The sequence below is a fragment of the Pseudomonas serboccidentalis genome (assembly GCF_028830055.1).
GTDB lineage: Bacteria > Pseudomonadota > Gammaproteobacteria > Pseudomonadales > Pseudomonadaceae > Aquipseudomonas > Aquipseudomonas serboccidentalis.
Genome location: NZ_CP101655.1, coordinates 5,337,254 through 5,394,924 on the forward strand (window position 1 = coordinate 5,337,254; position 57,671 = coordinate 5,394,924).

A 57,671-nucleotide genomic window follows, 5' to 3' on the forward strand; every position below is an offset into this window, starting at 1 on the left:
GTGCGTTGCTGGTCCAGATCAATGGACTCCTGAGTCGAGCGCACAAATTGCGTGCCCCGGCACATCCCCTCGCAATCTTCCAATGACAAGCGGTGTTCACTGCGAAAACGTTGATACAGGCGTGTGACGTCGGTGGCCATGGGGCTATTGAGGTACACCGGCAGGTCAGGGATCGCGTGTCGCTGTTTGAGCTGGTAGAGGTAATACATCAGCAGTTGCGCGCGTCCGACCGCGAACGAAGGCACCAGAATGATGCCATGGCGCAGTGCCGTGCGATTGATCACCTCAGCCATTTGCTTCTCTGGCGCGTCATCTGGGTGCCGACGATCACCGTAGGTCGATTCCACCAGCAAATAGTCGGCCTGCTCGATGATTTCCGGGGCGTACATCAATGGATCGCTTGGTCGCCCAAGGTCACCCGAGCACACCAGCGTGGTGCCATCGGCGACGACCTCGACGGTGGCAGCGCCCAGAATGTGGCCCGCGCCGCGCAGCAGAATGCTCAGCCCCGGAATAACCTCGATCCGGTGATGCAACTCGATCGGCTGCAGCAGTTTCAATGCCTGCTCGGCATCCTGCTCGGTGTACAAGGGCAAGGCCGGCGAATGCTTGGAGAAACCATGTTTATTGGCAAAACTCGCCTCCTCTTCCTGCAGGCGACCACTGTCGAGCAGCAGGATTTTCACCAGCTCGCAGGTCGCCGCCGTGGCATACACCGGGCCGCGATACCCATTGCGCACCAGCACCGGCAGATAGCCGCTGTGATCCAGGTGGGCATGGGTCAGCACGATGGCATCCAGGTCGCGTACGGGAATCTGGAACGGATCCCGGTTATGCAAGCGCAGTTGCTTGTAGCCCTGAAACAAACCGCAGTCGATCAGGACATGCCTACCGTGATGTTCCAGCAGGTACTTGCTGCCGGTGACCGTGCCGGCAGCACCGAGAAATGTCATTTGCATGGTCGTTTCCTTGAACCGTCATGGGAGCGCTATCGATCGCTCTTTTGGGTTACGGATGTCGATGTAAACGCCCACTACTTGTGTGTCGCTTTTTCAGCCATCCGTCTGGCGCGCTCATTGGCCTCATCAGCCGCACGCTGTGCCTGTTCCGCTTTCAATATCGCTTCGTCGGCGCGCAAGCGTGCCGTCGCCGCATTGTCTTCGGCGGATTCCAGTCGAGCATCGATTTCCTGGGCATGACGGTGGCTGCACCCGGTGGTCGTGGCCAACACAATACTCAGCACAACGATGGACCAGCGCGTGTTCATGGCTTTCCCCTTGATTGATCGCGACTCTGCTGAATCGATAGTTCGAGTATCTGTCGTCACTTGCTGCCGGCTCTGATTTTTGTCAACTAATGGCCGCATCGTTCAATCGCCAGGCAAAGGGGCATTGTTGATATAGCTCAATGATTTTCCGGTGTTCAGGCGTAGAAAAGAACTGACCGGGTGCTCACCGTTCGTGAGCCTCACGCCGAAGAGAGAACGCCGCCATGAGCGATTTGAATCTGCGCAAAACCATTCTGGAAGAACTCGAATTCCAGCCTGAAATCAATGCCGCCAACATCGGGGTCAGCGTAGATAACGGTGTTGTCACGCTCTGCGGGCACGTCAACAGCTACGCTCAGAAAGTCACTGCAGAACGTGTGGTGAAAAGCATCAAAGGTGTGCGTGCACTGGCCGAAGAAATCGAGGTAAAGCTGAACGCCAATTCGGGAACGGAGGACGACACCATCGCCAGGCGCGCGTTGAAAATCATTCACTGGAGTTCCGACGTTCCCGAAGGCGACGTCAAAGTCATCGTGCAACACGGCCGGGTCACGCTTGAAGGTGAAGTGGACTGGCAATACCAGAAGGAAACCGTAGAGCGTTGTGTCCGCAAGTTGTCCGGTGTAATCGGCGTGGACAATCGTCTGATCCTGCGCCCACGGCTGGACGTTTTTGATATCCAGCAGCGCATTGAAGCCGCACTCAAGCGCAACGCCGAAGTGGAGGCTCAGGATATTCGCGTCAACGTCGAAGGCGACGTTGTGAAGCTCGAAGGCCGCGTCCATTTGTGGCGCGAGCGCCAGATCGCAGAACGAGCCGCCTGGTCGGTGCCCGGCGTTAGCAGAGTCGAAGATCATCTGCTGCTGGCATAAGCTCACGGTGCCGATCACCCTGGCTGCGGTCGCCATCTGATGCCGGAGAGTCGCCATGCTGGTCGTCACCCTGATCAACACCCTGGTGGTGATCGCCGCCGTGTTGATTCACTACGAATGCCTTTCACGCCTGAACGACTGGCTGCCGAAACTGAAAAACTGGAGTCGGTTCCGCATCGTCGTCGGGGTGTTCGGCGGGCTGCTGGCTCATGCCATAGAGGTCTGGTGTTTCGCCCTGGTCTACTTCCTGATGTCGCGGTCCGGCGATTGGGGGCGCCTCACGGGCAGCTTTGACGGCTCGTATATGGACTGCGTGTACTTCTCCTTCACGACCTACACGACCATCGGTTTTGGTGACATTGCCCCGGTCGGCAATCTCAAGTACCTCACCGGTCTGGAGGCTTTGACGGGCCTGGTGCTGATCACCTGGACCGCCTCCTTCCTGTTCCTCGAAATGCAGAAATACTGGAAGAGCAAATAGCCGCTCAGTCGACAACCGGCGGCGTCCACTGCCAGTTCAGTACCTCGGGCAGGTCCTCGCCATGTTCGATGAGGTAGAGCTTGTGTTTCTCCATCATCGACCAGTAGCGGGCTCTGGCGGTCGGCACCTGCGCGTGCAGCCGGGGAACACGCTCGATCACATCCAGCGCCAGTTGATAACGGTCCAGGTTGTTGATGACCGCCATGTCGAACGGAGTGGTGGTGGCGCCCTCCTCCTTGAAGCCACGCACGTGGAAATTATCGTGACTGGCGCGCTTGTACAGCAGGCGATGGATCAACGCCGGGTAGCCGTGGAAAGCGAAAATCACCGGTTTGTCGAGGGTAAACAGGTCATCGAAATGACGGTCCGGCAAACCATGGGGGTGTTGCCACCCTGGCTGCAGCACCATCAAATCCACGACGTTGATCACCCTCACGCGCAAGTCCGGGACGTAGCCACGCAAGAGGGTCACGGCAGCGAGGGTTTCCAGGGTCGGTACATCGCCAGCGCAAGCCATGACCACGTCAGGTTGTTCGTCGTTGTGACAGGCCCATTCCCAGCGGCCGATGCCTGTCTGGCAATGACGCAACGCTGCATTGATGTCCAGCCACTGCCATTCCGGCTGTTTGCCAGCGACGATGACATTGATGTAGTCACGGCTTTTGAGGCAATGATTGACCACTGACAACAGGCAATTGGCATCGGGTGGAAGGTAGATGCGTGCGATGTCCGACTTTTTGTTCGCCACCAAATCGATGAACCCCGGATCCTGGTGAGAAAATCCGTTGTGGTCCTGACGCCAGACGTGTGACGTGAGCAGGAAATTCAACGACGCAACGGGTTTTCGCCAAGGCACTTCGGCGGCGGTTTTCAGCCATTTGGCATGCTGATTGACCATCGAGTCGACGATATGGATAAAGGCCTCGTAACACGACAGCAAACCGTGGCGACCGGTCAGCAAATAGCCTTCAAGCCACCCCTCGCACACTTGCTCGCTGAGGATTTCCATCACGCGACCGTCAGGGGCCAGGTTGATGTCCTCGGTGTGCAAAGGCTCCATCCATGCCTTGGCGGTCACCTCGTAGACAGCGTCCAGTCGATTTGAGGCGGTTTCGTCCGGGCCAAACAACCGAAAGTTGTTCGATTGCCGGTTGTCTTTCATCACGTCACGCAAAAACGTCCCGAGTATTCGGGTCGCTTCCGCGCGCATGGCGCCCGGCGCCGACAGCGCCACGGCATAATCGGTAAAGCGTGGCAGGTTCAGCGGCTGCACCAGGCCACCGTTAGCGTGCGGGTTGGCGCTCATGCGTCGATGACCGGTGGGTGCCAGCGCCGCTATTTCTGGGATCAAGGCGCCGTTGTCGTCAAACAGTTCGTCAGGACGGTAGCTGCTCATCCAGTCTTCCAACTGACGCACATGCAGCGGTTGCTGGAAATCCGCCAATGGCACTTGATGCGCGCGCCAGGTCCCTTCCACACGATGGCCGTCGACGAATTTCGGGCCGGTCCAGCCTTTGGGCGTGCGCAGCACCAACATTGGCCAAAGGGGCCGCTGCGCAGTGGCGGCGGGCTGACGCGACAGGCGCTGGATGTCGCGGATTTTAACAATGATGGTGTCCAGCGTTCTGGCGAGATCCTGATGTACCTGTGCCGGGTCATCACCTTCGACAAAGTACGGATCGTATCCATAGCCATACATCAGGGCCGACAGCTCTTCCTCGCTGATGCAGGACAGAATCGTCGGGTTGGCGATCTTGTAGCCGTTGAGGTGCAGGATCGGCAGCACCGCGCCATCACGCGCCGGGTCGAGGAACTTGTTGGAATGCCAACTGGCCGCCAGCGTACCGGTTTCGGCCTCGCCATCACCAATCACGCACGCCACGATCAGGTCCGGATTATCGAACGCCGCCCCATAGGCATGGGCCAGGCTGTAACCCAGCTCGCCGCCCTCGTGGATCGACCCCGGCACCTGCGCCGATACATGGCTGGAAATCCCGTAGGGCCATGAGAACTGCCGAAACAAGCGTTGCAGGCCGTTGGCATTGCGCTCCACCGAGGGATAGCACTCGGTGTAAGTCCCTTCCAGGTAGGTCTGCGCCACCAGTGCAGGCCCGCCATGCCCGGGCCCTGCGACGAATAACGCGTTGAGGTCATATTGAATGATCAGGCGATTGAGGTGGGCATAGATCAGGTTCAGCCCCGGCGTAGTCCCCCAATGCCCCAGCAATCGCGGTTTTATATGGGCCAGCGTCAACGGCTCGCGCAACAGCGGATTGTCCTTCAGATAAATCTGCCCCACGGCCAGGTAGTTGGAGGCACGCCAATAGGCGTCCACCCCTTCCAATTGCTCGGCATTTAAAAAATCACTCATGAAGTCCTCCGCGAAAGGCCGATTGACCCATTGTCATCGGTCGATTCTGGAAGCCTGCTACGCGCAAGACTTGATCTACATCAAGTCTTGCGGCCACCCCTGAAGCTCAATAGAGGCGACGCTACCCGCGCCTCCGAAAACCGGGCACCCCGTCTGTCCGTAATCCCGCTCAAAGGCCGAATGAAAAGCACGTGCGAAGCCAAGACACCTATGCTTGTCGCACATTCAGGAGTTTGCTCATGCGCGCCATGGTTCTGCACGCCCCCGGCCAATCGCTGAGACTCGAAGAACGCCCAGTCCCGTCCCCCGCCGCCGATCAGGTTTTGCTTAAAGTGCTGGCCTGCGGCGTGTGTCGCACCGACTTGCATTTGCTCGACGGCGAATTGCCGCAAGCCGTGTTCCCCAGGGTGCCGGGCCACGAAATCGTCGGTCTGGTCACGGCGGTGGGCCGAGAGGTCACGCCCGACTGGATCGGTCGGCGGGTGGGTGTGCCATGGCTGGGCTGGACATGCGGTGAGTGTGCGTTCTGTCGCTCGGGCCAGGAGAACCTGTGCGATCAGGCACGCTTTACCGGATGTCACCTGGACGGTGGCTATGCTGAATACACCGTTGCCGATCCGCGTTTCTGCTTTGCTCTCCCTCACACGCTTTCAGACCTGCAGGCGGCGCCCATGCTGTGTGCCGGACTGATCGGCTTTCGAGCGCTGCAAATGACCCGGGGGGCTCAGCATCTTGGGCTTTATGGGTTCGGCGCTGCTGCGCATCTGGCGATACAAGTGGCGCTCGGGCGTGGCCAGCAGGTGTACGCCTTCACCCGTCCCGATGACGACGAAGGTCAAGCCTACGCCCGCTCTCTGGGCGCGGAATGGGCCGGACCGTCCGACCGGGCACCGCCACACCTGCTTGACGCCAGCCTGATCTTTGCCCCGGTGGGCGCACTGGTGCCGGCAGCGCTGGCGGTGACCGTCAAGGGGGGATGCGTCATTTGCGCCGGGATCCACATGAGCGACATTCCGGCGTTCCCCTATCGACTGTTGTGGGGTGAACGCAGTGTTCGCTCGGTGGCCAACCTGACACGCGAAGACGGCAGCGCGTTTTTCCAGGAGTTGCAACACACGCCGGTGCACTGCGATATCACCCGGTTTGCCCTGGAGGACGCCAACCAGGCCCTGGCGATTTTACGCGCAGGGCAATTCAACGGTGCGATTGTGCTCACGCCGTGACCGCGTTTGACGATGGGTATACAAGCGCAAAGGTTGATTTTGATCAATAAATCCGCGGTGCACTGACCTAGCCTGAAGTCAGGGATTGCGCGTCAACTGCAATCGGAGGGGTGCAATGATCGAAAATGACCAGCAAGTACTGGTGAGGGCATTGGACGCCGCGACAAATCCGGTTTTGATAACAGAGCGCACGGGATGCATTGTCTGGATCAACAAAGCATTCTGCTTGCTGAGCGGCTACTCCAAGCCGGAGCTGGTGGGTAAAACGCCACATCTGCTGTCATCGGGACGCCAAGACACCACGTTCTATCGCCATCTATGGATGACAATCCTGGCCGGAGTGACCTGGCAGGGGGAAATGGTCGAACGTCGCAAGGATGGCGGCACTTGCATCGTCAACCAGGTCATCACTCCTGTGCTCGACCCTCACGGCGCCGTGACCCATTTCATCTCCATCCTGCACAACTTCAAGGTCATGGATGAAGAACGCGCCGCGATGCAGAAGCTGGCGTTCCATGACGCCTTGACCGGATTGCCCAACCGGGTGTTGTTTCTGAACCTGCTCAATCAGGCGATCATTTCCGCCGCCCGTCATCATCAGTCCCTGGCGTTGATGTTCATCGATCTGGACCGTTTCAAATGCGTCAACGACACGCTGGGCCACGCCTGCGGCGACCGGCTGCTGGTGGCCGTGGCCGAGCGCCTGGGACAGTCGGTGCGCAGGTCAGACGTGGTCTCGCGCCTGAGCGGCGACGAGTTCGCGATCCTGGTTTGCGGCATGGACCGGATCGAACTGATCCAGGCGTTGGCGAACAAACTGATCGCCGCCATCGCGCAACCCTTCATGATCGACAATCAACGGATCGAGACGCATATCAGCGTCGGTATCAGTCTGTACCCGGCGGATGGCGCGAACGTTGAGCAGTTGCTCGAACGCGCCGACAGTGCGATGTATGAGGCCAAACGCAGCGGTGGCAACGCCTGTCGTTTCAGCCTGTTGGAACAGGGTTGCGAACCGGCCTGCGACTATCCATCGATGTGATGCCGGCCGGCAGCACGGTGGGTCAGCGCTCGAAATGAAAAGGCGCCTGTCGGCGAACGCAAGGCTTCGAACTCAAGCCTCGGCCCGGGCGATGCGATAAGCCGACAGGCAGTAAAACGACAGCGCCAAAGCCGCCAGCACGCCACCCACGACCCCGATGTAAGCGAAGCCCAGCTGACTGCCGACCCAACTTCCTACCAGTGCCCCGCCACCGATACCGATGTTGTAGATCCCTGAAAACAGCGCCATCGCCACATCGGTGGCATCCGGCGCCAGCGTCAGGACTTTCGACTGCAACGCCAGCCCGAAGCCCATGATCGCCATGCCCCAGAACAGGCTCAGCGTGCCGAGGTACGAGACCTTGCCGCTCAAAGGCAACAGCAATGCCAGGCACAAAATGAGCAACGACACGCACACGATCAAAAAGCGCTGAGGGTTATAGCTGTGCACGTAGCTGAACAGCAGCGAGCCGAAAATACCGGCGCCACCGAATAACAACAGGATGAACGTCACCACATCGCCACTCATGCCCGCCACGGTCAGAATAAAAGGCTCGATGTAGCTGTAAGCGGTGAACTGTGCCGTCACGACCATGGCGGTCAGGATATAGATCGCCACCAGCGCAGGCCGCTTCAACAATATCGGCAGACTTTTGAGCGAGCCCGAATTCTGACTGGGCAACAACGGCAGAACCCTCGTCAGGCAAAGCATCAGCGTGGCCGCGAACGCCGCGATCACGATGAATGTGGTGCGCCAGCCCATGGCTTCGCCCAACAACCGACCCAGGGGAATCCCCAACACCATCGCCAGCGAAGTACCGGTTGCCAGCAAGCCCAGGGCCTGAACCTGTTTGCCCGGTGGTGCCAGACGCACGGCCAGAGACGCGGTGATCGACCAGAACAGCGCGTGCGATAACGCCACGCCGATCCGGCTCACCAGCAGCAGACCGAAGCTGGTCGCCAGACTCGACAGGATATGACTGGCGATAAACATCCCGAACAGCACGATCAATAGCTTTCGTCGTTCGACGTTGCGCGTCAGCAACATGATCGGCAACGACGTCAGAGACACCACCCACGCGTAGATGGTCAACATCAGGCCGACCTGCGCGGTCGACATGTCGAAGCTGTTGCCGATCGAACTCAACAGACCGACGGGCACAAACTCGGTGGTGTTGAACACAAACGCAGCCAGTGCCAAGGCAATCACCGCGTACCAATTGCCGCTGGCTGTAGTCGTAGAATTGTTCATTTAAACGTCGTTTACTCTTCGGTGATCGCGCGCACGATCCGTTTCCGTCTGTGGGTGTCTTGCGAGTCTCTGCCAGTCCAGCAGCCATGATGGCAAAGTGATAATGACAAATCCGGTAATAAAGTATAACTTACCGCCGCCCCGACCGATGGAGGGTCGGGCATTCGCACTCAGTTAAGGAAAACGATGGCAATGGTCTATTGTCGTGCTTGCGCCAAGGAGCTACACGAAACGGCGCTCACCTGCCCCCAATGCGGGGCTGCCCAACAGGCCTCTGTGCCGCAAACGCAAGCCGAAATACCCTGGCTGGCCATCGTTTCATTGATCCTCGGGATCATCAGCGCACTGACCCTGTTTGATGACTCCGAATGGGACCGGGATGCGATTGTCGGTGTGGGCATCTTCAGCCTTGCGGGCCTCACCTGCGGCATCGTCTGTATCAACCAAAAACACCCAGGAAGAAACCTCGCGATCGCCGGCATCATTTTGTCAGGCCTTGCCGCGTTCGTTTTGTCCTGTCTATCGATTGAATAATTTTAGGGAAAAAATATGAGCATGGTTTTCTGCCGCGGTTGCGCCAAGGAAATTAGTAGCCTTGCCGTGGCATGCCCACAGTGCGGTGCGCCTCAGGCCACTCAACAGTCCTTTGCAAGCGGCCCCGCCATCACGACGGGCAACCCTTACATGGAAGCACTGAAGAATTACGCCGTATTCCAAGGGCGTGCCACTCGCCGCGAATACTGGATGTTCGCGCTGATCAACCTGGGTATCTGCATTGTCATGGGTGTCCTCGACGCCATGCTCAATACCAAGGGCATCCTTGCCAACCTCTACAACCTGGCGATGTTCCTGCCGAGCATTGCCGTCGGTGCGCGCCGCATGCACGACACCGACCGCAGCGGTTGGTGGTTGCTGCTGCCAATCGTCAACCTGGTGTTCCTGGTGCAAGACAGCCAGCCAGGTCCGAACCGTTTCGGGCCGAACCGCAAAGGTAACAACTGAGTCAGCCTGCAACTGTTGATCGAGACGGCCTTCATGGCCGTCTCTTTGTTTGTGCAACCTGCTTCTGATAAACCCTTGGTACTTTTACTCGCCACACAACACACATTTGTCATCAAACCGATTGATAGCACCCTAACGAAAGGTGCATGCTAGAGGGCTCGAATCGGTCTTATATCATTCCGAATGATAGTTACCTTTGCTTCATTCGATTCGTGCCATCACACCCCGCCGAGCATCATCCGCCCATCTTCAATACTTTGGCGGATGATTCCATGGAACAGTCACTCAAACATTTGCGCTTCCCGTTGGCCCTGTTGGCCGTACTGGTGATGAGCGCCTGCGGCAAGACTCCGGAGACTGCCGCCACTATGCCTGCTGCCAAAGTCAGCGTGGCCAAGGTGCTGGAGCAACCGGTCAACGAGTGGGACGAATTCACCGGGCGCCTTGAGGCGCCGGAAACCGTTGAAATCCGTCCTCGGGTCTCCGGCCAGATCGACGAGGTCGCTTTCACCGAAGGCGCGCTGGTCAAGAAAGGCGACCTGCTGTTCCAGATCGACCCGCGCCCGTTCCAGGCCGAGGTTCGCCGCCTCGAAGCCCTGGTCGCCCAGGCCCGCGCCAACGCCACTCGCAGTGAAAACGAAGCCGGACGTGGTGAACGCCTGCGTGCCAGCAACGCCATCTCTGCTGAACTGGCCGACTCGCGCACCAGCGCTGCACAAGAGGCCCGCGCCGCTGTCGGTGCCCTGCAAGCGCAGCTGGACCTGGCCAAACTGAACCTGAGCTTCACCCGCGTGACCGCGCCGATCAGCGGCCGCGTCAGCCGTGCCGAGATCACCGCCGGCAACCTGGTCACCGCCGATACCACCCCGCTGACCAGCGTAGTGTCCACCGACAAGGTCTACGCCTACTTCGATGCTGACGAGCGTGTGTTCCTCAAATACACCCAACTCGCCCGTAACGGTCAGCGCGGCGCCACCACTCCGGTGTACATGGGCCTGTCCAACGAAGACGGCAATCCGCACCTGGGCCAGATGAACTTCGTCGATAACCAGGTCAACCCGAAAACCGGCACCATCCGTGGTCGCGCCGTGTTCGACAACAGCGACGGCACCTACACCCCGGGCCTGTACGCACGACTGAAACTGGTCGGCAGCGGCACCTACAACGCCATGCTGATCAATGACGAAGCGGTCGGCACCGACCTGGGCAAGAAGTTCGTGCTGGTGATGGATGCGGACAACAAAACCGTCTACCGCGCCGTCGAACTCGGTCCGAAGATCGAGGGCCTGCGCATCGTGCGCACCGGCCTGAACAAGGACGACACGATCATCGTCAAGGGCCTGCAGCGGGTACGTCCTGGTTCGCCGGTGACCCCTGAAGTGATCCCGATGGCCAGCGAGCAGACCATTGCCGCCCTGGCTCAACAACGTCAAGCGCTGGAAGCCAGCAACCTGCCCAAAGTCGCACCTGCCAAAGGCGCGCCGGGATCGGTTGTGAAGCTGGCTGCTACGACCCCACGCGGTTAAGGGACGACAACTCCGATGAATTTTTCCCAATTCTTCATTTCACGGCCGATCTTCGCAGCGGTGCTCTCGCTGTTGATCCTGATCGCCGGTGCGATCTCGCTGTTCCAGCTACCGATCAGCGAATACCCGGAAGTCGTGCCGCCAACCGTGGTGGTACGTGCCAACTTCCCGGGCGCCAACCCCAAAGTCATCGGTGAAACCGTGGCCGCTCCACTGGAGCAAGCCATCACCGGCGTCGAGAACATGCTGTACATGTCCTCGCAGTCCACTGCTGACGGCAAGATCACCCTGACCATCACCTTCGCCCTGGGCACCGACCTGGACAACGCGCAGGTACAGGTGCAAAACCGGGTGACCCGTACCGAACCGAAACTTCCAGAAGAAGTGACGCGCATCGGTATCACCGTCGACAAGGCGTCGCCCGACCTGACCATGGTTGTGCACTTGACCTCGCCGGACAAACGCTACGACATGCTCTACCTCTCCAACTACGCGATCCTCAACATCAAGGATGAGCTCGCGCGGTTGGGCGGTGTCGGTGACGTGCAGCTGTTCGGTATGGGCGACTACTCGCTGCGGGTCTGGCTCGATCCGAACAAGACCGCTTCGCGTAACCTGACCGCCACCGATGTGGTGACGGCGATTCGTGAACAGAACCGTCAGGTGGCGGCCGGTCAACTCGGTGCACCCCCTGCCCCGAATGCGCAGAGCTTCCAGCTGTCGGTCAACACGCAGGGCCGTCTGGTCTCCGAGGAAGAGTTCGAGAACATCATCATTCGCTCCGGCGACAATGGCGAGATCACCCGCCTCAAAGACATCGCTCGCGTCGAGCTGGGGTCCAGCCAGTACGCCCTGCGCTCGTTGCTGAACAATCAGCCGGCGGTGGCGATCCCGATCTTCCAGCGTCCAGGCTCCAACGCCATCCAGATCTCGAACGAAGTTCGCGACAAGATGGAAGAGCTGAAGAAAGGCTTCCCGCAAGGCATGGACTACAGCATCGTCTATGACCCGACGATCTTCGTGCGCGGCTCGATCGAGGCGGTGGTTCACACCCTCTTCGAAGCGCTGATCCTCGTGGTGCTGGTGGTGATTCTGTTCCTGCAGACCTGGCGCGCCTCGATCATTCCGTTGGTGGCGGTGCCGGTATCGTTGATCGGTACGTTTGCGGTGATGCACCTGTTCGGCTTCTCGCTCAACGCCCTGTCGCTGTTCGGCCTGGTACTGGCGATCGGGATCGTGGTGGACGACGCCATCGTGGTGGTGGAGAACGTCGAGCGCAACATTGAACTGGGGCTCAACCCCTTCGATGCGACCAAAAAGGCCATGGGCGAAGTGACCGGCCCGATCATCGCGACGGCGCTGGTGTTGTGTGCGGTGTTTATTCCGGCGGCGTTCATCTCCGGCCTCACCGGGCAGTTCTACAAGCAGTTCGCGCTGACCATTGCGATCTCGACCGTGATCTCGGCGTTCAACTCGCTGACCCTGTCGCCAGCACTGGCGGCGGTGTTGCTGAAAAGTCATGACGCACCGAAAGACCGCTTCTCCAAAGTGCTGGACAAGATCTTCGGTGGCTGGCTGTTCCGTCCGTTCAACCGCTTCTTTGACAAGGCCAGCCATGGCTACGTCGGTACTGTACGCCGGGTCATCCGTGGCAGCGGCATCGCCCTGTTCCTGTATGCAGGCCTGATGGTGCTGACGTTCTTCGGTTTCGCCAACACCCCGACCGGTTTCGTACCGGGCCAGGACAAACAATACCTGGTGGCCTTCGCGCAACTGCCGGACGCCGCAAGCCTGGATCGTACCGAAGACGTGATCAAGCGCATGTCCGACCTGGCCCTGAAACAGCCAGGCGTGGAAAGCGCCGTAGCGTTCCCCGGTCTGTCGATCAACGGCTTCACCAACAGCCCGAACGCCGGCATCGTGTTCGTGACCCTGAAACCGTTCGACGAGCGTAAAGACCCGAGCATGTCCGCCGGTGCCATCGCCGGCGCCCTGAACGGCCAGTACGCGAACATTCAGGAAGCGTACATGGCGATCTTCCCGCCACCGCCGGTACAAGGCCTGGGCACCATTGGTGGTTTCCGCCTGCAAATCGAAGACCGGGGCAACCTGGGCTACGACGAGCTGTACAAGGAAACCATGAACATCATCGCCAAGAGCCATAACGTGCCTGAACTGGCCGGGCTGTTCACCAGTTACACGGTGAACGTGCCACAGGTCGATGCCGCCATCGACCGCGAAAAAGCCAAGACCCACGGCGTGGCTGTCAGCGACATCTTCGACACCCTGCAGATCTACCTGGGTTCGCTGTATGCCAACGACTTCAACCGCTTCGGGCGCACCTATCAGGTCAACGTTCAGGCTGAACAGCAGTTCCGTCTCGAATCCGACCAGATCGGCCAGCTGAAAGTGCGCAACAACAAGGGCGAAATGATCCCGCTGGCGACCTTCATCAAGGTCAGCGACACCTCGGGCCCGGATCGCGTAATGCACTACAACGGCTTCATCACCGCTGAAATCAACGGTGCGGCAGCCCCCGGCTACAGCTCCGGCCAGGCCGAAAAAGCCATCGAGAAACTGCTCAAGGATGAACTGCCGAACGGCATGACCTACGAGTGGACCGACCTGACCTACCAGCAGATCCTGTCCGGCAACACCGCGCTGTTCGTGTTCCCGCTCTGCGTACTGCTGGCGTTCCTGGTGCTCGCCGCTCAATACGAAAGCTGGAGCCTGCCACTGGCGGTGATCCTGATCGTACCGATGACCCTGCTGTCGGCCATCACCGGGGTGATCGTCTCCGGCGGCGACAACAACATCTTCACCCAGATCGGCTTGATCGTACTGGTGGGACTTGCCTGTAAGAACGCGATTCTGATCGTCGAATTCGCCAAGGATAAACAGCTGGAAGGTCTCGACCCGCTGGCCGCGGTACTGGAAGCCTGCCGTCTGCGTCTGCGGCCGATCCTGATGACCTCCTTCGCGTTCATCATGGGTGTGGTGCCATTGGTGTTCTCCAGCGGTGCCGGTGCCGAGATGCGTCACGCCATGGGTGTGGCGGTGTTCTCCGGGATGCTCGGGGTGACCTTCTTCGGTCTGTTGCTGACGCCAGTGTTCTACGTGCTGATTCGTAATTTCGTCGAGCGTGGCGAAGCCCGCAAAGCGGCCAAGGCGAACAATCTTCAACAGCCACTGGAGGCGCAACAATGAGTCTGAAAGTCTTCCTGCCGAGTCTGCTGGTGCTGGCGTTGAGCGCCTGCGCCGTCGGCCCCGACTACAAGACCCCTGCCACGGAGGCGGCCAACATCACGACCGCCACCGACGGCGCCGCCGGGCAAAAGAACTTCGACCGTGCGAAATTCGAAGGCATCTGGTGGCAGCAATTCGACGATCCGACCCTCAACCAGTTGGTGACTCAATCGCTGCAAGGCAACCGCGAATTGCGTGTGGCGTTCGCTCGCTGGAAAGCCGCCCGGGCGATCCGCGACGACGTCAGCAACGATGCAATGCCGACCATCACCAGCCGCGCCAGCAGTGATCTCGCCAAGGGACAAATCCCCGGCCAGACCACCCGCCGGGTCAACAGCGAACGCTATGACCTGGGGCTGGACATGGCCTGGGAGCTGGACTTGTTCGGACGCATCCAGCGCAATCTGGAAGCCAGCGACGCCGACCAGCAAGCGGCCGAAGCCGACCTGTACCAACTGCAAGTCACCATGATTGCCGAACTGGTCGACGCCTACGGTCAATTGCGTGGTGCGCAGCTGCGGGAAAAGATCGCGGTGGCCAACCTGGAAAACCAGCAGGAGTCGCGCAAGATCACCATCAGCCTGCGTGACGCCGGCGTGGGCGATCAGCTCGACGTCGAACGTGCCGATGCGCGTCTGGCCTCGGTTGAAGCCAGCGTGCCGCAACTGCAGGCCGAACAGGTTCGGCAGAAGAATCGCATCGCCACCCTGCTGGGTGAGCGCCCGGACAAACTGACCGTCGACCTGAGTCCGAAAGACTTGCCGGCCATTGCCAAGGCCTTGCCGATCGGTGACCCGGGCGAGCTGCTGCAACGGCGTCCGGACATCCTCAGTGCTGAACGCAAACTGGCTTCGGCCACCGCGCGAATCGGCGTGGCCAAGGCCGATCTGTTCCCTCGGGTCAGCCTCAGCGGCTTCCTCGGCTGGACGGCCGGGCGGGGTTCGCAGATCGGTTCCTCGGCGGCCAACGCCTGGGCGCTCGGCCCGAGCATCACCTGGGCGGCGTTCGACCTCGGCAGCGTGCGTGCGCGTTTGCGCGGCGCCGATGCCGATGCCGAAGGCGCACTGGCGACCTACGAGCAACAAGTGCTGCTGGCCCTGGAAGAATCGGAAAACGCCTTCAGCGATTACGGCAAGCGTCAGCAACGGCTGATCTCGCTGATCCGCCAGAGTGAATCGAGCCGCAAGGCTGCCGATCTGGCAGAAATCCGCTACCGCGAAGGCACCACCGACTTCCTGGTGCTGCTCGACGCCCAGCGCGAACGCCTGAACGCCGAAGACAGCCAGGCCCAGGCCGAAGTCGATCTGTATCGCGGCATCGTCGCAATCTACAAGGCCTTGGGTGGTGGCTGGCAGCCGGAAACCGTCGCCAGCAAGTAACGTTTTCCAACGAGCTCCTTTGGTTGGCCGCAACCAACCAATTTTTTGCCCCGCGTATCATTCGGTCGCGGGGCTTTTTTGTGCCAGCCCCCTGTAGGAGCTGCCGCAGGCTGCGATCTTTTGATCTTGTTTTTAGAAGCAACATCAAAAGATCGCAGCCTGCTGCAGCTCCTGCAGATCAATTCGCAAGCCCGGGTTTGACTGATGGCCTTGTCTGACCGAAGCTTGCCCCTCTGCTAAAGAACACCCGTTCACGGAAATCGCATGCCTCAGTCCCGCCGCTACCTGCTCATCAGCCTTGGCCTCGTGCTGCTCATCGTCGTTGCCTGGCTATCCCTGCGCACCACCGCGCCGGTCGTACCCGAAGCGATCAAACGCGGCTACAGCGAAGCCCTCACCGCGGCCCGCTCCGGTCAGCCGGGGGCGGCACGGCAGTTGTATCAACAACTGGGCCGTCCGGACCTGTCGGTCAAGCGCAGTGTCTGGCTGCTGGCCGAGTTGCCTAATTACCCAAGCCCACAAGCCCTGAAACTGGCCGATGCCCATCTGCAGAACGAAGCCCCCGAGGTGCGGCTGGCGGCGATTCAAAGCATCGTGGGCCTGGTGCCCGGCGGCCAGCGCAGCCTGTTGCTCGGGCCGATGCTCGACGATGAAGACCAAAGCGTGCGCTTCGCCGCGATCAACGCCCTGCTGGGCCTGACACCGGATGAACTCGGTCTGTATTTCGCCCCGCTGCAGCAAGCGATCGATGGCTGGGAACAGGTGCTCAAAGGCCAACCGGAAAGCGCCGCGACCTACGCCCAGCTCGCCCGCCTGTATCTGCACAACGCCGAACTGAAACAGGCCCAGCAAGCGCTCGACAACACCCTGCGTCTGGAACCGGGAAACCTGCCGGCGCTGGTGATGCAGATCGATGTCCTCGACCGTCAGGGCCAGAGCGACGCCGCCCGCCAATTGCTCGCCAGGCAATTGCAAAGCCAGCCCAGTTCCGCCTATCTGCAGCACGCGCTGGGCCTGTGGCTGCTGCACCACGGCCAGCGTGAGTTCGCCCTGCTCGGTTTGTCCAAAGCTGTCGAACTGGAGCCTGACAACAAGGACTACCGTTACGACCTGGCGACCACTCTGCACGCCGCCGAAGAACTGGAAGCAGCGCAAAAGCAATTGCAGGAAGTGGTGCAACGCCATCCCGCCGACCGCAAGGCCCGGGTGCTGCTGATCAATTACTGGAAGGAAAGCGGCCAGTTGCAGAACGTGCAGATCCTGCTGGCGCAACTGGAACAGATGAACCCTGACGACCCGGCCTTGCAGCAAGGGCTTTGAGCCGCTGCCAGTGTGATCAATGACACGTTGATATCGAAACCTCGGAACCGTCATGACACGCAGCGGTCAAGTAATCAGGTAGTGCACAACGGCTTGTACAGCCTGCTGCCTCGATTCCCCTAGTCATGAGAGGGCATTCTTTGTCTACGTCCAACGAGTTGATCAGTGCAAAAGCCGCCACCGGCATCGCCGGCCTGGATGACATCCTGGCCGGCGGTCTGTCCCGAGGTCATGTGTTTTTGCTCGAGGGTGAACCCGGCACAGGCAAAACCACCGTCGCGTTGCATTTTTTGTTGGCTGGCGCCCGCGCCGGCGAACGCTGTCTGTACATCACGCTGTCGGAAACCGAGCGTGAACTGCGTCAGGGCGCGGCCTCCCACGGCTGGGAACTGAACGAAAACATCGAAATCTTCGAGCTGACACCGCCGGAAAGTCTGCTCAACGCCGAGCATCAACAAAGCCTGCTGTACTCCTCCGACCTTGAGCTGGGCGAAGCCACCAAGCAGATTTTCGAAGTGGTCGAACGCTTCAAGCCGACCCGCGTGGTGCTCGACAGCCTGTCGGAGATTCGCCTGCTGGCGCAAAGCTCTCTGCGTTACCGTCGACAGATTCTGGCCATCAAACACTATTTCGTACGTTACGACGCCACGGTCCTGCTGCTCGACGACCTGACCACCGAGTCCCTCGACAAGACCGTGCACAGCGTCGCCCACGGGGTAATCCGCCTCGAAGAGCTGACGCCCAACTATGGCGCCGAGCGCCGACGCATCCGGGTGATCAAGTACCGCGGCCAGAAATACCGTGGTGGCTTCCATGACTTCACCATCATGGGCGACGGTGTGCATGTGTTCCCGCGTCTGGTGGCCGCCGAACATCGCAGTGACTACCCGCGCCTGCAACTGAGCAGCGGCATCCCGGAAATGGATGCACTGCTGGGCGGCGGTGTCGAAACCGGCTCCAGCACGCTGATACTCGGCCCGGCGGGGACCGGCAAATCGCTGATCTCGATGATCTTCGCCGCCGCTGCCGTGGCACGCGGCGAAAAAGCCGCCCTGTTTATCTTCGATGAAGAATTGGGCCTGCTGTTCGAACGCATGAAAAACATCGGCATCGACCTCAAGGCCCTGCAAGCCACCGGCAACCTGCTGATCGAGCAAGTGGACGCCGCCGAACTGTCCCCGGGCGAGTTCTCTCACCGGGTGCGTCGCTGCGTCGACGAAGGCAGCATCAAGACCGTGGTGATCGACAGCATCAACGGTTATCAGGCGGCGATGCCTGAAGAGAATGCGCTGGTGCTGCACATGCACGAGTTGCTGCTGTATCTGAACCGCAAAGGCGCGGCAACTTTCATGACCGTCGCCCAGCACGGTCTGGTGGGCGACATGCAGGCGCCGGTCGACATCACTTACCTGGCCGACACGGTGATTCTGTTGCGTTACTTCGAAGCTCTGGGCAAGGTTCGCCGGGCGATCTCGATCATCAAGAAGCGCACCGGCAGCCACGAATCGACGATCCGCGAATACCGCATTTCGACTCAGGGCATGACCATCGGTGAACCGCTGGAAGCCTTCCAGGGTGTGCTGCGTGGCGTACCGACCTACCTCGGCGCGAGCAACCCTCTGCTGCGGGAAGAAGGCTTGTGACGGTCGCCGTACCGCTGTCGGAACGGGCGCTGATCCTGGCGCCCATGGGTCGTGACAGCCAGGTTGCACTGATGATCCTCAATGAGGCGGGTTTTGGTGGCGTGATCGCCACTGATCTGGGGGCGTTGTGCGCCGAACTGGAGCCCGGCGCCGGCCTGCTGCTGATTGCCACCGAAGCCCTGCGCGGCCCGGAGCTGGAAACGCTGTTGCTGTACCTGGAACAACAGCCGACCTGGTCGGATCTGCCGATCGTCCTGCTGACCCACCACGGTGGCCCGGAACAAGGCCCCTCCTCGCGCCTGAGCAAATTGCTGGGCAATGTCACCTTTCTTGAGCGACCGTTTCATCCGGCGACCCTGGTCAGCCTGGTCTCCACGGCCCTGCGCGGGCGCCGACGACAGTACGACGCTCGCGACCGCCTGATCGATCTGAGTGAAAGCGAGCAGCGCCTGCAATCGACTCTGGAAACCCTTGAGCAACAGGTCGAGGAGCGTACTGCGCAACTTCGGCACAACGAAGAAGCGCTGCGCCAGTCGCAGAAAATGGAAGCCGTCGGCCAGCTCACCGGCGGCATCGCCCACGACTTCAACAACATGCTGACCGGCATTATCGGCAGCCTGGAATTGCTGCGCCGCCGGCTGGCTCGCGGCCGCACCGATGACCTCGACAGTCTGATCGATCTGGGCGTGACCTCGGCCAACCGCGCTGCCGGCCTGACCCACCGTTTGCTGGCCTTCTCGCGGCGTCAGTCACTGGACTCCAAAGCGGTGCAGATGAACACCCTGGTGCTGTCGATGGGCGAGTTGCTGCAACGCAGCCTCAACGAAAGCATCCAGCTGGACATGCGCCTTGACGACAAATTGTGGGTGGCCGAAGCCGACCCCAATCAACTGGAAAGCGCCCTGCTCAACCTGGCGCTCAACGCGCGCGATGCCATGCCCGATGGCGGCAAATTGGTGGTCGCGACCAGCAATCAGGTGCTTGCCCGCGAATTCACCGAGTCCTACACCAATCTCGAACCCGGCGATTACGTGATGCTCAGCGTCATCGATAACGGCAGCGGCATGCCGCAGAGCGTGATCAACCGCGCGTTCGATCCGTTTTTCACCACCAAACCGATCGGCCAGGGCACCGGGCTCGGTTTGTCGATGATTTATGGCTTCAGCAAACAGTCCCGTGGTCACGTCTCGATCGACAGCGAAATCGATCAGGGCACCACGGTCAAACTGTACCTGCCGCGTTTTCGTGGCGAGGAACTCGACCATCCGGTTTCCAGTATCGAGCAAGCCCCGGATGCGCTGGATGGCGAAACGGTGCTGATCGTCGAAGACGACCCCGCCGTGCGCGTGTTGGTCAGCGCTGTGCTCAGTGAATTGGGCTATGCGTTCGTCGAGGCCAGCGATGCCGACGGCGCGGTACCGATCCTCAACTCGGCGCAGCGCATCGACCTGCTGATCAGTGACGTCGGCCTGCCGGGCATGAACGGTCGGCAACTGGCGGAAATCGGTCGGCAGTACCGCCCGGGGTTGAAGGTGTTGTTCATCACCGGATATGCCGAGCACGCCGCCGTGCGCGGCGGCTTCCTCGACTCCGGCATGCAGATGATCACCAAGCCGTTCACCTTTGATCTGCTGACCGCCAAGGTGCGGGAAATGATCAAAAACTGACCCCCCAAAACACCTGTAGGAGCTGCCGCAAGCTGCGATCTTTTGATCTTGTTTTGAAGATCAAAAGATCGCAGCTTGCGGCAGCTCCTACAGGGGCATTTCAGTGTTTTTAGATCAGGCCAGCAATTCCTGAATCTTTTCCTGCAACACATCCAGATCGAACGGTTTTTCCAGGATCGGCGCCTTGCGCGTGATCGGGCTGCCGGTCTCGCGGATTTCCTGCGGATAGCCGCTGATGAAAATCACCTTAAGGTCCGGGCGCAGCTTGACTGCCGGCTCAGCAATCTGCACGCCGGAGATGCCACCCGGCAGACGAAAATCAGTGATCAACATGTCCAGATGCGGCTTGCTCGCGAGAATCTCGAACGCCTGCTCGCCGTTTTCGGCCTGCAACACACGGTACCCCTGCCCCGACAGGTAATCTGTCAGCACCATCAAGATAACCGGTTCGTCCTCGACGACGAGTACTACATCTTGTGCATCTACGCTCATGGGAAGCCTTTGTTCGGTCAATAGCTGCTGATACGACCGTGCGGTCAATCAGAGGTTGCGTCGGATGTGCCGTTTTCCTGGATTGGCAGACAAACGCGAAACAGGGCGCCTTCGTTGATTTGACTCTCGACGACGATGGAGCCGCCATGGGCGGCGACGATCTGCTCGGAAATGAACAGACCCAGTCCGAGACCAGCCACTACCGTCTTGGCGGAGACCCGTTCGAACTGCTGGAAAATACGTTTCTGGTTCTCTTCACTGATACCGATGCCGCGATCCTGAACCTCGACCCGCGCCTCGTCGCCCTCACGGTAGACACGCACTTGAATCGGGCTGCGCCCCCCATAACGCAAGGCGTTGGTCAGCAGATTGGACACCACCTGCTCGATACGGAACTCGTCCCAATGACCTTCCACCGGCTCTGGCGCGCTGAAGGTGACTTCGGTCTCGGCCGCTTCCATTTGCGGCGCAAAACTCTGCAGCAGGTTGCCCACCAGTTGCGTCAGGTCGAAGCGATTCGGACGGATCGACAGCTTGCCGGTGCGAATCCGCGAAACGTCTAGCATGTCTTCGATCAGGCGGATCAGACTTTTGATCTGGCGCTCGTCGCGGTCGACCATCGCGTGCATCTTGTCGAGGGTAAACGCGGCGGCGTTGTCCCGCGCCAGGTGCATCTTGCGCAACTGGGTTTCGAGTATCAGGCCATTGAGCGGTGTGCGCACTTCGTGGGCGACGATTGACATGAAGTCATCGCGCATGCGCACCGCCTGCTCCAGTTCCAGCTGCGTGCTCTGCAGTTGTTGCAGCAACGCCTCCTGTTCGCGGCGGGCCTGCTCCAGAGCTTCGACCTGTTGCTTCATGGCCTTGCTCTGGCGGTACAGGTCGACGAACACGTTGACCTTGCTCTTCACCGCGTGGATGTCCAGCGGCTTGTGCAGGAAGTCCACCGCGCCGCTCTCGTAGCCCTTGAACGCGTAGTTCAGTTCACGGCCGGCGGCGCTGACGAAAATGATCGGGATGTTCTTGGTTTTCTCGGTGCCGCGCATCAGCTCGGCGAGCTCGAAGCCGTTCATGCCCGGCATCTGCACGTCGAGGATGGCCATGGCGAACTCGTGTTGCAGCAGCAGCGACAGGGCTTCGTCCGCCGACAGCGCCTTATAGACCGTGCGGTCCTCGCGCTTGATCAGCGCTTCGAGGGCCAGCAAGTTCTCCGGCAGATCGTCGACGATCAGCAATTTGGCCTGGATATTACTCAGCATGCGATTCGTTCCAGCTCGACAAGCAGACGGCCGATGCCGTGAATGGGTAGGACATGGTCGGGCTGCTGAATCTTCAACGCAGCCTGAGGCATGGTGGCGACCTGTGCATCTTGTGGGTCCTGAACGATGGTCAGCCCGCCGCGCTGCTTGACTTGCGCCAGGCCGCGAGCGCCATCGTGGTTGGCGCCGGTCAGCAGCACAGCGGCCAGCGACTCGCCATAGACGTCGGCGGCCGATTCGAACAGGTAATCGATGGCCGGTCGGGAGTGGTGCACGCGGTCTTCAAGACTCAGCGACAGACTGCGATCCTGCTCTACCGACAAGTGATATCCGGGAGTCGCGAAATAAACCGTGCCGGGCACGATATCCTGCTTGTCCGTCGCCTCTTCCACCGGCAGCATCAGGCGCCGGGAGAACACCTCGGCCAACTGACTGCGGCGCTCCTCCGGCAGGTGCAACACGACAATGATCGGCAGCACGTAGCCCGGGCGCAGCGGCGCCAGCAATGTCAGCAGAGCCTCGACCCCGCCGGCCGAAGCACCGACCACGATGGCCTCGACACGAGGCAAATCCACAGCATCGTTCATAATTTGCGGTAGATCCGTTCTTGTTTGACCAACGGTTCGAACTGGTTCGCGTAGCCGGAAAAATCCAGCGTCTCTTTGCTGCCCAGCACCAGAAAGCCACGATGACACAACGATTCGTGAAACAGGCCGAACGCGCGGTCCTGAAGTTTCTTGTTGAAGTAGATCAGCACGTTGCGGCAGGAAATCAACTGGGTTTCGGAGAACACGCTGTCCGTCGCCAGACTGTGGTCGGCAAAGGTCACGTTCTCACACAGGCTCTTGTCGAAAATCGCGTAGCCGTAGGCGGCCGTGTAGTAATCGGCGAACGAGCGCTGGCCACCGGCCTGCTGATAATTGGCGGTGTAGGCCCGCACGTTTTCCATCGAGAAAATCCCCTGCTTGGCCTTGTCCAGCGAGCGCGGGTTGATGTCGGTGGCGTAGATGATCGTGCGGTCGAGCAGGCCTTCTTCGCGCAGCAGGATCGCCATCGAATAAACCTCCTCACCCGTGCTGCACCCGGCGATCCAGATCTTCAACGACGGATAGGTGCGCAGCAGCGGCACCACTTCCTTGCGGATCGCCAGAAAGTGCGACGGATCGCGAAACATCTCGCTGACCGGGATCGTCAGCAACTGCAGCAACTGCATGAACGCGGTCGGATCGTGCAGCACTTTTTCCTGCAACGCCGAAATGGTCGCGCATTCGAACTGGCTCAAGGCGTGTTGCACCCGGCGCTTGATCGATGCGCCCGAGTAATCCCGAAAATCGTAGCTGTACTTGAGGTAGATAGCCTCGATCAGCAACCGCAATTCGATTTCGCTGTTGCGCTCGGCAGAGTGACGGCTTTCCACTAAATGCGTTCCATCTTCGGTAACCACACGCGAATCAACGAGAACAGGCGATCCAGATCAATGGGCTTGGCCAGGTAATCGTTGGCGCCCGCCTGCAGGCAGCGCTCCTGATCGTCCTTCATGGCCTTGGCCGTCACCGCAATGATCGGCAGCTTGCGCCAGCGCGGATCCTTGCGGATTTCAATGGTGGCTTCAAAGCCATCCATCTCCGGCATCATTACGTCCATCAGCACCAGATCGATGTCCTCGACTTCATTCAACCTATCAATCGCCTCACGACCATTGCGACCGATCACCACCACGGCACCCTTGTGCTCCAGCGCGCTGGTCAGGGCGAAGATGTTGCGCACATCGTCGTCCACCAGCAGCACCTTGCGGCCTTCAAAGACCTTGTCGCGGCTGCGAGCGGTCTTGAGCATCTTCTGCCGTTCATGGGACAACTGCGATTCGACTTTGTGCAGAAAGAGTGTCACCTCATCCAGCAGCCGTTCCGGCGAGCGTGCGCCCTTGATGATGATCGAGCGCGAATACTTGCGCAGCTCGGCTTCTTCATCGCGGGTCAGGTTGCGCCCGGTGTAGACGATGACCGGCGGGAACGAACAGATATCCTCGGTAGACATGCGCTTGAGCAGATCGTTGCCCAGCATGTCCGGCAACTTCAGGTCGATCACCATGCAGTCGTAAATCGTCGTGCGCAGCTTCTCCAGCGCCTCCTGCGCGAGGCCGACGGCGGTGATTTCGATGTCCTCGTCACCGATCAGGCGGGCAATGCTTTCACGTTGCAGATCGTCATCTTCGACCAGCAGCACGCGCTTGACCTTCTGGGTCAGCTTGGCTTCCAGACGGGCGAATACATCCTTCAGTTCTTCGCGAGTGGTCGGTTTGACCGCATAGCCGATGGCGCCCATGTGCATGGCCGCTTCGACACGATCCTCGACGGAAATCACGTGGACCGGGATGTGCCGGGTTTCGGCGTGTTCTTTCAGGCGCTGCAGCACGGTCAGCCCGGAATGATCCGGCAGGCGCATGTCGAGCAGAATCGCGTCCGGGACGAACTCGCGGGCCAGGTCGTAACCTTCGTCCGCGCCGTGGGCGACCAGGCACTGATAGCCCAACTCATGGGCCAGGTCATAGAGGATGTGGGCGAAATTCGGCTCGTCTTCCACCACCAGAATGCAGCGGGTGGCGAACGGCGCCTTGCCACGGTCGTCGGCGAAACGCGGAATGTGCACCGGAGCCATTGGCGACACGGCGATCGAGGGCGGCGCAACCGGTGCCGGGGCGCTGACCGGCGGCGGAGTAAAGGTCAACGGTACAGACGGCGCCTCACCCGAATCATGGTATTGCTGCGGCAACACCAGAGTGAAGACGCTGCCCTGCCCCGGCGTGCTGCTGACGCTGATCGAACCGCCGAGCAAGGCGGCCAGATCGCGGGAAATCGACAAGCCCAGGCCGGTGCCGCCGTATTTGCGGTTGGTGGTGCCGTCGGCCTGGCGGAACGCTTCGAAGATGCTTTCCAGTTGATCGGCCGCGATACCGATGCCGGAGTCACGCACGTCAAAGGCAATGCGCTCGTCCGGCTGCCCACTGATGGTCAGGCTGACAGCGCCGTGTTCGGTGAACTTGATGGCGTTGGACAGCAGGTTCTTGATCACCTGCTCCAGACGCTGGCGGTCGGTGAACAGCATGGCCGGGGCGCCCGGTTGCAAGTCGACGCTGAACGTCAGTCGCTTGTCCGCCGCCAGTGGCTCGAACACGCTGCGCAGGCCGTCCGCCAGGCGCGCGACGCTGGTGTTTTCCGGAATCACTTCCAGCTTGCCGGCCTCGACTTTGGAAATGTCGAGAATGTCATTGATCAGGTTCAGCAAGTCATTGCCGGCGGAATAGATCGACTCGGCAAATTTGACCTGTTCGGCCGTCAGGTTGTCCTGAGGATTTTCCGCCAGCAACTTGGCGAGGATCAGCGAACTGTTCAACGGCGTGCGCAGTTCATGGGACATGTTGGCGAGGAATTCGGACTTGTACTTGCTCGAACGCTGCAGCTCTTCGGCGCGTTCTTCGAGTTGTATCTGGGCCTGATTGAGTTCGGTGTTCTTCAGGTCCATGGCGTCGCGCTGCTCGGCCAGTTGCTCGTTGGTCTGTTCCAGTTCGACCTGCTGGGTTTCCAGGTGCGCCTGGGATTCCTTGAGAATGCGCGACTGTTCTTCCAGCTCTTCGTTGGCGGTCTTGAGTTCTTCCTGCTGCACCTGCAACTCTTCGTTGAGCTGCTGGGTTTCGGCCAGCACTTCCTGCAGGCGCTGGCGATAGCGCGCCGCTTCGATCGAGGTGCCGATATTGCCGGCAATCAGTTCGAGCAACTCGACATCGCGCCGGGTCAGCGGGCGCAGGAAGCCCAGCTCGATCACACCGTTGACCCGGTCGTCATCACTGGTCGGGACCACCAGCACGCTGTGTGGCAGGCCTTCGCCCAGGCCGGAACTGACCTTGAAATAGTCCGACGGCACCGAATCCAGACGAATCAGGCGCCCTTCCTGAGCCACTTGGCCGACAATGCCTTCACCGCTGTAGATCGACTGCCCCTGCTCTTCCTGTTCGCGGGAGAACCCGTAGGACGCCACCCGTTTCAGGCCACCGTGCTCTTCGCGCACATACAGCGCCGCTACCGCCGAGCCCAGATACTGCGCACAGAACTGCAGGATGTTGCGCCCCAGCAGATTGAGCGTCAGTTGCCCCAGCACCTGCTCCGCCAGCTCGGTCTGACCGCTGCGCATCCACGCCTGACGCTCCAGGCGTTCGGCACTGGCTTGTTGCGCAGCGAGGGTTGCGCTGTAGCTATCCGACAGGCTGACCAGATCACGCCGACCGACATACGCCAGCAAACCGCTGATGCCGGCAATAAACAGCAAATACAGGGAAATGCTCCAGATCGTGGTGCGGCGCACGTCTTCGTTGCGTGATGCACGCAACTGCTGCTCCATGTCGATCACGTCTTCGAATTGCTTGCGAATCTCATCGGTCAGGCGCTTGCCGCGCCCGGCCTTGACGGCGGCCTTGTAGTCACCACTGGAGCGCTGCAGATCGATCATCGATTGCGCATAGTTGCTCCACTCGGTCTGCAACGCCTGCAAACGCCGCAGACGGTCGGTCTGCACCGGGTTGTCAGCGGTCAGCTCAAGCAAGGTGGTGAGCGCGACGTTGATCCGCGGCTTGGCGGTCTCGTACGGGTCGAGGAAATGCTCGTCGCCGCTGAGCAGGAAACCGCGCATGCCGGTTTCCAGGTCCACGGTGAGTTTCACCGCTTCGTTGGCGTTGTTGATCACGCGGTCGGTGTGCTCCACCCACTGGATCACCGACAGCAAATAGCTGATCAGCGAGACAAAGAACACCGCGCTGATCGCACCGACGCCCAACGGCAAGCCGATGTTGCGGGTCAGGAGCTTGCGGAAGCGGCGTTCATCAACCGAGGACGGAGAGGACATGGGGCAGCCTTGTCGAACTGTTGAAACCCGGGAGTTTGCCCCAAAACCGCGACATGGATCCATTTTTCTCACAGCCTTGGCGGCAATTTCTTACATTTGCTGCGCTTGTCGATCGACCAACAGTTATCCTTGCGGCCCCGATTGCAGCTAATCTTTTTGCAGCGATCGGGGAACTTGTGGCCATGCGCCACTTACTCATGCAAGAGCCCGGCACTTTCGACCGGCCGAGACCCCGCATTCCTTTCTTGAGAGCCTTCAATATGTCCACCCTAGCGCCCACCATCCTGGTAGTTGAAGACGACGACATCGTGCGCATGCTCATCGTCGATGTGCTGGAGGAGCTGGAGTTCACTGTGCGGGAGGCTGACGGCAGCGAGCAGGCGCTAGACTTTCTCGCAGACTCGAACCAGTCGATCGATTTGATAATGACTGATGTCGGCCTGCCAGGCATGGACGGCCGTGAGCTGGCCGAGAAAGCGCGTAAACTGCGCCCGGCACTGCCCATCCTGTTTGCCAGCGGTTATGCCGAAAGCATCGACGTGCCGGCTGACATGCACGTGATCGGCAAGCCGTTTTCGATTGATCAGTTGCGCGACAAGGTCAAGGCCATACTCGGCCAGTAACACGCCTTGATCCGGCAGCGCCTGCAGATGTGGTCTAATTGCGCCCCATTTTCAGCCGCCTGTCTTCAAGGAATACCCGTCAATGACTGCACCCCTGACAACCAAAGTTCTGGTCATCGGCTACGTCTGGCCCGAACCCCGTTCTTCGGCGGCCAGCGGGCACGTCATGCAAATCCTCGAGACCTTTCTCGAACAAGGCTGGGACATTACCTTCAGCAGCCCGGCCGGCCCGGGCGAGCACAAGGCTGACCTGGGCGCGCTGGGCATTCGCGAAGTAGCGATCGAACTGAACAGCAGCAGCTTCGATGATTTCGTCAGCGAACTGGCCCCGGATATTGTCTTGTTCGACCAGTTCATGATGGAAGAACAGTTCGGCTGGCGCGTCGAGAAACAGTGCCCGAACGCCCTGCGGGTCCTGGAAACCTCCGATCTGCAAAGCCTGCGACATGCCCGGCACCTGCGGCTCAAGGAACGTCTGAAGGACGCCCCGGACGACCAGGATTTCACGCCGCTGTTCGCGCCGGCGTTGCACGAAGAATTCGAATTGATGGCTGACAGTGACATGGCCAAACGGGAAATCGCCGCGCTGTATCGTTGCGATCTGAACCTGATGATTTCCGACGTCGAAATCCAATTGCTGGTGGAGCAGTTCGGCCTGCCGCGCAACCTGTTGCATGAATGCCCGCTGATGATCGACCTGCCGCAAGGCGAGCATCGGACCTTCGAAGAACGCGCGCACTTCCTGAGCATCGGCAATTTCCGTCACGCGCCCAACTGGGACGCCGTGCTCTGGATGAAAACCACGATCTGGCCGTTGATCCGCGCACGCCTGCCCCATGCGCAGTTGCACATTTATGGCGCCTACACGCCGCCCAAGGCCACCGCCCTGCACAATCCGGCGCAGGGGTTTCATGTGATGAACTGGGCCGAAGACGCCCTGCAAGTCATGTCGGACGCGCGCGTGTGTCTGGCACCGTTGCGTTTCGGCGCCGGCATCAAAGGCAAAATCGTCGATGCGATGCTGTGCGGTACGCCGTCGGTCACCACGCCGATCGGCGCCGAAGCGATGCACGGCGACCTGCCCTGGCCCGGCGCCGTGGCCTGCAGCGCGCAGGCACTGGCTGATCAGGCGGTGCAGTTGTATCAGGACGAAACGCTGTGGAATCAGGCTCGATTGGCCGGTCAGACATTATTGGCCGAGCGTTACCGCAAGTCCGTTCATGGACCGGCATTGATTGACAGGTTGCAACAGTGCATGAAGAACTTGAAGCCACTCAGAAAAGCCAACTTCACTGGCAGCATGTTGCGCCACCATCACCATAAGAGCACGCAATACATGTCGCAATGGATCGAGGCAAAGAACCGAAATAACACAGATACTCCAGCGTCATAAAAACCAACATATATTCGGCATCAATCCGCGCCTTGCCTATTCAACTTACCATCCATTAAAAATAAATAACTTACCGCCCTATCAGCGGCGAGTTACTTATTATTCAATCAAGGAAGGCGGATATGCAAAATTCGACACTGGACAGCAACTTATTCAACAACTCGCTAAATAACTGGATGAGCACTACACCCGGGATTGATAATCTCTCACTGCACAGGCTGACATTGCCCGGCACTCATAATGCCGGCTGCGACTGGAACGCCTCTTACGCGCTGATACCCGGTGCGCACTGGGTGGCCTGTCAGCACACGTCATTTTATGAGCAACTGAATAACGGTGCGCGGGCGCTGGATATCAGACTGGTGTTCAACAGCGACGGCGAAGGCCTTGGCAAGCTGCAAATTCAGCACAATGGTTTTCTGTCGTCGCGCACCTTGGGCAACCTGGTAACGGATGTAGAACGCTTTCTTAATGACAACCCCGATGAGTTCATTGTGCTGGACTTTCATGAGTTGAAAGGTGGCGATCAACCTTTTGACTTCGCCTGGTTCAACAAGATGATCTTACATTTCCTGCGCGATAGACTCATTCCGGCAAGAAACCGTTATTCAAGCCTCGGACAATTAAAGGAAATCAGCCCTTCGCAGCGCGTAGTGGTTCATGCCGACTGGCATCACGACCTGGACTTTGAATGGTTCAACGACCAGATCGAGCATGCCTGGATCGGTACACAAACGCCCAGCGCCAGTGACCTGCAAAAGTACATCGCAGAAGTGATGGCGTCCCCACCTTCGCCCTATCGTCCCTGGTCGCTGTCGGCCACCAGTTTCGCGCTGCTGGGCGGTCCGGTGGACATTCATTCCGCTTTGGATAACTGGTTCGATCCGGCTAAAGGCGACTGGCTGCTCAAGTGCAATATCGTCAATGTCGACTTCATTGAGGAATCGCGCCTGGTCTCGTTTTGCCGCATCGCAAACATGATCAAGTCCGGCCACCTCTGACTTGCGCTACCGGGTGCCATACATTGGCTATTCTTTAGCAGATGTTGCCACCGCTGGACAGACTTCCCGCTATTCGTATGCTGTGATTCATGTTCACCCACAATTGGCGAACAATCGGATGCCGCCGCAAACGGCATCTGTCACATCAACAGCCTCGCCCCAAGGATGGGGGGAGCATGGACAGGAAGTCGCGATGAGCAGCACTGCAGTATTCGACACGCACAAATGGATGAGCCATGTACTGGATATCGAACAGCTCAAGTTGACCGATATCGTCTGGCCCGGCAGCCATAACAGCGGCATGGACAAGAAGGCGCCCAACCACAAACTGGTGCCGGGCAACTGGACCACCTGCCAGAACGGTTCATTTGCCTGGCAACTGGAAAAGGGTGCCCGGGCATTCGATTTGCGCCTGGGGTATACCGACAGCCCGGGGCGACCGAATTTTTATTTTCATCACAACGGTTACCAGTCCCATCGATTTCTCGACGAACTGGTCGAGGCACTGACGGCATTCCTTGATCAAAACCCCGACGAATTCGTTCTACTGGATTTCCACCAATTGGGCGACGGCGACAAACCGTTTGCTCACCAGCGACTGAACGACTTCATGCTGCGACGTCTCGGGTCGCAACTGATTCCGTTCTCCGACGCTGTGTGCACGGTGGGTGAGCTCAAGCGTGCCAGCGCCAGGCGCCGGATCGTGCTGGCCGCGCCTCACTCGCCGGGTCTGGATGACCAGTATTTCTGGCCGCAGATCCCGCACAAATGGACCCGCCAGGTGTTCACCGACACGGCCATGCTGGAACGGCACATCGAAACCACACTGAAAGACGCCCCCTACGAAACCTTCATCTGGTCGCTGCCAGTCACCTGCTATTCGTTGCTGGGTGGCCCGTCGGACATCAAGCACAAGATCAATGACTGGTTCCATACCACCCGGGACTGGGTAACCCGTTGCAGCATCATCAGCACCGACTTCTTCGATGAGTCGGATATCGTTCGTTATTGCTGGGTCGCCAACAGCATGAAGGCCGTCTATGGGCGGGCGCTGCATGAATCCGGCTGAACCGGGGCTGGCACAGCGGGCGCAGAAAGGGGCATGATCGACCGGCGATAACAAGAAAAGTGCCCTGACATGACCCGAACAGCCCGTGTGACCGACCCTTCCTACGAGTTGATGGATGACCATAACGGGTTGTCCATCATCTACCGCCAGCACGGCTTCCCCTGCCCGCTGGTGCGTTGGCATTTTCACAAGGAATACGAACTGCACCTGATCGTCGCCAGCTCCGGCAAGGTGTTCATCGGCGACTACATCGGCAACTTCTATCCGCAAACGCTGTTTCTCACCGGCCCCAATCTGCCGCACAACTGGATCAGCCAGGTGGCCGAAGACGAGGTGGTGGAAAAGCGCGACATGCTGGTGAACTTCACCGACGAGTTGTTCGACAGCGGGCATCAGGTGTTCGCCGAACTCAAGACCCTTGCGCCACTGCTGGAGCGCGCGCAGTACGGCATCGAGTTTCGAGACAAAGACATGATCCGTCAGGCCATGACGCTGATGCAGCGCATTGCCGACACGCGCGGCATCACCCGTCTCGGGCACTTTTTCATCCTGATGGAACTGCTGGCGGCGACTGACGATTATCAATTGCTGTCCGGCGCCACCAACACGCAACTGGCCGACGAGCACAACATCGACCGCACCAACCGCGCCGTCGACTTCATCTTCACCCACTACGCCCGGGAACTGACGCTGGAAGAAGTCGCCGAGCATCTGGGGATGAAGCCGACCTATTTCAGCCGCGTGTTCAAACAGGCCACCGGGCGCAACTTCATCGAGTTCGTCAATCGCCTGCGCATCAGCAAATCCTGCGAACTGCTGGCCGATGGCGACAAACCGGTAACCGAAGTGTGTTTCGAGTCGGGGTTCAACAACATCTCCAATTTCAATCGGCGCTTCCAGCAGCTCAAGGGCATGACGCCGTCGCACTATCGACGCCTGGCCGTACAACGCCTGACCGAACAGAATCACGCTTAATAACAGCAACATCAAAAGATCGCAGCCTTCGGCAGCTCCTACAGGGATCAGTGTAGGAGCTGCCGAAGGCTGCGATCTTTTGATTTCTTAGCCAGTGCAAAAAAGTATCGGTTCAAGTGCGACGGATGATTTGTCAGGCTGGCAATTGAGGGCTGTAATCAGCGCACATTCTTCCTGCATTCGGAAGACACAAAAACAATAACTGTCCTTCTGCTTCCCAACAGATGCAGAAAAGGAGTGCACGATGCAACCCACTGCAAAAGCTCTGCTTGCCCTCACCTGCATGACCCTCAGCAGCGTCAGCCTTGGCGCCCAGACCCTGACCATCGCCACCGTCAACAACAGCGACATGATTCGCATGCAAAAGCTCTCGAAAACTTTCGAGACCGAGCATCCGGACATCAAGCTCAATTGGGTGGTGCTGGAAGAAAACGTCCTGCGCCAGCGCCTGACCACCGACATCGCCACCCAGGGTGGCCAGTTCGACGTGTTGACCATCGGCATGTACGAAGCGGCACTCTGGGGTGCCAAGGGCTGGCTGGAGCCGATGAAGGATCTGCCGGCCAGTTACGCCCTCGACGATGTATTCCCGTCGGTGCGCGAAGGCCTCTCGGTCAAGGGCTCGCTGTACGCCCTGCCGTTCTACGCCGAAAGCTCGATCACCTACTACCGCACCGACCTGTTCAAGGACGCCGGGCTGACCATGCCTGAGCGCCCGACCTGGGAACAGATCGCCGGGTTCGCCGAGAAACTCACCAACAAGGACAAAGAGCAGTACGGCATCTGCCTGCGTGGCAAGGCCGGTTGGGGCGAGAACATGGCGCTGATCACCACCGTCGCCAACGCCTATGGCGCGCGCTGGTTCGATGAGAAATGGCAGCCGCAATTCAACGGCCCCGAGTGGAAGAACGCACTGAATTTCTACGTCGACACCATGAAGAAATCCGGCCCGCCGGGCGCCTCCAGCAACGGTTTCAACGAGAACCTGGCGCTGTTCAACAGCGGCAAGTGCGCGATCTGGGTCGACGCCAGCGTCGCCGGCTCGTTCGTCACCGACAAGTCCCAGAGCAAGGTCGCCGATCACGTCGGTTTCACCTACGCGCCACATCAGGTCACCGATAAAGGTTCGGCGTGGCTGTACTCGTGGGCCTTGGCGATTCCGACCAGCTCCAAGGCCAAGGACGCGGCAAAAGCCTTCAGCGCCTGGGCCACGTCCAAGGAATACGGGGAGCTGGTGGCCAAAACCGATGGCATCGCCAACGTGCCCCCAGGCACTCGCGCCTCGACCTACAGCGACGCCTACATGGCGGCCGCGCCGTTCGCCAAGGTCACGCTGGAATCGCTCAAGGCAGCTGACCCGAGCAAACCGACGCTGAAACCGGTGCCCTACATCGGCATTCAGTTGGTGACCATTCCTGAGTTCCAGGGCGTGGGCACCCAGGTCGGCAAACTGTTCTCGGCGGCACTGATCGGCCAGACCACGGTGGACCAAGCCCTGGCCGCCGCGCAACAAACCACCGAACGCGAGATGAAGCGCGCCGGTTATCCCAAGTAACCGCCACAGCTCGCTCCTGCCTTTTGTAGGAGTGAGCCTGCTCGCGATGGCAGCTTCCCATTCAACACAATGGGTGACTGAAACACCGCTATCGCGAGCAGGCTCACTCCTACATTAGATCTCCATAGGTCTGTATGACTCGGTTGTGATCACCATGAATACTTCAACTGCCAAAGCCCACATCGACCTGACCCAGCCCCAGCGCAAAAGCCGTGTGGCCAATCCCGGCTGGTTTCTGGTCAGCCCTTCGGTAGCCCTGTTGCTGCTGTGGATGATCGTGCCGTTGGGCATGACCATTTACTTCTCGATGATTCGCTACAACCTGCTCGATCCGGGTGTGAACGAATTCGTCGGGCTGGAGAACTTCACCTACTTCCTCACCGACTCAGGCTTCCTGCCCGGCGCCACCAACACCCTGTTGCTGGTCGGCAGCGTACTGCTGATCAGCGTGGTGTTCGGCGTGCTGATCAGTGCGTTGCTCGAGGCCAGCGAGTTTCTTGGCCGCGGCATCGTGCGGGTGATGCTGATCTCGCCGTTCTTCATCATGCCCACGGTGGGGGCGCTGATCTGGAAGAACCTGATTTTCCACCCGGTCTCGGGAATCCTCGCCTATGTCTGGCGGCTGTTCGGCGCCGAACCGGTGGACTGGCTGGCGCACTACCCGCTGCTGTCGATCATCATCATTGTCTCGTGGCAATGGCTGCCCTTCGCGATCCTGATCCTGATGACCGCCATGCAGTCCCTCGATCAGGAGCAAAAGGAAGCGGCGCGCCTGGATGGCGCCGGCCCCGTCGCGATTTTCTGGCACCTGACCCTGCCGCACCTGGCGCGACCGATTGCCGTGGTGGTGATGATCGAAACGATCTTCCTGCTGTCGGTGTTCGCCGAGATTTTCACCACCACCAACGGCGGCCCCGGCTACGCCTCGACCAACCTCGCCTACCTGATCTACAACCAGGCGCTGGTGCAGTTCGACGTCGGCATGGCGTCGGCGGGCGGCTTGATTGCCGTGGTCATTGCCAACATCGCCGCGATCATTCTGGTGCGGATGATCGGCAAAAACCTGACTGACAAAGCCTGAGGCCTGCCATGACTCTTCAACAATCCCGCCGGCTGCAAAGCCTGCTGCTCGGCACCCTGGCCTGGGCCATCGCGATCGTGATTTTCTTCCCGATCTTCTGGATGGTGATGACCAGCTTCAAGACCGAAATCGACGCGTTCGCCACGCCGCCGCTGTTCATCTTCACGCCGACGCTGGAAAACTATCTGCACATCAACGAGCGCAGCGATTACTTCAGTTTCGCCTGGAACTCGGTAGTGATCTCGTTCAGCGCTACGGCCCTGTGCCTGCTGATCGCGGTGCCGGCGGCGTACTCGATGGCGTTCTACGAAACCCAGCGCACCAAGGGTACGCTGCTGTGGATGCTCTCGACCAAGATGCTGCCGCCGGTGGGCGTGCTGATGCCGATCTACCTGCTGGCCAAGAGTTTCGGCCTGCTCGACACGCGCATCGCGCTGATCGTGATCTACACCCTGATCAACCTGCCGATCGTGGTCTGGATGATTTACACCTACTTCAAGGACATTCCCAAAGACATCCTCGAAGCCGCCCGCCTCGACGGCGCCACCCTGTGGCAGGAAATGGTCCGCGTACTGCTGCCGATCGCCAAGGGCGGCCTCGCCTCGACCGTGCTGCTGTCGTTGATTCTGTGCTGGAACGAGGCCTTCTGGTCGCTGAACCTGACTTCGTCGAAAGCCGCGCCACTGACGGCGTTGATCGCCTCGTACTCAAGCCCCGAAGGCTTGTTCTGGGCCAAGTTGTCGGCGGTCTCGACCCTGGCCTGTGCGCCGATCCTGATCTTCGGCTGGATCAGCCAGAAACAACTGGTACGCGGCCTGTCGTTCGGCGCCGTGAAATGAACATCCCGAACCCAACCCCGTCCCCTGTAGGAGTGAGCCTGCTCGCGATAGCGGAATGTCTTTCAACAATGATGTCGACTGACACGGCCCCATCGCGAGCAGGCTCACTCCTACAGAAAAGCCGATCCGGTTCAACTGAATAATAAATTGCGGAGGCCCATCATCATGGCCAACCTGAAAATCAAGAATCTGCAAAAAGGCTTCGAAGGTTTTTCCATCATCAAGGGCATCGACCTTGAGGTGAACGACAAGGAATTCGTGGTCTTCGTCGGCCCGTCCGGCTGCGGCAAATCCACCCTGCTGCGGCTGATTGCCGGGCTGGAAGAAGTCAGCGGCGGCACCATCGAACTCGATGGCCGCGACATCACCGAAGTCAGCCCGGCCAAGCGCGATCTGGCGATGGTGTTCCAGACCTACGCGCTGTACCCGCACATGACTGTGAAGAAAAACATGTCATTCGCCCTCGATCTGGCGGGCGTACCGAAAGCCGAAGTCGAGAAGAAAGTCGGCGAAGCGGCACGGATTCTCGAACTCGGGCCGATGCTGGAGCGCAAGCCAAAACAACTGTCCGGCGGGCAGCGCCAACGTGTCGCCATCGGCCGCGCGATTGTGCGCAATCCGAAAATTTTCCTGTTCGACGAACCGCTGTCCAACCTCGACGCCGCGCTGCGGGTGCAGATGCGTCTGGAACTGCTGCGTCTGCACAAGGACCTGCAGGCAACCATGATCTACGTGACCCACGACCAGGTCGAAGCGATGACCATGGCCGACAAGGTTGTGGTGCTCAATGGCGGCAAGATCGAGCAGGTCGGCTCACCGCTGGACCTCTATCACAACCCGGCCAACCTGTTCGTCGCCGGCTTCCTCGGCACGCCGAAAATGGGTTTCCTCAAGGGCAAGATCGCCCGGGTCGACGGCCAGAGTTGCGAAGTATCGCTGGACGCCGGCACCCGCATCACCCTGCCGTTCAACGTCGCCAACCTGAGCGTCGGCAGCGTAGTGACCCTGGGCATTCGCCCGGAGCATCTGGAACTGGCGCAACCGGGCGACTGCGCCCTGCAGGTCACCGCCGACGTCAGCGAACGCCTGGGCAGCGACACCTTCTGCCACGTCACCACCAACGCCGGCGAGGCCCTGACCATGCGCGTGCGCGGTGACCTCGCGAGCCGCTACGGCGAACAGCTGAACCTGCACCTGAATGCCAGCCATTGCCACCTGTTCGACGCCGACGGCGTGGCGCTGACCCGCCCGCTGCGCGCGGCGGCCTGAACTTCGAGACTTGCCCGATGAAACTGAACAAACACAACCTGCACCGCCTCGCCCCCGAAGTGCAATTGCCGGCTTATAGCCTCGGCGATACCCGCCAGGGCATCGCGCACATCGGCGTCGGTGGCTTCCACCGCGCGCATCAGGCGTATTACACCGATGCGCTGATGAACACCGGCCAGGCGCTGGACTGGGCGATTTGCGGAGTTGGCCTGCGCGCGGAAGACCGCCGCGCCCGCGACGATATCAAGGAGCAGGATTACCTGTTCACCCTGTTCGAACTCGGCGACAGCGACGACACCGAAGTCCGCGTGATCGGCGCAATCCGCGACATGCTCCTGGCCGAAGACGGCGCGCAGGCATTGATCGACAAACTCGCCGATCCGCAGATCCGCATCGTCTCACTGACCATCACCGAGGGCGGTTACTGCATCGACGACAGCAACGGCGAATTCATGGCGCACCTGCCGCAGATCCAGCACGATCTGGCGCACCCCGGCGCACCGACAACCGTGTTCGGTTTCCTCTGCGCCGCATTGGAGAAACGCCGTGGCGCAGGCACGCCGGCGTTCACCATCATGTCCTGCGATAACCTGCCGCACAACGGCGCGGTAACCCGCAAGGCGCTGCTCGCCTTCGCCACCCTGCGCAACGCGGGGCTGCGCGACTGGATCGAACAGAACGTCAGTTTCCCCAACGCCATGGTCGACCGCATCACGCCGATGACCAGCACCGCCCACCGCCTGCAACTGGCCGACAAACACGCAGTGGACGACGCCTGGCCGGTGGTCTGCGAGCCCTTCGTGCAGTGGGTGCTGGAAGATAAATTCGTCAACGGCCGTCCGGCCTGGGAACAGGTCGGCGTGCAGTTCACCGACGACGTTTCGCCGTACGAAGAGATGAAGATCAAACTGCTCAACGGCAGTCATCTGGCGCTGACCTACCTGGGCTTTCTGAAGGGCTATCGTTTCGTCCACGAGACCATGAACGACCCGCTGTTCGTGCGTTACATGCGCGCCTACATGGACCTCGACGTCACCCCGCAACTTTCGCCGGTGCCGGGCATCGATCTGACCGACTACAAAGACACGCTGGTGGCACGATTCTCCAACCAGGCGATTGCCGATCAACTGGAACGGGTGTGTTCGGACGGCTCGTCGAAGTTTCCCAAGTTCACCATTCCGACGATCAATCGCTTGATTGCCGACGGGCGTGAAACCAAACGCGCGGCGCTGGTGGTGGCGGCCTGGGCGCTGTACTTGAAGGGCGTGGACGAGAATGGCGATACCTATTCGATTCCCGATCCACGCGCGGCGTTCTGTCAGGGACTGGTGGCCGATGATGCGTTGATCACCCAGCGGTTGCTGGCGGTGGAAGAGATCTTCGGCACGGCGATTCCGCGTTCAACGGCGTTTGTTGCGGCGTTCGAATGGTGCTGCAACAGCTTGCGGGAGGTGGGTGTAACACGCACTTTGGAGCGGATTTTGGCTTGAGTAATACGGTGACTTTACTGACGCCTTCGCGAGCGGGCTCGCTCCCACAGGGGAACGCATTTCAAAATGTGGGAGCGAGCCTGCTGGCGAATGGCGGCCTCATCTTGGCAAACCTGACACCCTGAGGACATTCCTGTGACAACCCGACAACTCTTCCTCGGCATCGACTGCGGCACCCAAGGCACCAAGGCGATCATCCTCGATGCCGCCAGCGGTCAGGTGCTCGGCCAGGGGGCCGCCCCGCACACGATGATCAGCGGCGCCAACGGCCGGCGTGAGCAGGACACCCGACAGTGGCTGGACGCCTTCGCCCTCGCCACTCGGCGTGCCTTGCTCGACGCCCATGTCGACGGTCAGGCGATCCTCGGCATCGGCGTCTCCGGCCAGCAACACGGTTTGGTTTTGCTCGACGAGCAGGGTCAGGTGCTGCGTCCGGCCAAGCTGTGGTGCGACACCGAGACCGCTGACGAAAACGACCGTTTGCTCAAACACCTGGGCGGCGAAAAAGGTTCGCTGGAGCGCCTCGGGGTGGTCATCGCGCCGGGCTACACCGTGTCGAAACTGCTGTGGACCAAAGAACAACATCCGGCGCTGTTCTCGCGCATCGCGCGCATCCTGCTGCCCCACGACTACCTGAACTTCTGGCTCACTGGCCGTGCCTGCAGCGAGTATGGCGACGCCTCCGGCACCGGCTATTTCAACGTGCGCAGCCGTCAGTGGGATTTGCAGCTGCTGCGCGACATCGACACCACAGGACGACTGCAAGCGGCGTTGCCGGAGCTGATCGACGCACACCAGGCGGTCGGCACGCTCCTGCCGGCGATCGCCGAACAGTTGGGCCTCAACCCGGCTGCGCGGGTCTCCAGCGGCGGTGGCGACAACATGATGGGCGCCATCGGCACTGGCAATATTCAGCCCGGCGCGATCACCATGAGCCTCGGCTCCTCCGGCACGGTGTACGCCTACGCCGACGCGCCGAAGGTCAGTCCGGATGCCTCGGTCGCGACGTTCTGTTCGTCCAGCGGTGGCTGGCTGCCGCTGATCTGCACCATGAACCTGACCAACGCCACTGGCGCGATCCGCGAACTGTTCGACCTCGACCTCGAACAGTTCAACGCCCTCGTCGCCCAGTCACCCATCGGCGCCGAGGGTGTGAGCATGCTGCCGTTTCTCAATGGCGAGCGCGTCCCCGCCCTGCCCCATGCCACCGGCAGCCTGCACGGCCTGACCCTGAGCAACCTGACCCAGGCCAATCTGTGTCGCGCCGTGGTCGAAGGCACCACGTTCGGTTTGCGTTATGGACTGGATCTGTTGCGCCACAATGGTTTACAAAGCCGCAGCATTTGTCTGATCGGCGGCGGCTCGAAAAGTGCGGTATGGCGGCAGATCGTCGCCGACATCATGAACACCCCGGTGATCTGCACCGAGCAAAGCGAAGCCGCAGCCCTTGGCGCAGCGATTCAGGCAGCGTGGTGCACGTCATGGTCGAACGGCCACGAAAACACCCTGGCCGACCTCTGTCAGCGCTGCGTGAAGCTCGACCTGAGCAGTGAAACCCTGCCGGTGGCCGCCAATGTCGCGGCGTTCGAGCAGGTCTATGAACGCTATCAACAGCATGTCGCAACCCTATAAAGAGCAAACAATTATGTATTTGGTGTGTGGCGAAGCCCTGTTCGATTTCTTCAGCGAAGACGATGCCAGCGGTCTGGCCTCGAAAGTGAATTTCAAAGCGATTGCCGGCGGTTCGCCGTTCAACGTCGCGGTCGGCTTGCGCCGTTTGGGTGTGGAATCGGCGCTGTTTGCCGGGCTGTCCACGGACTACCTGGGCCGGCGTTTGCAGCAAGTGCTGCACGAAGAAGGCGTGCGCCCGGACTATCTGGTGGACTTCGCCGCGCCGACCACCCTGGCGATGGTCGCGGTCGGCGCCAATGGCTCGCCGCATTACAGTTTTCGCGGTGAAGGCTGCGCCGATCGCCAGTTGAGCGTTGCGCATCTGCCGGCGCTGGGTGCGCAAGTCCGTGGCCTGCACATCGGCTCGTTCTCGCTGGTGGTGCAGCCGATTGCCGACACCCTGCTGACGCTGGTGCAGCGCGAAAGCGGCAAACGCCTGATCACCCTCGACCCCAACGTGCGTCTCAACCCCGAGCCGAACATCGACCTGTGGCGCGAACGCGTGGCGACCCTGGTGCAACTGGCCGACATGATCAAGGTCAGCGACGAAGACCTGAGCCTGCTGTACCCTGAGCAGGACCCACAGCGCGTCATCGACGGCTGGCTGCAGCATCGCTGTCAGGTGGTGTTCCTGACCCGTGGCGGTGAAGGCGCGACCGCGTTCAGTCGTACGCATGGTTCGTGGTCGGTGCCGGCCTGTTCAGTGAAGATCGCCGATACCGTTGGCGCTGGCGATACCTTTCAGGCCGCGCTGATCACCTGGCTGACCGAACAGGAACTGGACTCGGTGGAGGGTGTGCAACAACTCAGCCGCGAGCAGATCGACGCGATGCTCAGGTTTGCCGTACAGGCGGCCGCCCTTACGTGCAGCAAGACCGGTCCGGATTTACCCTATCGTCACCAGTTGGCCTGAGCGCGTAGACTGTCGCCCTTTTTGCGGGGGGATGACGGTTTGAGGTCAGGGCGGACGGCGGCACTTTTGATACTGGCGGGATTACTCAGCGGCTGCGGCACCTCGCCGCCGCGTTCGCCTGAAAACATCTGCGACATCTTCCGCGAGAAAAGCGATTGGTACGACGCCGCGCAAGTCACGCAAAAGCGTTGGGGCGTGCCGATCCAGGTGCCCTTCGCGATCATGTATCAGGAGTCCGGCTATCGCTACGACGCCAAGACACCGCGCAAATACCTGTTGTGGGTGATCCCGTGGGGCCGGGTCACCACGGCTTCGGGGTATGCCCAGGCCAAGGATGAAGTCTGGTCCGACTATCAGAAAAGCACCGGCCGACGCGGCGCCGACCGCGAAGACTTCGACGACGCCATCGACTTCGTCGGCTGGTACATGGACAAGACCACGTCGATCAACGGCGTGTACAAGTACGACGCCTACAACCAATACCTCAACTACCACGAAGGCTGGGGCGGTTTCCGCAACAAGACCTACGCCAGCAAAGCCTGGCTGATGCCCACTGCACGCAAGGTGCAGGCGCGCTCCGATGTGTATGCGCGGCAATATGCCGGGTGCAAGGAAGATCTGAATCGCGGCTTCTGGAGCCGGTTCTGGCATTGGTTGTAGCGGTGGCTTTCGGGCCCAATCGCGAGCAGGCTCACTCCTACAGAGGGTCGATGGCGGACACGGTATCCGCGTCTACCAAAATCCCCTTGTAGGAGTGAGCCTGCTCGCGATAGCGGTCATGCAGCCACCACCGTTCCAAGCCTTACAACACCGAAAAGTTGTAACTCACAATCAACCGGGTCTCATCCACATCCCGCGCAAACTTTTCATAGTTGGTGCGGTAAGTCGCATTGCGCAGACGCAGGCTCACATCCTTGAATGTGCCCGTCTGGATCACGTACTTCAGCTCGCTGTCGCGTTCCCACTCTTTGCCTTCCTGATCGCTGCCCGGGACCTTGATGTGGTCACCGTTCACATAACGGGTCAGGAAGCTCAGGCCGTTGATGCCGATGGCCTTGAAGTCATAGTCGTAACGCAGCTGCCAGGAACGCTCCTGCGCCGCCGCGAAGTCGTTGACCTGCACGTAGTTGACCAGATACGGATTGCTGCCATCGAGGTACGGCATCGAGTTGTCGCCGTTCATACGCTGCCAGCCGGCGCTGAAAGTGTGGCCGCTGATGCCGTACGAGAGCATGCCGCTCAACGCGCGGTTGTCGATGGAACCGGCACGCTGCGCGCCGCTGTCGGCACTCTTGATCACGCGCAGATCAGCCTTCAACACGCCGTCGCCCAACGGCTGATTGCCCAGCAAACCGATGAAGTGCTGGCGGTAGATGTCTTCCAGTTCCGCGTAGTGATACTGCGCGGTCAGGCGATCGTTGATCTTGTAGTCGAAGCCGTACATGTCGAAATGATCGGCGGTGGTGTTACAGGCGTAGCGCTTGTTCTTGCAGTGCACGCGGATGTCTTGCGAATCGGTGGAATCGCGCGCGGTGTACTTGTCCAGACGCGCGGCCATGAAGGTCAGATCCTTGACCTCTTTGGAGGTCAGCATGGCACCGTTGAACATGGTCGGCAGCAGACGACCGTCGTTGTACTTGAGCAGCGGCAGATCCGGCAGCAGCGCACCGTACTTCAACACCGTGTCCGAGACCTTGACCTTGGCGGTCAGGCCCATTTTCGCGTACTGGCCCTTCGAGCCCCGCGGGTTCTCGCCACTGGACGGCAGCAAGCCGCTGTTGCTGCGATCAGGGCTGGAATCGAGCTGAAAACCGAGCATGCCCAGCGCATCGATACCGAAGCCGACCGTGCCCTCGGTGTAGCCCGATTGCAGATTGAGAATGAAGCCCTGCGCCGACTCTTCACGCTTGGAAGCGCCCTGGTCGTTGGAGGTGTGCCCATCACGGAAATCGCGGTTGAAATACACCGTGCGCGATTCGATTTTCGCCGTGGTGTCTTCGAGAAAACCGCTGGCTTGAACCTGTGCGGCAAAACCGGCGCACAGCACAACGGCTCCGAAGCCAAACGACTGGCGTGGGGTGATGAGGGGAAATGGGGGACGCATGAAAAACTCCAACAGTACAGCGTTTGCGCCGGGGCGCAGTTAGCCAGAAAAATAGCTCCCGTCCCGGGTCAAAAAGAGCCGGGAAGAAGTGGACACGCAGGGGTGAGTTGCAATGATGGCAGATGGCTTTTACGGGCTGAAGACGACTTTAGTCTGAAACTGACCGGCTATTCTTCTGCGCGGGACTGGCCCAATCCGCGTGACCGGCACTCGTCCACGACGACGAAGTGCCCGGTTTCATTAGGCAAAACCACCGACCTAGGGGTTTGCCCTATACGCCGTTGACCCCGTCCCTACGGCATTTGCGCCTTGAACGAGGCGGTTTAATCCTCCATCATCCGTCACCTGCTTATTCAACGGACGGAATTCAAGGCATGCTGGACGCCAACGCTACCCACATTACCCTTACGCTCGAAGGCAGCTCCGCCGACCTGCAAGTGCTCAGTTTCACCGGTCGCGAAGCCCTCAACGAGCCTTTCCGTTTCGACCTCGAACTGGTCAGCGCCCGCCCCGACCTCAAACTCGAAGAGCTGCTGCACAAGCCCGGCGTACTGACCTTCGGCGCCACCGGCGAAGGCAAGATCCACGGCCTGGTGTACCGCATCGAGCAAGGCGATTCCGGCAAGACCCTGACCCGTTACAGCATCAGTCTGGTGCCGCAACTGGCCTATCTGCGGCACAACCATGACCAGCAGATTTTCCAGAACCTCACCGTGCCGAAGATCATCGCCCAGGTGCTGGAAGATCGCGGCATTCTGGCTGACGCCTACAGCTTCCAGCTTGGCGCCGAGTACCCGCAGCGCGATTACTGCGTGCAGTACGACGAATCCGACCTGCACTTCATCCAGCGCCTGTGCGAAGAGGAAGGCATCCACTTCCACTTCCAGCACAGCAGCAGCGGCCACAAACTGGTGTTCGGCGACGATCAGACGGTGTTCCGCAAACTCAAGGCCGTGAGCTACCAGCAAGACTCCGGCATGAGCGCCGACAAACCGGTGATCAAGCGTTTCAACCTGCGCCTGGAAACCCGCACCACCCGCGTCAGCCGCCGTGATTACGATTTCGAAAAACCAAAGATCCTGCCCGAGGGCGCGGCCAAATCCGAGTTCGCCCCGGACCTTGAGGACTACGATTACCCCGGCCGCTTCACCACCCGCGAGCGTGGCAAATTCCTCTCGACCCGCGCCCTTGAACGCCATCGCAGCGACTACAAACTCGCCGAAGGCAAAGGTGACGAACCGACCCTGACCAGCGGCCACTTCCTGACCCTGGCCGAACACCCGCGCGCCGAATGGAACGACTTGTGGCTGCTGCTGGAAGTCTTCCACGAAGGCAAACAACCGCAGGTGCTCGGTGAAAACGTCACCAGCGACGTCACCGACAACAAAAGCGATTTCCACCAGGGCTATCGCAACAGCTTCCTCGCCACCCCGTGGGACGCGCACTACCGCCCTGCCCTCGAACACCCGAAACCGAAAGTCCTCGGCAGCCAGACCGCTGTCGTCACTGGCCCGGCGGGTGAAGAAATCCACTGCGACCAATACGGCCGCATCAAAGTCCAGTTCCACTGGGACCGCGACGGCCAAAGCGACGACAAAACCACCTGCTGGCTGCGCGTCGCCAGCGGCTGGGCCGGCGCCGCCTACGGCGGCATCGCCATCCCGCGCATCGGCATGGAAGTGCTCGTCACCTTCCTCGAAGGCGACCCCGACCAGCCACTCGTCACCGGCTGCCTGTACCACAAGGAAAACGTCGTCCCCTACGACCTGCCGGCCAACAAGACCCGCAGCACCTTCAAGACCCTGAGCTCACCGGGCGGAAAGGGCTACAACGAGTTCCGCATCGAAGACAAAAAGGGCGTGGAGCAGATCTATATCCACGCGCAGCGGGATTGGGACGAGAACATCGAGCACGACCAGAAGATCCGCGTGGGGAATGAGCGGCATGACACCGTCGAAGCCAATACGCTGAGCGAGTTCAAGGTTGAAGAGCATCGGATTACGCATCTGGATCGAATCAGCGAGATGCGGGCGGATGATCACCTGACGGTGGGTGTGACGCAGCATGTGAAAGTGGGTACGGCGCAGTTTGTTGAGGCTGGCACCGAGATTCACTATCACGCGGGTGACAAAGTGGTGGTTGAGGGTGGTATGGAGCTGACCGCCAAGGCTGGCGGGAGTTTTGTGAAGGTGGATGCGGGTGGGGTGACCATCAGTGGGGCTGAGGTGAAGGTGAATACGGGTGGTGCGCCTGGGGTGGGGACGGGAATCGGGATTTTGGTACCCCTCATTCCCGTTGCCGCCGCCATAGGCACTGTTGGACAGCTACTGGAACGCAAATTCGTCCCCGAGAACACACCGCATGATTTGGACTTCCTTGTGACCAGCCAAGATACCGGGCTGCCGCTCAAGAACTTCCCTTATATGATCAAGACGTCCTCTGGCAAACAAATTGTCGGACGCACCGACGCAGATGGAAGAACTGCAAAGATTTCAAGTACGGAAGCGGAAACGGCCGTCATTGAAGTTTATGACGATATTCCGCCTATCAACCCGGGATGGGACGATTCAGATGTCTAAAAGCAAACCACTGGCGACGGCTAAAAAACCACTCACACCAAAGGCAGACACCGCTCCTGCAAAAATCGCCGTGGACGATAATCAGCGTCTGAAAGAAATCAGAAAGCTGGTAGTAGCCCACAATCAATCCAAGATCGACACCAACACCATTATTTGCCAGATTTACATGGAGTCGCATTTTGATGCCAAGGCCGGTCTTAACAAGCATTCGGCGCGAGGCCTTATGCAGATGCAAGAGCCGGCTGTAAAACAGGTTTATAAGTACCGAAAGAAAAAAGAACTCGGCCGCTCACCAAGCGACAAGCAGACAGACGAGGCCTTTGCTGCAGGCGCAGCCTTCTACGCCTCGCCATCCATATGGGACGAAGTTGAAAATATCAAGATAGGAACCGAGTACATGCAGTACTGGTTGGAAACTACTAGCTCAATCGAAGAGGCGTACAAAAAGTATCGAGGAAAAACCAACGGGGTTTACTACAAAAAAATAAGCGCGTGCGCAAAAAAACTGGCGGCGAATCCAGATTCAATGCAAATCTTGCGGGATACATTGAAATGAGTAAATTCTGGGTCGTTTTGATTGCCGCTCTTTTATGCCCACCCGTTCTGGCAGATTCGATGAAAACGTTAGTGGATTGTCCGCTTTCAGATGGAACAAGCGCGACCTTGCTTGCCAGCTCAAATGAAGATGGCCAGCAGCTATTCGTAAAAATGGGGGAGCACATCGAAACGGCGTTTACCGACATGCCGGATACCGACTTCGTCGGTGAGGTCGCCTTGGCAAAATGCGCAGGGGCTAGCCTGATTTATGCTCTTAACTACGGTTCTCCCTACTTGAAGGGAGCCGTTATACGCAAGAACCCAACAACTGCGGTACTGGAGCGTATCGATTTCGCCGAAAAAGCCCTGCCAAGCCTGTTGTATCTGAATTCGCAACAAATGCGCCTGGTGATACCAAATGAAGGGTATGAAGATCCTTCGAAGTTCCTCGTCTACGAATACCTTGCAAAGAAAGGGCAACCTGAGGAGCCCAAGGGCGTCAATGCGGTTCCCGGTCGAAAAGGATTCGAGGTGATCAACCTGAAGTAACGGATAGCCAAAGGCATCCATCCGTGCATGTATGGGCCCTGTATCTCGAGAAATCATCCCTCTGCCTGACAGCCGGCGTTCAGCCAGGTTAACCATCGCTTAACGCCGCAGTCCAAGACTGTACTGAACCGCACGCCTTCAGCCCTTTTGGCTGACGCCCAGTGCGGCAGGTTCGGCCGAGTCTCGCCGAACGCTAGAACCGCCACACGGGAGTCCCCTCATGAACATTCGCCCTTTTCTGCTGACCACCGCCCTCGCCTGCACCGCGTTCACCGGATTGGCTCAAGCCAACGACACCACCGCTACATCCAAAGCCGTGCCTTATCAGTACGGCATGCCGCTGCATGTGGCGAAGGTGGTTTCGTTGACCGAGCCGCCCACCCTGGATTGCAAGGTGATCACTGCCGACATGAAGTACATCGACAACAACGGTAAACCCGCGGAAATCAGTTATCGGAAATTGTCTGACACCTGCAGCGAGCAGAACTGACAGAAGGCTCTGATTTGCGGCTTTGCGGTAGGCGCAGGAGGGTTCGCGGGTTATGCTCGGGGCCCGTTCTCACTGCCGCAAGGACTCGCCATGCAGTTGTCGTTTCGCACGTTGTCGATCATCACTTCTTCGTTGTGTTTTGTGTTGGCGCTGGCCTGGGGCTTTTTCCCGGACGTGTTGCTGGCGATCTGGAGCATTGAGTATTCGAGCGCTGCCGGGTTTGTTGCGCGGCGCAGTGCGGTGCTGTTTGCGGCGTTAGGGGTGATGTTCTGTCTGGTGCGCAATGCGCCGCCGTCGCTGGGTCGCAATGCCCTGAGCATCGGGTTTATCGTCGGTTGTTTTGGTTTGGCGGTGCTGGGTTTCGGCGAATGGCTCAACGGCCATGCCGGCCCCGGGATTCTGCTCGCGGTGCTGGTGGAGTTCGCGCTGGGCCTTGGCTTTGTGCAGGCCCGGCGCGTGACGGTCGAACTGGGTGAAACGGTGAGTTAAAGTGCTCTGGAGCGAGGACTGTAATGCTGTGGCGTGGTTTGTTGCGCCAGATCCGAGCGCAGGCCGGCAATCAGTTCATTGATTTCGCGACAGCCATTGAGATGGCTGGCATCGATACCGCTGACGTGCAGATCAACCTGATCAGTCTGGTGGTCGCCGAATACCTTGACGGTCATCGACAGATCTGGCGACAGCGTGCACTGGCAGCGTTTAGGCAGAAAACTGCTTTCAATGATATTGCGTAGTTCCAAGGCAGACAGAAACATGGTGAACCTCTCCTTATTGATGAAACTGCCAATCAACTCTTCACGTTGACCGCTTTTGCTGCCCCTGCACGGGTGTGTCCCCGCTGACTCCCTGGTGCGGCAAACGGTTGTACTGCGAAATGCCCATTGGAGTGTAGGCGCCCGAACGCGGTGCGCTGCACCAAACAGACGCATAAAGCGTGCCTTTCATCGGGTCATTTCGACCCACGTCAAATCAAGCACTTGGCGCGGTGGCCAGTAGTTGGCCAGTTGCAAAATGCAAGATGGACCCGCTTGGGCACTGCAATTTGCAAGTCGACGCCGGTTTGCATTCATCGCTGATGACAGTGAGAATGCCCGTTATCCACCCTACACCCGCCAGGAGGCTTCCATGGGTTCTTTACGCGTTCACGCGACAATCGGTCTGCTCGTTGCCGGCCTCTCCACCCTCGCCCACGCGACCAAGCTCGAAGACGTCGCGCCGTATCCCAAGGCGGATAACGGCTTTGCCCGCCAGGTCATCTACCTGCCCAAACAGGATCAGGAAGAGAATTACAAGGTTGAAGTCCTCGCCGGCAAAACCCTGGAAGTCGACTGTAATCGCCAGCGTCTGGGTGGCGCTCTGGAGGAGAAAAACCTTGAAGGCTGGGGCTACCCGTTCTACCGCCTGGAAAAAGTCATGGGCCCGATGAGCACTCTGATGGCCTGCCCGCCCGGCACCCAGAAGAAGCGCGCCTTTGTCCCGGTCGTCGGTGACGGCTTCCTGTTGCGCTACAACAGCAAGTTGCCGCTGGTGATCTACGCCCCCAATGACGTCGAAGTGCGCTACCGCATCTGGTCGGCGTCGGACAAGGTCGGCACCGCCATCGCGGAATGACCTGAACAGGGAGCGCCAAACGTGATTACCTGCCATGTGCGATACGTGATCGATCCGTACCAACTGACCGAATTCGAGGCCTACGCCAAAGCCTGGCTAGGCATCGTCGAGCGGTTGGGCGGCACCCATCACGGCTATTTCCTGCCCTCCGAGGGCGCGAGCAACATTGCTTATTGCCTGTTCAGTTTTCCTTCGCTGGCCGATTACGAAAGCTACCGGCACATCGCGCTGACCGACCCGGAAAGCACGGCACTGGTGGAATCACTGATGCAGAAGAAATTCATCGTCAGCTACGAGCGCAGTTTCCTGCGCCCACTGCTGCCCTGAACGTTGTCACGCCGGGACGCCGCACACTGCGGCGCGCTCGGCGACATGGCGCAGGCTGTCGAAATTGATGTTGGCACCCGAGTCGATCGCCACGAAGGTCTGCTCGCGAACACCGGTGCGAGCCACGTACTCTTTGATCCCGGCCACCGCCAGTGCGCCGGAAGGTTCGGTGATCGAGCGGGTATCGTCGTAGATGTTCTTGATCGCCGCACAGAGGTCGTCGTTGCTGACGGTGACCACTTCGTCCACACAAAACCGGCACACTTCAAAACCGTAAGCGCCGATTTGCGCCACCGCTACGCCATCGGCGAACGTCCCGACACTGGGCAACACCACTCGCGCATCCGCTTGCAGCGCCGCCTTCAGGCAAGCCGAATGCTCCGATTCGACACCGATGATCCGCACCTCCGGCCGCAGGTATTTGACGTAAGCGGCGATACCGGCAATCAGGCCGCCACCGCCCACCGGAACGAAGATCGCATCCAGCGAACCCTGATGCTGACGCAGGATTTCCATGGCCACCGTTCCCTGGCCGGCGATCACGTCCGGGTCATCGAAAGGCGAGACAAAGGTGCATCCGGTTTGCTCAGCCAATTGCAGCGCATGGGCCAGGGCAAACGGAAAACTCTCGCCATGCAGCAGCGCCTCGGCGCCCCGACTTCGCACCCCAAGCACCTTGAGCTCGGGTGTGGTCGAGGGCATGACGATGGTCGCGGTGATCCCCAGTTCCCGCGCCGCCAGTGCCACGCCCTGGGCATGATTGCCCGCCGAGGCGGTGATCACCCCGCGTGCTTTTTGCGCATCGCTCAATTGAACCAGCTTGTTGTAAGCGCCACGGATCTTGAAGGAGAACGTCGGTTGCAGGTCTTCGCGCTTGAGCAGGATCCGGTTGCCCAGCGCCTCGGACAGCGCCGGCGCCGCCTGCAACGGCGTACGCACGGCAATGTCGTAGACCGGCGCGGCCAGGATCTTTTTCACGTACTGCTCAAGCAGGGCTTGCTGGTCGGGGCTGTATTTCATCGTCATCTCCGGTCGATCTGTGTAGGAGCTGCCGAAGGCTGCGATCTTTTGACTTTGTTTTGCTCAAATCAAAAAGCAAGATCAAAAGATCGCAGCCTTCGGCAGCTCCTACAGCGGGCCATCGTTGTTAAAACCCCGGAGACAGAAAGTAAAAACCCGCCTCTAGGGCGGGTTGGGTGCTGCAGTCGTGAGCTAGCCCGCCAAATGAGGAATGGCGGTAATAATGCTTGGCTGGCAGCGCAATACGGTGGAAGTCATGGGCCTGAAATTAGCCCGACGGCGGTGGGCGCGTCAATGGCTTATTTGGCGCTGGCGCTATAGGCTGGCGATTCTGCTCATCACCCCAAGGAAGGAATGCATGATGTCTGTCGCCCTGCCCCTCACTGCGCTGATTGCGTTTACCGGCTACACCGTTTCGGTGATGCTCCAGGCCGAACAGTCGCTGATCGACTTCGGTATCAGCCTGATGTCACGTCCGGATACGGCGCAGGTAGTGATTGATCTGTATCTGCTGGCGACACTGGCCGGGGTGTGGATGGTCAAGGATGCGCGGTCGCGGGGAATGTCGATCTGGGCGGTGGTGCCGTATCTGTTGCTGACGGCTGTATTTGTGTCGGTTGGGCCGTTGTTGTATCTGGTGGTGCGTGGGGTTCGGGAGCGCAAGAAAATGGCGGCAGCAGACCCGGTGAGCTGATCCGGATCTTCGGGTGTAGCTGAAACTGCTATCGCGAGCAGGCTCACGCCTACATTTTGGAAATGCGTTCCTCTGTAGGAGTGAGCCTGCTCGCGATGGCGCCGGTACAGTCACCACTGTTATCACTTGGCCAACCGCCGCAGCCCGAACAACATCCCCCCCGCCCCCAACAACATCACCAGCAGAAACACCGGGTACGAAATCCACCACGGCGTGCCCGCCGTCATCATGCTGAACTCCGACATCCCGCCAATGCTGGCGATCAGGTTTAACGGCAGAAACACCACGTTGATCAACGTCAGTTTGCGCAGCAGGTTGTTCATGCTGTTATTCATCAGGTTGCCGCGCGCATCGATCAGCCCGGAAAACACCGTGGAGTAGATTTCCGCCTGTTTGTAGCACTGGTTATTTTCGATGATCAGGTCGTCGATCAGCCCGATCGCCTCGCTGCCAAAATGTTGCTTTTCCGCATGATTGCGCAGCCGCGTCAGCACCGCGCCATTGCTGTGCAGGGCATTGATGTAATAGATCAGGCTTTCGCTGAGATTGAACATCTGTACCAGATGCTGGTTCTGCATCGAGGCGTTGAATTTCTGTTGAAGCTCACGGGCCACCAGTTTGATCACCTTCAGGTGGCCGAGATAGTGGTGGATGTTGTTGAACAGCAAATCGAGCAACACATCCAGCGGCGCGTTGAGCGGCTGGCGCGTGCCGATGCCGTGCAGCGGCGTGTCGTCGGTGGCGATCACCAGCAGTTGACCGGGCGAAAACAGCAAACCGCAGGACGACACTTCGAACGCCAGGCTGCCACCGCCGGAATAGTTTTCCGGGCGCTTCCAGATCAGGAACAAGTGATCGGGGTGAAACTCGATTCGCGAGACTTCGTCCGGGTCCAGCGCCGAGGCCAGCGCGTGTTCGTCAACCTTGTAGTGGCTGTGGAGCAAGTCGCGCTCGGCAGCATCCGGGTTACTGAACAGCATCACCTCGGCGTCCAGCCGCTCGACCCGCTGCAACGCGCCATGACTCAATGCGAAACTGCTGATCATCGGCGCGTCACCAGGCCTGGCCGCGACGTTTGAGCTCCAATCGTCGCACGAACTCTTCCAGCACCAGTGAATACAGATCGTCCTGCAAATAGGCATCTTCGATGCCAGCGTCAAGGTTCGGGTTGTCGTTGACCTCGATCACCACCACTTTGTCGCCGGCCTGTTTCAAGTCCACGCCGTAGAGGCCGTCGCCAATCAGGTTGGCGGTCTTCACCGCCAGTTCCACCACCGCACGCGGCGCCTCGTGGACCGCAAGGGTGCGGCACTCGCCGTTGATGTCCTGGCCCTTGGCTTTGTGGTTGTAGATTTGCCAGTGGCCCTTGGACATGAAGTACTGGCAGGCAAAGATCGGTTTGCGGTTGAGCACGCCGATGCGCCAGTCGTACTCGGTGTAGAAAAACTCTTGAGCCAGCAGCAACACCGAGTGTTCGAACAGTTCGGCGGTGGCTTCAAGCAGCGCCTGCTGGCTTTCGACCTTGATCACCCCACGGGAAAAGCAGCCGTCGGGGATCTTCAGCACCAGCGGAAACCCCAGGCGCTCGCCGACCCGTTCGAAGTCTTCCGGTCGTTCCTTGTAGAGAATTTCAGTGGCCGGCATGCCCAGTTGATGGCTGTTGAGCAGGTCGGTCAGATAAACCTTGTTGGTGCAGCGCAGGATCGACGTCGGGTCGTCCATCACCACCAGTCCTTCGCTTTCAGCCTTCTTGGCGAAGCGATAGGTGTGGTTGTCGACGCTGGTGGTCTCGCGGATCAACAAGCCGTCGTACTCGGCGAGCCGCGCATAGTCCTTGCGCTCGATCAGCTCGACATCGATGCCCATGCGCTTGCCGACCCGAACGAAGTTTTCGAGTGCCTTGGCGTTTGAAGGCGGCAAGGCCTCCTGCGGATCGTGCAGGATCGCCAGGTCATAACGCGCCACTTGCGGCGAGCGCGGCATCCGCCAGACTTTACGGCTGAAACCGTCCAGTGCATTGGCGAACTGATCTTCCTGATCGTCACGCAACTTGTGCAGCGCGCCGGACTTTATGCCTTCGATGTGCCAACCGTTAGTTCGACGGAACTCAACTAACAGAATCGGACACGGAAACACTTCAAACAACTGTCGAGCCAAGTCCTGCAGCGGTTCGATATGCGTCTTGCCGAAGTAAAGTGTCAGGGTGAACCCTTCGGTATCGCTGTAGAGATGATGACTGAGGGCCTTTTCCAGGGTTTTATCCAGGTCATCGAGGGCCAGCCCGTACAGTGATTTTTTTGTCAGTTCGCTGATGGTGCGCACCGATGGAATTACCTTGTGCCCACGGGCTTCGGCCAGCAGCGAGCAGTAGTAGCCGTGCCCCAGGTACTTGTAGCTGCGGCACAGGTTGATCACCTGCACACGCTTGCCCGGCTCGCTGTCGCGGGTTTGCTCAAGGTACTCCTGAGCAGTGACGATGTCCTCGCTGGGAAAATACGAGGCCCAGTCTTCCTTGCGTTCGACGATGATCAACACTTGACTGGAAGTTCTAATGGCTGGATTTAAATAAGTTGCCGCCGGCAAACTTTGCTCGGATACTTCGCGCCAATGACCCTGTACCGCTGACATAGAGATTGATCCGTTGGAGAACAAGACCATTTCTATTAAGCACGAAGTTTTTCGAAAGTCCCGTTTCGTTACGCAACTTTTACGGTGGTCATATGAATGCTGTTTTTCGTTTGGCGGTAGTTGAAGATCTGCCGGCGCTGCTGGCCCTGGAAATGCAATGTTTCACCACCGACCGGCTGACCAGCCGCAGCTTTCAATGGATGATCACCCGCGCCCATGCGCAGTTGCTGGTGGCCGAACAGGAGGGGCAATTGCTCGGCTACGCACTGGTGCTGTTTCATCGCGGCACCTCGTTGGCGCGGCTGTATTCCATCGCCATTGCGGGTGAAGCGCGCGGCTTGGGTTTGGGTAAACAATTGCTGCAACGCATCGAGGCCTGCGCGGTTGAGCACGATTGTGCCTACCTGCGCCTGGAAGTGCGCACCGACAATCCCACCGCGATTGCCCTGTACGAGCGCAACGGCTATCGGCGCTTTGCGTTGATTCACGATTACTACGAAGACCACGCCGACGCGCTGCGCCTGGAAAAGCGCATCGTTCAGCACCGTGATTCACGCAGCATCAAGGTGCCCTACTACCCGCAAACCACCGATTTCACTTGCGGCCCGGCGTGCCTGTTGATGGCCATGGGCGCGTTGCAGCCCGGGCGTTTGCTCGAACGGCGTGAGGAATTGCAGCTCTGGCGAGAAGCGACCACGGTGTTCATGACCTCCGGTCATGGAGGCTGCAGCCCCCAGGGCTTGGCACTGGCCGCATGGCGCCGGGGCTTTCGCGTGCGTCTGCAACTGAGCATGGCCGGACCGTTGTTTCTAGATGGCGTGCGCGATGAGCATAAAAAAGATGTCATGCGCCTGGTGCACGATGAATTCACCGCCCAACTGCAGGAGACCGACATCGAACGAATGATCGGCACCCATCTGGATCTGCCGCGGCTGTTGCAGGCAGGCGGCCAGCCTCTGGTGCTGATCAGCAGCTATCGCCTGACCCGCTCCAAGTCACCGCACTGGGTGATGGTCACCGATTGCGACGAGGATTTTGTGTACCTGCACGATCCCGACGTCGATCACAGCCAGCATCGCCAGCCCATGGACTGCCAGCATGTGCCGGTCAGCCATGGGGAGTTTGAGAAGATGAGTCGGTTTGGCCGAGGGAAATTAAGGGCGGCGGTGGTTTTGTCACCGCGATAAGTCTTGGTGCCCAGATACCTGTGGCGAGGGGGCAAGCCCCCGCTGGGCAACAGAGCGTCCCCTGTTTCTACCACGCCTGCTTCGCAGGCGAACGGGGGCAAGCCCCCTCACCACAGAATTATCCGCCTGCCAGGACGCAAGTTATTTCAGGCCTACCTTGTACAACGAACCATCCTCCTCATCCGTCAGCACATACAGATAACCATCCGGCCCCTGCCGCACATCACGAATCCGCCGTTTCAGCTCCCCCAGCAAACGCTCTTCGTGCACCACCTTGTCCCCGTCAAACTGCAACCGGATCAGCTCCTGACTGACCAGCGCACCGATGAACAGGTTCTGCTGCCACGGTTTGAAGCGTTCAGCGTCGTAGAACGCCATTCCGGTAATGCCGGGCGATTTCTCCCACACATGGTGCGGATCAACGGCGCCCTCGACGCTCTTGCCCTTGGCTTCCGGGATCGGCTGCAGGGAATAGTTGATGCCGTGGGTCGCCAGCGGCCAGCCGTAGTTCTTGCCGCGCTCGATGATGTTCACCTCATCGCCGCCGCGTGGGCCGTGTTCGTTTTCCCAGAGTGTGCCGTTCCACGGATTGAGCGCCGCGCCTTGCGGGTTACGATGGCCGTAGGACCAGATTTCCGGACGCACGCCGGACTGGCCCACGAACGGGTTGTCATCCGGCACCTTGCCATCGGGGAAGATCCGCACGACCTTGCCTTGCAGTTTGTCGAGGTCCTGCGCGGTCGGCCGGTCGTTGTTTTCGCCGAGGGTGATGAACAGATAGCCATCGCGGTCGAACACCAGCCGGGAGCCGAAGTGATTGCCGGTCGAAAGTTTCGGCTCCTGGCGGAAGATCACCTTGAAGTCTTTCAAGGTCCGCAGGTCATCCGATAGCCGCCCACGCCCCACCGCCGTTCCGGCCTTGTCTCCGGCACCACCGCCCTCGGCGAACGACAGGTAGACCAGACGATCCTGTTTGAAGTCCGGTGACAGCACCACGTCGAGCAAACCACCCTGGCCCTTGGCCCAGACTTTCGGCACGCCACTGATGGGTTCCGAGCGCTTGCCGTCGGCGCCTATCACCCGCAGGTTGCCCGGACGCTCGGTCACCAGCATGCCTTGGCGGTCCGGCAGAAATGCCAGCGCCCACGGGTGCTTGAGGCCTTGGGTAATCGTCGTGACTTCAAGGGTGCCCTGCTCGCTTTGCAGCTCTTTGGGGGCGGCGGCGAACGCTGGAGCGCTGATGAGCGCCCCGACGCACAGCGTGGCTAGTAGGGTTTTACGCAACATGCACGATTCCTTTTGTTCGTTTGAAAGGCTGACAGGCACTCAGGCCCGACGCTCAACGGTTGCTGTCTCCCTCTCGCGGAGGTGGGTTGGGAATGAATTTCGTCGGTGTACTCGGCACCGAACGCTGCTGCTGACCATTGCCGATGCCGCCGTTGCCGACTGTGGGTGAACTGGGCACAGGCACGGTGTTGGGCCCGCGAATCGCCGGCGCACTGGGTTGCGTACCCTGCATGCTGTTGGGATTGGCCCGGCGGATCGGGCTGTTGTAGGGATTGTTCTGGTTGCCAGTGGGACTTTGAGCCAGCAACCCCGACATGGACGGTGCCAGGACATCGGCATGCGCCAGACCGGTCCCAAGGAGCAGAACGATGATGCCTAGCGGAATTCGGTTCATGGGGCGGCCTCTCGATGCACAGGGGATAGAGCCTTCGAGTCCACGCTACGCCGCTGGTTCGGATTTGTTAACCCGCGGGCGTTAAACAACATGTAACACGACTTGACCAGATCCCTTGAGGCCCGCGCAATCAGCGGAAACTTTCGCCCAGCGCCGCAGGTCACCTGATCATCACTCGGAGAACTGACCATGGCTCGGGCAATCTGGAAAGGCGCGATCAGCTTCGGACTGGTACACATCCCCGTCGCGCTGGTGTCGGCAACGTCCTCGCACGGTGTGGACTTTGACTGGCTGGACAGCCGCAGCATGGACCCGGTGGGCTATAAACGGGTGAACAAGGTGACCGGCAAGGAAGTCACCAAGGAGCACATCGTCAAAGGCGTGGCTTATGAAAAGGGGCGCTACGTGGTACTCAGCGAAGAGGAAATCCGTTCGGCGCACCCGGTGTCGACTCAGACCATCGACATCTTTTCGTTCGTCGATGCCGAGCAGATCCCGTTGCAGAACATCGACACGCCCTACTACCTCGCCCCGGACAAACGCGGTGGCAAGGTCTACGCACTGCTGCGTGAAACCCTGAGCAAAACCAACAAGGTCGCCCTCGCCCGCGTCGTTCTGCACACCCGGCAATATCTGGCGGCGCTGATGCCGCTGGAATCGGCCCTGGTGCTGGTCAAACTGCGCTGGCCGCAGGAGGTGCGGGGGCTGGATGAGCTGGAGCTGGGCAGCGAGGTGACCAAGCCCGAACTGGCCAAGGGCGAACTGGATATGGCCAAGCGCCTGGTGCAGGACATGAGCGGCGACTGGAGTCCCGAAGATTACAAGGATGAATTTGAGGACAAGATCATGGCCCTGGTCGAGAAAAAGGCCCATGAAGGCAAGATCGAGGATGTCGAGACCGTGGGTGGCGAGGAGGAACGCAAAACCGCGGATGTCATCGATCTGACCGAGCTGCTCAAGCGCAGTCTGGGTGGCAAGACGACGGCCAGGCCCAAGGCGAAAGCCAAACCTGCCAGCAAGGCGACGCCGGCGAGAAAGACCAAAAAGGCTTCCGGGGAATAATCAGATCGGGTTTTCGTCAGGGAGCTGACAGGTTGGCTCTGAGAGACTGATTACCAGCAGGCTGACACTCACAATCCTGTCTGTTGAACACAGAACCTTGTGTGAGCCAGCCTGCAGGCAATGACGTCAGATCAAAATGAAGATCGCCAGCAGACCGCCGAAGATCGCCCATTTTTCCATGTAGTAACGCGTGCGGTTGCGTTTTTTCAGCTCTTTGCCACGCAGACGGACTTTGTAGATTTTGGTAAACAGGCGGTTGATCCCGCCGGTGCGGTCGCCCGCATCGTTCGGTGCACCGGCCGCCGACATCACAGTGCGGCTGAACCAGGCGTTGAACGCCGCCGCCCAACGGTATTTCATCGGGCGCTCGATGTCGCAGAACAGAA

The 57,671-nt window shown here is 59.7% G+C and carries 51 protein-coding genes and 1 pseudogene (2 of these 52 running past the window's edge); 35 read left to right on the forward strand and 17 right to left on the reverse strand.

Going from position 1 to position 57,671, the window contains the following annotated elements; genetic code table 11:
- Both NN484_RS24320 and NN484_RS24325 read right to left on the reverse strand, forming a co-directional pair.
- On the reverse strand, positions 1-959 hold the 5' portion of the coding sequence (locus tag NN484_RS24320) for an MBL fold metallo-hydrolase RNA specificity domain-containing protein (protein ID WP_274658109.1). 415 nt of this gene lie to the left of the window's left edge; only the first 959 of its 1,374 coding nucleotides appear in the window; the start codon lies at positions 957-959; its stop codon lies beyond the left edge, outside the window.
- A 74-nt stretch (positions 960-1,033) separates the two neighbouring features.
- Complete coding sequence (locus tag NN484_RS24325; protein ID WP_127647556.1) at positions 1,034-1,267, reverse strand: Lpp/OprI family alanine-zipper lipoprotein; 234 nt, start codon at positions 1,265-1,267, stop codon at positions 1,034-1,036.
- Positions 1,268-1,491: 224 nt separating this feature from the next.
- On the opposite strand from NN484_RS24325, the gene NN484_RS24330 reads away from it, so the two are divergent.
- Both NN484_RS24330 and NN484_RS24335 read left to right on the forward strand, forming a co-directional pair.
- On the forward strand, positions 1,492-2,139 hold the full coding sequence (locus NN484_RS24330) for a BON domain-containing protein (RefSeq protein WP_127647558.1): 648 nt from the start codon (positions 1,492-1,494) through the stop codon (positions 2,137-2,139).
- 55 nt (positions 2,140-2,194) lie between these two features.
- Positions 2,195-2,620: a potassium channel family protein gene (locus NN484_RS24335; protein ID WP_127647560.1), complete on the forward strand. Its 426-nt coding sequence runs from the start codon at positions 2,195-2,197 to the stop codon at positions 2,618-2,620.
- A gap of 4 nt (positions 2,621-2,624) precedes the next feature.
- On the opposite strand, the gene NN484_RS24340 is transcribed toward NN484_RS24335, so the two are convergent.
- Positions 2,625-4,991 carry a phosphoketolase family protein gene (locus NN484_RS24340; protein ID WP_274658110.1) on the reverse strand — a complete coding sequence of 789 codons (2,367 nt, stop codon included), beginning with the start codon at positions 4,989-4,991 and terminating at the stop codon, positions 2,625-2,627.
- A 239-nt stretch (positions 4,992-5,230) separates the two neighbouring features.
- Here NN484_RS24340 and NN484_RS24345 point away from each other — a divergent pair, with 239 nt between their 5' ends.
- Positions 5,231-6,214 carry a zinc-dependent alcohol dehydrogenase family protein gene (locus tag NN484_RS24345; protein ID WP_274658111.1) on the forward strand — a complete coding sequence of 328 codons (984 nt, stop codon included), beginning with the start codon at positions 5,231-5,233 and terminating at the stop codon, positions 6,212-6,214.
- Positions 6,215-6,329: 115 nt separating this feature from the next.
- A complete protein-coding gene (locus NN484_RS24350; protein ID WP_127647566.1) occupies positions 6,330-7,256 on the forward strand; it encodes a diguanylate cyclase domain-containing protein in 927 nt (308 codons plus the stop codon).
- Positions 7,257-7,328: 72 nt separating this feature from the next.
- Here NN484_RS24350 and NN484_RS24355 read toward each other — a convergent pair whose 3' ends face one another.
- Positions 7,329-8,507, reverse strand: a complete 1,179-nt coding sequence (locus NN484_RS24355) for a sugar transporter (RefSeq protein WP_274658113.1) — start codon at positions 8,505-8,507, stop codon at positions 7,329-7,331.
- 186 nt (positions 8,508-8,693) lie between these two features.
- Between NN484_RS24355 and NN484_RS24360 the strand changes: the two genes are divergently transcribed.
- The 8 genes from NN484_RS24360 to NN484_RS24395 all read left to right on the forward strand — a co-directional run bounded on the left by NN484_RS24360 (position 8,694) and on the right by NN484_RS24395 (position 20,290).
- Entirely contained in the window at positions 8,694-9,041 is a 348-nt protein-coding gene (locus NN484_RS24360; RefSeq protein ID WP_127647570.1) for a DUF4190 domain-containing protein, read from the forward strand.
- A gap of 15 nt (positions 9,042-9,056) precedes the next feature.
- Complete coding sequence (locus NN484_RS24365; protein WP_215500042.1) at positions 9,057-9,509, forward strand: DUF805 domain-containing protein; 453 nt, start codon at positions 9,057-9,059, stop codon at positions 9,507-9,509.
- Between the two features lie 272 nt (positions 9,510-9,781).
- A complete protein-coding gene (gene mexE, locus NN484_RS24370) occupies positions 9,782-11,035 on the forward strand; it encodes a multidrug efflux RND transporter periplasmic adaptor subunit MexE (protein ID WP_127647574.1) in 1,254 nt (417 codons plus the stop codon).
- Between the two features lie 15 nt (positions 11,036-11,050).
- The gene (locus NN484_RS24375; protein ID WP_274658114.1) at positions 11,051-14,242 is read left to right on the forward strand and encodes an efflux RND transporter permease subunit; all 3,192 of its coding nucleotides are present in this window, start codon (positions 11,051-11,053) and stop codon (positions 14,240-14,242) included.
- Positions 14,239-15,660 (forward strand): efflux transporter outer membrane subunit, encoded by a 1,422-nt coding sequence (locus NN484_RS24380; protein WP_127647578.1) that lies wholly within the window; start codon positions 14,239-14,241, stop codon positions 15,658-15,660. The genes NN484_RS24375 and NN484_RS24380 overlap by 4 nt, the downstream gene beginning before the upstream one ends.
- 264 nt (positions 15,661-15,924) lie before the next feature.
- Positions 15,925-16,980 (forward strand): tetratricopeptide repeat protein, encoded by a 1,056-nt coding sequence (locus tag NN484_RS24385; protein ID WP_274658115.1) that lies wholly within the window; start codon positions 15,925-15,927, stop codon positions 16,978-16,980.
- 140 nt (positions 16,981-17,120) lie between these two features.
- The gene (locus NN484_RS24390) at positions 17,121-18,623 is read left to right on the forward strand and encodes an ATPase domain-containing protein (RefSeq protein ID WP_274658116.1); all 1,503 of its coding nucleotides are present in this window, start codon (positions 17,121-17,123) and stop codon (positions 18,621-18,623) included.
- On the forward strand, positions 18,620-20,290 hold the full coding sequence (locus NN484_RS24395; protein WP_215500038.1) for a response regulator: 1,671 nt from the start codon (positions 18,620-18,622) through the stop codon (positions 20,288-20,290). Before NN484_RS24390 ends, NN484_RS24395 begins: the two co-directional genes overlap by 4 nt.
- 114 nt (positions 20,291-20,404) lie before the next feature.
- Here the strand turns inward: NN484_RS24395 and NN484_RS24400 are convergent, their stop codons facing one another.
- The 5 genes from NN484_RS24400 to NN484_RS24420 are packed head-to-tail and all read right to left on the reverse strand — an operon-like array spanning position 20,405 to position 26,937.
- Positions 20,405-20,782 carry a response regulator gene (locus tag NN484_RS24400; protein ID WP_003225116.1) on the reverse strand — a complete coding sequence of 126 codons (378 nt, stop codon included), beginning with the start codon at positions 20,780-20,782 and terminating at the stop codon, positions 20,405-20,407.
- Positions 20,783-20,826: 44 nt separating this feature from the next.
- Positions 20,827-22,041: a hybrid sensor histidine kinase/response regulator gene (locus NN484_RS24405; protein WP_127647592.1), complete on the reverse strand. Its 1,215-nt coding sequence runs from the start codon at positions 22,039-22,041 to the stop codon at positions 20,827-20,829.
- Complete coding sequence (locus tag NN484_RS24410; RefSeq protein ID WP_127647594.1) at positions 22,035-22,628, reverse strand: chemotaxis protein CheB; 594 nt, start codon at positions 22,626-22,628, stop codon at positions 22,035-22,037. Before NN484_RS24410 ends, NN484_RS24405 begins: the two co-directional genes overlap by 7 nt.
- The gene (locus NN484_RS24415) at positions 22,625-23,458 is read right to left on the reverse strand and encodes a CheR family methyltransferase (protein ID WP_127647596.1); all 834 of its coding nucleotides are present in this window, start codon (positions 23,456-23,458) and stop codon (positions 22,625-22,627) included. Before NN484_RS24415 ends, NN484_RS24410 begins: the two co-directional genes overlap by 4 nt.
- Positions 23,458-26,937, reverse strand: coding sequence for a response regulator (locus tag NN484_RS24420; RefSeq protein WP_215500036.1), 3,480 nt, complete (start codon positions 26,935-26,937; stop codon positions 23,458-23,460). The genes NN484_RS24415 and NN484_RS24420 overlap by 1 nt, the downstream gene beginning before the upstream one ends.
- A 260-nt stretch (positions 26,938-27,197) precedes the next feature.
- Between NN484_RS24420 and NN484_RS24425 the strand changes: the two genes are divergently transcribed.
- The 13 genes from NN484_RS24425 to NN484_RS24485 all read left to right on the forward strand — a co-directional run bounded on the left by NN484_RS24425 (position 27,198) and on the right by NN484_RS24485 (position 41,476).
- Positions 27,198-27,560, forward strand: a complete 363-nt coding sequence (locus tag NN484_RS24425) for a response regulator (protein ID WP_274658117.1) — start codon at positions 27,198-27,200, stop codon at positions 27,558-27,560.
- A gap of 82 nt (positions 27,561-27,642) precedes the next feature.
- A complete protein-coding gene (locus NN484_RS24430) occupies positions 27,643-28,953 on the forward strand; it encodes a glycosyltransferase (protein ID WP_274658118.1) in 1,311 nt (436 codons plus the stop codon).
- Positions 28,954-29,075: 122 nt separating this feature from the next.
- A complete protein-coding gene (locus NN484_RS24435) occupies positions 29,076-29,954 on the forward strand; it encodes a phosphatidylinositol-specific phospholipase C domain-containing protein (RefSeq protein WP_274658119.1) in 879 nt (292 codons plus the stop codon).
- Positions 29,955-30,147: 193 nt separating this feature from the next.
- On the forward strand, positions 30,148-31,023 hold the full coding sequence (locus NN484_RS24440; RefSeq protein ID WP_274658120.1) for a phosphatidylinositol-specific phospholipase C domain-containing protein: 876 nt from the start codon (positions 30,148-30,150) through the stop codon (positions 31,021-31,023).
- A gap of 69 nt (positions 31,024-31,092) precedes the next feature.
- A complete protein-coding gene (locus NN484_RS24445; RefSeq protein ID WP_274658121.1) occupies positions 31,093-31,998 on the forward strand; it encodes an AraC family transcriptional regulator in 906 nt (301 codons plus the stop codon).
- 244 nt (positions 31,999-32,242) lie between these two features.
- Positions 32,243-33,553: an ABC transporter substrate-binding protein gene (locus NN484_RS24450; protein ID WP_127647608.1), complete on the forward strand. Its 1,311-nt coding sequence runs from the start codon at positions 32,243-32,245 to the stop codon at positions 33,551-33,553.
- A 154-nt stretch (positions 33,554-33,707) separates the two neighbouring features.
- Entirely contained in the window at positions 33,708-34,634 is a 927-nt protein-coding gene (locus NN484_RS24455; protein WP_215500030.1) for a carbohydrate ABC transporter permease, read from the forward strand.
- An 8-nt stretch (positions 34,635-34,642) separates the two neighbouring features.
- The gene (locus NN484_RS24460) at positions 34,643-35,473 is read left to right on the forward strand and encodes a carbohydrate ABC transporter permease (protein WP_274658122.1); all 831 of its coding nucleotides are present in this window, start codon (positions 34,643-34,645) and stop codon (positions 35,471-35,473) included.
- Between the two features lie 165 nt (positions 35,474-35,638).
- Positions 35,639-36,742, forward strand: a complete 1,104-nt coding sequence (locus NN484_RS24465) for an ABC transporter ATP-binding protein (RefSeq protein WP_274658123.1) — start codon at positions 35,639-35,641, stop codon at positions 36,740-36,742.
- A gap of 17 nt (positions 36,743-36,759) precedes the next feature.
- Entirely contained in the window at positions 36,760-38,232 is a 1,473-nt protein-coding gene (locus NN484_RS24470; RefSeq protein WP_274658124.1) for a mannitol dehydrogenase family protein, read from the forward strand.
- Between the two features lie 135 nt (positions 38,233-38,367).
- On the forward strand, positions 38,368-39,864 hold the full coding sequence (xylB, locus tag NN484_RS24475) for a xylulokinase (protein ID WP_127647616.1): 1,497 nt from the start codon (positions 38,368-38,370) through the stop codon (positions 39,862-39,864).
- A gap of 13 nt (positions 39,865-39,877) precedes the next feature.
- Positions 39,878-40,816 (forward strand): carbohydrate kinase family protein, encoded by a 939-nt coding sequence (locus tag NN484_RS24480; RefSeq protein ID WP_127647618.1) that lies wholly within the window; start codon positions 39,878-39,880, stop codon positions 40,814-40,816.
- Positions 40,817-40,855: 39 nt separating this feature from the next.
- A complete protein-coding gene (locus tag NN484_RS24485; protein ID WP_127647620.1) occupies positions 40,856-41,476 on the forward strand; it encodes a transglycosylase SLT domain-containing protein in 621 nt (206 codons plus the stop codon).
- 142 nt (positions 41,477-41,618) lie between these two features.
- On the opposite strand, the gene NN484_RS24490 is transcribed toward NN484_RS24485, so the two are convergent.
- Complete coding sequence (locus tag NN484_RS24490; RefSeq protein WP_127647622.1) at positions 41,619-42,920, reverse strand: OprD family porin; 1,302 nt, start codon at positions 42,918-42,920, stop codon at positions 41,619-41,621.
- Positions 42,921-43,294: 374 nt separating this feature from the next.
- On the opposite strand from NN484_RS24490, the gene NN484_RS24495 reads away from it, so the two are divergent.
- From NN484_RS24495 to NN484_RS24515, 5 genes are all read left to right on the forward strand, one after another.
- Positions 43,295-45,499 (forward strand): type VI secretion system Vgr family protein, encoded by a 2,205-nt coding sequence (locus NN484_RS24495; RefSeq protein WP_274658125.1) that lies wholly within the window; start codon positions 43,295-43,297, stop codon positions 45,497-45,499.
- Positions 45,492-46,055, forward strand: coding sequence for a lysozyme family protein (locus tag NN484_RS24500; RefSeq protein WP_215500024.1), 564 nt, complete (start codon positions 45,492-45,494; stop codon positions 46,053-46,055). The genes NN484_RS24495 and NN484_RS24500 overlap by 8 nt, the downstream gene beginning before the upstream one ends.
- Positions 46,052-46,585 (forward strand): hypothetical protein, encoded by a 534-nt coding sequence (locus tag NN484_RS24505; RefSeq protein WP_215500023.1) that lies wholly within the window; start codon positions 46,052-46,054, stop codon positions 46,583-46,585. Before NN484_RS24500 ends, NN484_RS24505 begins: the two co-directional genes overlap by 4 nt.
- A 220-nt stretch (positions 46,586-46,805) precedes the next feature.
- The gene (locus NN484_RS24510; RefSeq protein WP_274658126.1) at positions 46,806-47,075 is read left to right on the forward strand and encodes a DUF2790 domain-containing protein; all 270 of its coding nucleotides are present in this window, start codon (positions 46,806-46,808) and stop codon (positions 47,073-47,075) included.
- A 90-nt stretch (positions 47,076-47,165) separates the two neighbouring features.
- Positions 47,166-47,564 (forward strand): hypothetical protein, encoded by a 399-nt coding sequence (locus NN484_RS24515; protein WP_127647631.1) that lies wholly within the window; start codon positions 47,166-47,168, stop codon positions 47,562-47,564.
- Here NN484_RS24515 and NN484_RS24520 read toward each other — a convergent pair.
- Positions 47,561-47,830 carry a DUF1652 domain-containing protein gene (locus tag NN484_RS24520; RefSeq protein WP_007964586.1) on the reverse strand — a complete coding sequence of 90 codons (270 nt, stop codon included), beginning with the start codon at positions 47,828-47,830 and terminating at the stop codon, positions 47,561-47,563. The two genes, NN484_RS24515 and NN484_RS24520, sit on opposite strands and share 4 nt — an antisense overlap.
- A gap of 370 nt (positions 47,831-48,200) precedes the next feature.
- Here NN484_RS24520 and eco point away from each other — a divergent pair, with 370 nt between their 5' ends.
- Both eco and NN484_RS24530 read left to right on the forward strand, forming a co-directional pair.
- Positions 48,201-48,686, forward strand: coding sequence for a serine protease inhibitor ecotin (gene eco / locus NN484_RS24525; RefSeq protein ID WP_274658127.1), 486 nt, complete (start codon positions 48,201-48,203; stop codon positions 48,684-48,686).
- 21 nt (positions 48,687-48,707) lie between these two features.
- Positions 48,708-49,013 (forward strand): NIPSNAP family protein, encoded by a 306-nt coding sequence (locus NN484_RS24530; RefSeq protein ID WP_274658128.1) that lies wholly within the window; start codon positions 48,708-48,710, stop codon positions 49,011-49,013.
- 30 nt (positions 49,014-49,043) lie between these two features.
- Here the strand turns inward: NN484_RS24530 and ilvA are convergent.
- A pseudogene (gene ilvA / locus NN484_RS24535) lies at positions 49,044-50,039 on the reverse strand (threonine ammonia-lyase, biosynthetic); the annotation flags it as partial.
- A 352-nt stretch (positions 50,040-50,391) separates the two neighbouring features.
- Between ilvA and NN484_RS24540 the strand changes: the two are divergent.
- Complete coding sequence (locus tag NN484_RS24540) at positions 50,392-50,727, forward strand: DUF2834 domain-containing protein (protein WP_274658129.1); 336 nt, start codon at positions 50,392-50,394, stop codon at positions 50,725-50,727.
- A 122-nt stretch (positions 50,728-50,849) separates the two neighbouring features.
- Here NN484_RS24540 and NN484_RS24545 read toward each other — a convergent pair whose 3' ends face one another.
- Together NN484_RS24545 and NN484_RS24550 are read right to left on the reverse strand one after the other, a co-directional pair.
- Entirely contained in the window at positions 50,850-51,773 is a 924-nt protein-coding gene (locus tag NN484_RS24545; protein ID WP_274658130.1) for a magnesium transporter CorA family protein, read from the reverse strand.
- A gap of 7 nt (positions 51,774-51,780) precedes the next feature.
- A complete protein-coding gene (locus NN484_RS24550; protein WP_274658131.1) occupies positions 51,781-53,355 on the reverse strand; it encodes a RimK family protein in 1,575 nt (524 codons plus the stop codon).
- A gap of 92 nt (positions 53,356-53,447) precedes the next feature.
- Here NN484_RS24550 and rimI point away from each other — a divergent pair, with 92 nt between their 5' ends.
- Complete coding sequence (rimI, locus tag NN484_RS24555) at positions 53,448-54,542, forward strand: ribosomal protein S18-alanine N-acetyltransferase (protein ID WP_274658132.1); 1,095 nt, start codon at positions 53,448-53,450, stop codon at positions 54,540-54,542.
- A gap of 141 nt (positions 54,543-54,683) precedes the next feature.
- On the opposite strand, the gene NN484_RS24560 is transcribed toward rimI, so the two are convergent.
- On the reverse strand, positions 54,684-55,829 hold the full coding sequence (locus NN484_RS24560; protein WP_274658133.1) for a PQQ-dependent sugar dehydrogenase: 1,146 nt from the start codon (positions 55,827-55,829) through the stop codon (positions 54,684-54,686).
- Between the two features lie 52 nt (positions 55,830-55,881).
- Entirely contained in the window at positions 55,882-56,223 is a 342-nt protein-coding gene (locus NN484_RS24565; protein ID WP_215500016.1) for a hypothetical protein, read from the reverse strand.
- A gap of 189 nt (positions 56,224-56,412) precedes the next feature.
- Here NN484_RS24565 and ku point away from each other — a divergent pair, with 189 nt between their 5' ends.
- Positions 56,413-57,285 carry a non-homologous end joining protein Ku gene (gene ku, locus NN484_RS24570; RefSeq protein WP_127647642.1) on the forward strand — a complete coding sequence of 291 codons (873 nt, stop codon included), beginning with the start codon at positions 56,413-56,415 and terminating at the stop codon, positions 57,283-57,285.
- A 126-nt stretch (positions 57,286-57,411) separates the two neighbouring features.
- On the opposite strand, the gene lpxO is transcribed toward ku, so the two are convergent.
- A protein-coding gene (gene lpxO / locus NN484_RS24575; RefSeq protein ID WP_127647643.1) for a lipid A hydroxylase LpxO crosses the window boundary here: on the reverse strand, positions 57,412-57,671 show its 3' end. The gene runs 640 nt beyond the window's last position; only the last 260 of its 900 coding nucleotides appear in the window; the start codon falls outside the window, past its right edge; its stop codon occupies positions 57,412-57,414.

Coding starts and splice junctions, on each gene's coding strand:
- NN484_RS24325 (WP_127647556.1), bottom strand. CDS start 1,267: ATGAACACGCGCTGGTCCATCGTTGTGCTGAGTATTGTGTTGGCCACG.
- NN484_RS24330 (WP_127647558.1), top strand. CDS start 1,492: ATGAGCGATTTGAATCTGCGCAAAACCATTCTGGAAGAACTCGAATTC.
- NN484_RS24335 (WP_127647560.1), top strand. CDS start 2,195: ATGCTGGTCGTCACCCTGATCAACACCCTGGTGGTGATCGCCGCCGTG.
- NN484_RS24340 (WP_274658110.1), bottom strand. CDS start 4,991: ATGAGTGATTTTTTAAATGCCGAGCAATTGGAAGGGGTGGACGCCTAT.
- NN484_RS24345 (WP_274658111.1), top strand. CDS start 5,231: ATGCGCGCCATGGTTCTGCACGCCCCCGGCCAATCGCTGAGACTCGAA.
- NN484_RS24350 (WP_127647566.1), top strand. CDS start 6,330: ATGATCGAAAATGACCAGCAAGTACTGGTGAGGGCATTGGACGCCGCG.
- NN484_RS24355 (WP_274658113.1), bottom strand. CDS start 8,507: ATGAACAATTCTACGACTACAGCCAGCGGCAATTGGTACGCGGTGATT.
- NN484_RS24360 (WP_127647570.1), top strand. CDS start 8,694: ATGGCAATGGTCTATTGTCGTGCTTGCGCCAAGGAGCTACACGAAACG.
- NN484_RS24365 (WP_215500042.1), top strand. CDS start 9,057: ATGAGCATGGTTTTCTGCCGCGGTTGCGCCAAGGAAATTAGTAGCCTT.
- mexE (WP_127647574.1), top strand. CDS start 9,782: ATGGAACAGTCACTCAAACATTTGCGCTTCCCGTTGGCCCTGTTGGCC.
- NN484_RS24375 (WP_274658114.1), top strand. CDS start 11,051: ATGAATTTTTCCCAATTCTTCATTTCACGGCCGATCTTCGCAGCGGTG.
- NN484_RS24380 (WP_127647578.1), top strand. CDS start 14,239: ATGAGTCTGAAAGTCTTCCTGCCGAGTCTGCTGGTGCTGGCGTTGAGC.
- NN484_RS24385 (WP_274658115.1), top strand. CDS start 15,925: ATGCCTCAGTCCCGCCGCTACCTGCTCATCAGCCTTGGCCTCGTGCTG.
- NN484_RS24400 (WP_003225116.1), bottom strand. CDS start 20,782: ATGAGCGTAGATGCACAAGATGTAGTACTCGTCGTCGAGGACGAACCG.
- NN484_RS24405 (WP_127647592.1), bottom strand. CDS start 22,041: ATGCTGAGTAATATCCAGGCCAAATTGCTGATCGTCGACGATCTGCCG.
- NN484_RS24410 (WP_127647594.1), bottom strand. CDS start 22,628: ATGAACGATGCTGTGGATTTGCCTCGTGTCGAGGCCATCGTGGTCGGT.
- NN484_RS24420 (WP_215500036.1), bottom strand. CDS start 26,937: ATGTCCTCTCCGTCCTCGGTTGATGAACGCCGCTTCCGCAAGCTCCTG.
- NN484_RS24425 (WP_274658117.1), top strand. CDS start 27,198: ATGTCCACCCTAGCGCCCACCATCCTGGTAGTTGAAGACGACGACATC.
- NN484_RS24430 (WP_274658118.1), top strand. CDS start 27,643: ATGACTGCACCCCTGACAACCAAAGTTCTGGTCATCGGCTACGTCTGG.
- NN484_RS24435 (WP_274658119.1), top strand. CDS start 29,076: ATGCAAAATTCGACACTGGACAGCAACTTATTCAACAACTCGCTAAAT.
- NN484_RS24440 (WP_274658120.1), top strand. CDS start 30,148: ATGAGCAGCACTGCAGTATTCGACACGCACAAATGGATGAGCCATGTA.
- NN484_RS24445 (WP_274658121.1), top strand. CDS start 31,093: ATGACCCGAACAGCCCGTGTGACCGACCCTTCCTACGAGTTGATGGAT.
- NN484_RS24450 (WP_127647608.1), top strand. CDS start 32,243: ATGCAACCCACTGCAAAAGCTCTGCTTGCCCTCACCTGCATGACCCTC.
- NN484_RS24455 (WP_215500030.1), top strand. CDS start 33,708: ATGAATACTTCAACTGCCAAAGCCCACATCGACCTGACCCAGCCCCAG.
- NN484_RS24460 (WP_274658122.1), top strand. CDS start 34,643: ATGACTCTTCAACAATCCCGCCGGCTGCAAAGCCTGCTGCTCGGCACC.
- NN484_RS24465 (WP_274658123.1), top strand. CDS start 35,639: ATGGCCAACCTGAAAATCAAGAATCTGCAAAAAGGCTTCGAAGGTTTT.
- NN484_RS24470 (WP_274658124.1), top strand. CDS start 36,760: ATGAAACTGAACAAACACAACCTGCACCGCCTCGCCCCCGAAGTGCAA.
- NN484_RS24480 (WP_127647618.1), top strand. CDS start 39,878: ATGTATTTGGTGTGTGGCGAAGCCCTGTTCGATTTCTTCAGCGAAGAC.
- NN484_RS24490 (WP_127647622.1), bottom strand. CDS start 42,920: ATGCGTCCCCCATTTCCCCTCATCACCCCACGCCAGTCGTTTGGCTTC.
- NN484_RS24495 (WP_274658125.1), top strand. CDS start 43,295: ATGCTGGACGCCAACGCTACCCACATTACCCTTACGCTCGAAGGCAGC.
- NN484_RS24500 (WP_215500024.1), top strand. CDS start 45,492: ATGTCTAAAAGCAAACCACTGGCGACGGCTAAAAAACCACTCACACCA.
- NN484_RS24505 (WP_215500023.1), top strand. CDS start 46,052: ATGAGTAAATTCTGGGTCGTTTTGATTGCCGCTCTTTTATGCCCACCC.
- NN484_RS24510 (WP_274658126.1), top strand. CDS start 46,806: ATGAACATTCGCCCTTTTCTGCTGACCACCGCCCTCGCCTGCACCGCG.
- NN484_RS24515 (WP_127647631.1), top strand. CDS start 47,166: ATGCAGTTGTCGTTTCGCACGTTGTCGATCATCACTTCTTCGTTGTGT.
- NN484_RS24520 (WP_007964586.1), bottom strand. CDS start 47,830: ATGTTTCTGTCTGCCTTGGAACTACGCAATATCATTGAAAGCAGTTTT.
- eco (WP_274658127.1), top strand. CDS start 48,201: ATGGGTTCTTTACGCGTTCACGCGACAATCGGTCTGCTCGTTGCCGGC.
- NN484_RS24540 (WP_274658129.1), top strand. CDS start 50,392: ATGATGTCTGTCGCCCTGCCCCTCACTGCGCTGATTGCGTTTACCGGC.
- NN484_RS24545 (WP_274658130.1), bottom strand. CDS start 51,773: ATGATCAGCAGTTTCGCATTGAGTCATGGCGCGTTGCAGCGGGTCGAG.
- NN484_RS24550 (WP_274658131.1), bottom strand. CDS start 53,355: ATGTCAGCGGTACAGGGTCATTGGCGCGAAGTATCCGAGCAAAGTTTG.
- rimI (WP_274658132.1), top strand. CDS start 53,448: ATGAATGCTGTTTTTCGTTTGGCGGTAGTTGAAGATCTGCCGGCGCTG.
- NN484_RS24560 (WP_274658133.1), bottom strand. CDS start 55,829: ATGTTGCGTAAAACCCTACTAGCCACGCTGTGCGTCGGGGCGCTCATC.
- NN484_RS24565 (WP_215500016.1), bottom strand. CDS start 56,223: ATGAACCGAATTCCGCTAGGCATCATCGTTCTGCTCCTTGGGACCGGT.
- ku (WP_127647642.1), top strand. CDS start 56,413: ATGGCTCGGGCAATCTGGAAAGGCGCGATCAGCTTCGGACTGGTACAC.